Genomic DNA, 57,671 nt, shown 5'->3' on the forward strand with positions numbered 1-57,671 from the left:
AGGGGAGACAGGGGGAGGGGCGATACGGGGACGCGGCGACACGGGGGGACGGGAGACATGGGGAGGGGAGACACGGGGACGTGGAGACATGGGGAGGGGAGACAGGGGGAGGGGCGATACGGGGACGCGGCGACACGGGGGCATTGAGCTTTTAATACGCCCCGCGACCGCGTACCACCACGCCAATGGTTCGCCAAAGAATCTGAATATCGAGCAAAGGGGAATAGTTTTGAATATAGTAGAGGTCATCTTCGGTGTGCAGGTGCATCATGCGCTCGCTGCGCCCGTTGATTTGCCACCAACCAGTAATGCCTGGGGGTACTGAAAACCGACGGCGTTGCCAGGATTCGTAATGTTGAACCAGCAATGGCAGTTCAGGTCGGGGCCCGACCAGACTCATTTCCCCTCTCAGGACGTTGAAGAGCTGGGGTAACTCGTCGAGGCTGGTACGACGAATGAAGTGGCCCACCTGGGTGACACGCGGATCATCCGGGGATTTGTGGATCATGTCCCCGTTGCCGTTGGTTTTTGTGGTCTCGTCTGTCAGATGTTCCGCATTGGCGACCATGGAGCGGAATTTGTACATCTGGAACCTGCGTCCATTCTCGCCAACGCGTTCCTGAACGAAGAGGGCGGGGCCGCGGCTGTCCAGTCTGATGGCCGCGGCGACCACGAGCATGAGCGGCCAGAAAACCAGCAGGGTTAACGAGCCGACTGCCAGATCGAAGGCTCGCTTGACCACTCGATCAAAGCCGTCAATGGCTGGGTCGCGCAGGCCAACCAGGGGCAAACCGTTGAAATCCTCGACAGTTGCCTGGCTCATGGCCAGGTCGAAGAAATCGGGTACGACCCGGACTCGAACAGGATACTCTTGCAGGGCCATAACCAGACGCTCAATTGCACCGTGAGCCCGCAGTGGCAACGCGAAGATGATCTCGTCCACCTTCTGTCCATCGACGATTCCTGGCGTGTCCCTAACGGTGCCAAGCACGGGTGCACCCTGTATCCAAAGAGTTTGCTTGGTCGGATCATCATCGACATAACCAACCATGGTTAATCCAGCAACCGCTTGCGCCATCACCCCGCGACCCACCCGTTGGCCCAGTCGACCCGCACCCACTACCAGAACGCGGCGCGGTATCACATCCCGGCGGCCGGAAAAGCGCAAAGCGCCGCGCAGCCCCAACCTGAAGCCAATGAGCAGGATCAGGTCCCCGATTATGAAGTAAAGGAATAGTCGGCGCGGTACCTCGCGGAAGGTGAGATATAATACGCCAGCGAAGACGAGGCAAGCCACGGCGACGGCCCAAGTGATCGTCTGCGCTTCGTCCGCGGCGGTTGCGGTTCGCCGGGCATCATAAACCTGCGCGACGATAAAAGTGGTACCCCAGATAAGTACCACCAGAAGGTAAATGGGCCATGGCTGAACCACTTCCTCCCAGGTTAGCTTGACGCCAAAAGGCAGCCAGTATCGGCCCTGTTCGGCTGTGAACAGGGCTAACATCGTAATCAGGAGGTCAGATACGATTAAAAAAAGAATGGTATTTGTGTCAAGCTTTCGCATTGCAGAAATACCTCGCGCAGTTGATATAGTTACTCAAAACCGCGGGAAATTATACCACAGCCGATGCCAGAACAAAAAGTGCGTACAAAAGTACCATTCCCACTCAAGAAGAGGTCATGGGAGTTGCGCAAACGGACAGTCGCTTAACGCCGTTTTGGATCGGGGACGGCAATTCGAAAGTAGGCGTCAAGCGCAGGCAGGTTTGCCTCCCTGACAGCCAGGTTTAGTGTGCTGTTCAAGGGTAAATCCTGGCGGAGATGGAGACGCGTTTCCCAGCCCAACTCAGGAATCAATACCGAGCCTCTCAACCTCTCTTTTTTGACCAGAATGCCGTCACCCTGCCAGTTGGGATTTTGCAATAGATAGACCAGGGTCCAATGGCGGCGGGACAGGCGCTCAGCCTGCCGGGTGCTGCCGGAAGCGGCTTCGGCTATCCCCATCCGTTCCATAACTGACTGCACATCCAGCAACGTTGTGCCGTGAAGATAGGCCCGCAGTTGCTGGTGTACAACCAGGTCGAGGTAGCGCCGAAGTGGGCTGGTGGCTCGGCTATAGGCATCGAGCCCGAGACCAGCATGAAGTCCGGGGATGGTACTCTGGTGGCTACGCTTAAGGGTCCGCCGTTGGGCATACATGCCTGAGAGGGTGGTGTCTTCGGGAAGCTCGTCGTTCGGTGGATCTTGGATGGTGTAGGGAAGTGCAATGTCACGCTCCAACGAGAAGAGCGCAGCTGCTTCACCTGCCATAATCATTGCCTCTGTGACCAGCATTCGGCTCCACAATGGCAACAATGGTTCAATGGAGACTATGCCATCTCGAACCTGGATTTTCACTTCGGGCAGATCGATGACAACGGCGCCGTTGGCACGACGGCGAGCCTCGGAGGTCCTTGCCAGCGTCAACAACTGTTTGAATGGCTGTTCATTGAGACGCGTCTCTGCTTCCCGATAGCTGAGACGTTGTACACGAACCCAACTGGGGACGACCTCGCAGCCTGTGACCTGGCCATGGGCATCAACGTCCAGACCGAAAGACAGGGCTGGTGAGACGGGTTCCAGCCCCAGGGCCAGGCTTTCCGTGACCGCACGCGGCAACATGTGCACCGTGCCCTCCGGTAGATAGAGATTTGCTCCCCGGTTTCTCGCTTCCAGATCGGCTGGACTGTCCGGAGTAATCAGAGCCGCAACATCAGCGATATGAACCCAAAGTCGGTTTCCCTCCAGGCTGAGGGCATCGTCCGGGTCCTGAGTACCTTCATCGTCGATTGCGAAGGCAGGGAGGTGGGTCAGGTCGATACGATCTTCTTCAGGCAAAGCCGCAAGAGGGGCTTTGGGTTCGGATAGTGCCATGTCAAGGCGTTGAGGATGGGGATTGATGGAATAATCCCAGTCTCCCAGTTCCAGAAGCAGAGCGTGCGCGTTTTCCTGGGTCTGTGCCTTGCCCAGGGCATTGAGCACCCGACTCTTGTCTTGTTGACCCAGGGCTAACTCCCGTACATCCTGCAGAAACACACTATCTTCCGGCAGATAGGCTCCTTGTCGGGTTCGGTCCAGGAAGTCAGCCCAGGCTTGGGTCCGGGCGGCCTCGGCATCCCTGCGGCTTTTTTCATTTTCAATATCCTCGGCGGTGTTAGCGGTGATAAGGTCAGGCGTTCCCCGGAAGTACAGGCCATCAGCTACCCAGGTCCACGTCGCCCATGCCGTTGCAGGTGTGTACTCTCCAAAGGCAAGCTCGGTCAACTCGGCCAAATCAGTAGTTTCCCCTGCCAATAGTCCCCAGGCGGTAACTAGCTCACCGGCATCCGTGGTCTGTAGCTCCCCCAGGTCCTTCACAGGGCCCGGGTGAAGAAGAACCACATCCTTCGGCCGTATCCGCCGCACCGGGCCTTTGACTGTATCGAGTTCCAGGCGGTCGCCCAGCTGTCGAACAATGGCCTGACGGGATTTGTAGAGAACGAGGCTGCCTTGCGTAAGCTTCGCGTCTGGCATGAGGAACCTTTCTTCAATAAAGGGAGGAATAGCGCTCGGCCGGCACTAGTGTACCACACCCAGTCTCCCTTGATGCAAATCATCGATGGGTAGATACCGATCGGCGTATGCGCCGTTACGGAAGACCTGACACAATCTTGATACACTAAGGCGGTTCTGGCAAGCAAATTCGGTGGCAAGGAAAGAGCAGGAAGGTCAATAATGATAACACTGGATGTTTATGTTTCCACCGGTTGCGCAAACTGCGCGTATGCTCGTGAACTGGCAGTTCAGGTCGCCAGAGCATTTCCTGCAGTTGAGGTGAATGTGCTTGAATTGGGAGAGATCGAGAGTCCGCCTGAGACCGTGTTCGCCACACCGACCTACCTGCTTGATAGAAAACGCATTTCCCTGGGGAATCCTGATCACCAGGAACTTTATTCCCTTCTTGACGTTGCGCTGAATTCCTGATTCGCCCTCTTCGGGCAAGCTGTTGTCTGGTCTTCGGTACCTGAATGCTCGTTTTCTTGTCCACTGTGCAAGTAGAGTAGCCACGAACACGTGCTGAGCGCCGCCGAAGTATTGGTTCTCGCTTGTCCAGGTCAGGGTTCACCGTTGGATACCGATTGACACCTGAACCTCGCGGGGAAATCATTGGAACGTTCTGGGGTGAACAGGGCAAGCGTTTCTGCGTTTGTTGAGCAGGGGTTTATGACTACAATGGTCGTATCGATTTGGAGATGCAATATGACGAAACGTGAGCTGGATGCCCAATTGGCGCGAATCACAGACCCCGATCCCCTGATGCGGCTCGATGCTGCGCGCCGCTTGGGGCAGTTGGACGCACCTGGGCCTGATGGCACCGCCGCTCTTATCACGGCGCTGAACGATCGAGAGTGGAGCGTTCGCGCTGCTGCTGCGGAAGGCCTTGGGCGTTTGGAGAGCGATTCTGCCCTGTTCTCACTATGCGAGCAGCTGGAACATCCCCGGACAGAAGTTCGGCGTGCTGCGGTCAATGCTCTCGATGCTATCGGGGATAGACAGGCAACGGCGCCATTGATACTGAGGTTGGAAAGGGAACGGCACAATGAGACACGACGTCTCATTGTGCGCGCCCTTGGAAGACTAGGCGATGATCGGGCACTGGGGCCTCTGCAGCGGTTGCGCGGGGATAAACATTGGGCTGTACGGAGCGAAGCAGTGGCCGCTTCGGAACGGATAATGACTCGCCAGGAATAGACTCGGAGAGTTCCTTTCGCATGTTGATGTTAAAGAATCACTCCAATGACTGTGCTCAATCGTGGAAAACACCGCAAAAAGTTGACCCGGGACATTATTGGAAGCGTTTGGGAAGGGGGTTTTCCAGCATGTTGTGGACAGGCATGGTGTATGCACTATATGTAGTGTTGAGCGATTAGTCTCTGGTTAACGAAACCTTAAAGTTAGAGAAAAATACACGAGATTTCTATTGGTGTGACTCGACCGTAAATTGGATGTTATGCCGACCTGCGATGGTACTCTTGTGGTTCTTTCGTATAACCATCACAAGATACCGCGTAAAACAGGTGTTCGCCCGCTTTTACTTAACCGTAATTGGCGCCGAAAACAGGGTTACCCGATTTCTGCATAAGTTGACTGGAATGGCGGTTGCACATACAATTGGTATCGACCGCTTGACAGCATGTTGGGAACATTCTCCTCCCGATATGATGGCTGTCAACATCGTCCCTGAGTGGGGCAATTCCAGCCGGTGCGATATGAATCCTCATGCACCCCTACGGGATTGCTACACAATCAGCTAGACTGGCGTAACACTGAAGCCTACATCGAAGCAATTGCCAGACTGATTGTTCTTCAACGCTGAACGGGGCTTCCGCAATTGGATGCCTCCCCAGACGCGGTCTAGCAATGCGGCCTGAGAGGGCACAAACAATCTAACTTTTTTCTGTCTTAATCGACTGGTCTTTGACCAGAGCGGCGTGATGTTGCGCGGCAGATTCTCATCGATCGGAAGGTGATCGAGATGTCCTCCTCCAACTCAGATAATTACCGAAACGGTCCAACGGTCAGCCCGAAGAAAGCCTGGAAAGTTGCTTTAGGGGAGCTGCAGCTTCAGCTTACATCGGACATATTTGAGATGTACCTTCATCCGACGCGCTTCATGGCCTACGAGGATGGCACCTTTTTGGTTGCTGTTCCCAATGGTTTCGTGAAGGACTGGCTCGACCTGCGCCTAAATCAACGGGTGAAGCGGACCTTGCGTCACATCGTGAACCGCGAGGTGGAGATCAAGTACACGGTACAAACACAGCCCGTGCGCGAGGTAGAAGATCCCGCGCCAACTCCCCTCCTTGACTTTATCTCCTCTGAACCGCAGGTGTCTCGGAACTCAAAACCGGTAGCTGGACAACCACTTGTGGCGGACTATACATTCGCAACATTCATCGCGGGATCAAGCAATCTGATGGCGCATGCGGCCTCGGTTGCTGTTGCCGAAAAACCGGGCGGTCGCTACAATCCCCTCTTCATATACAGTGGGGTAGGTCTCGGTAAGACGCACTTGATGCATGCAATCGCGCATCGGAGTCGCCAGGTTGGTCTGAACCCGGTGTATATCTCGTCCGAAGTCTTCACTAACGAATTGATTACAGCCATTCGAACCAACGCCCAGGACCAGTTCCGGGCCAAATATCGCACCAGCGATGTCTTGCTGGTCGATGACGTCCAGTTTCTGGCTGGAAAGCCCAGCACGCAGGAGGAGTTCTTTCACACCTTCAATGCGTTGCATGAGAGCGGACGCCAGGTAGTACTGGCATGTGATCGTCCCCCAAAGGCGATGTCGGCACTGGAAAACAGGCTGCGTTCACGTTTCGAATGGGGTCTTATAGCGGATATCCAGGCACCTGATCTGGAGATGCGACTTGCCATATTGCAGGCAAAGTCGGTATTCCAGGGAGTGGATGTGCCCAATAGCGTGCTGGAACGGATCGCCCAACTGGTTCCCACCAATATTCGGGAGCTTGAAGGAGCGTTGACCAAGACGATCGCTCACGCCAGTTTTGGTGGTGAGGCTTTGACAGCAGGCATGGTGGACGAAATCCTCGAGGACATGGTCCCGCGCACAGCGGAAGTGGAACCTGAAGAAGTTTTAGTGCTTGCGGCCCGTCACTTCGGTGTGCCACTCGATGAGTTGACGGGTGCACTTCGCAAGCGCCATGTGGTTCGAGCGCGCCAGGTTGCCATGTATTTATTGCGGGAAGATCTGGACTTGTCCTTCGCGGCGATCGGGGGAATGCTTGGCGGACGGGACCACGCTACCGCTATGCATGGCGTTCGAAAAATCTCGAAGCTGCTTGAAACAGATGATGTGATTCAGGGCCAGGTGGACGATCTCAGGAGCCAAATGACCGTTCCAGTGCCGGTTCCCATACGTAGGGGGAGACTTCCAGGGTAGTATCTCCGAGACAGTTGTACAAATCGCATAAATTGTGGAAAACCCCACCTGTTTTGGTGGAAAACTGACGTTGGTTGTGGAAAACCGGCGTCTTTTTCGCGTTGCCGCTACGTTGGAGAACTACGTTTCGCGTTGCCCGACGTGGGACACCCAATATATGGGCACCCATCTCAAATCAATGCCTCGGGTTTTCCACACACCTGGGTCGGGCGGCTTGTTTTAAATGGAACATGCTACAAGCAACGATGTTTCGTTCCGGGTAGCTGCTGGCGAAGTTGCAAACCCGCAAACCTGGAATCCGGCCTTGAGGTAGAAGGCCACGGCGGGATTTCCGGCCTCGATTTCGGCGACGATGCTGGACGCGTCGGAGCGTCGTGCAAGGGCGATGCATTCCTCAACCAGCTGAGTACCAATCCCCCAACGGCGGTAGTTCGGTGTTACGAAAACATCATCGATCCGGGCTCGGGTTGCCCTCTCCATGATCAGGCCCGCGTATCCTACGATAGTGCCTCGGTCCAGAGCGAGAAGGAGGCGCGTGTCCTTCTCCGACTCAGGTGAACCCAACGCGTCGGTTGGTCGCTGATGCGTCTGGGCCAGGGCAATAGCTTCTGCATATTCCTCTGGGCGTGCAGGACGATAGTTGATGGCTCGCGCTCGTCGCCAATCCTTCAAGGCATTTCGGTGGGTCCAGAAGGCGATTTTCTGGTCTGGTGGCAATTCATCAGGGCTAAAGAAGGCAGCATCGCTTGCATCATCACCAGCTTGTAGCTGTCCTGAGATTAGATGGGCACTATAAACAATCAGCACGCCTCGGGGGTAATCGTCTCCTCCGAATGAGTAGACATCCAGTAACTGGTCAATTTCGATGTCGATACCAGCTTCCTCGGCCGTTTCACGAATGGCGGCTTCTTCAGCTGTCTCATCAGCCTCCACATAACCCGCCGGCAACCCCCAATAACCAGCTCGAGGGGCAACTCCCCGGCGGATAAGTACTACACGGCCATTCTCTTCCACCAGAGCTGCGGCCGCGACCACCGGATTGAGATAGTAGATGAAACCACATCCTGGACACATTGGCCGGGAGCGGTCGCCTTCCAAACGCTCGACCAGGCGCGTGCCGCACTGAGGACAGTATTTCGGATTTTGAGCCATGAGACCTCCAGGTATTCGCCCTTTCCCCTATTGTACCGCTTTGGAAACGCTGTCACAAATAGGATGAGCATGCTCGACCAGTGGTCACGTCCATGGGGAGTATTACAAACTGCAGGTCCTGATGTGGTATAATGCAACCAACCCCCACGGAGTGAAACGATGCAAATTCTCGCCGTCGATATTGGTACCGGAACGCAGGACATTCTTCTTTTCGATAGTAGCCGGGCGCCCGAAAACTGTCTCAAGCTCGTCATGCCTTCGCCGACCATGCTGGTGGCAAGCCGGATCCGCCAGGCGACGGCCAATCGAAAGGCGGTGCTGTTGACCGGTGTGATTATGGGAGGCGGGCCCAGCAGTTGGGCTACCGAGGATCATCACCGGGCAGCTTTACCCATTTTCGCTACACCTCATGCTGCGCAGAGTTTCAACGACGATCTGGAAGCGGTTTGCAGGGATCTGGGCATCGAAATACTAACCGACGGGCAGGTTTCAGATCTCATCGACCGGCCCGATGTTGCCCATGTAGAGATGCGAGACTTTTCCTACAGTGCCATCCGAGCTGCGTTTTCCGCCTTTGGTTTCGACCTTCGGCCGGACGCCGTGATGGTGGCGGTGTTTGATCATGGCAATGCACCGCTTGATGTCAGCGACCGGCAGTTTCGTCTTGATTATCTGGCTGATCGGCTGCACTCAGATGGCCGGTTGAGTACTTTCGCCTTCGCTGCCAGTGAAGTGCCTGCGATTATGACCCGGCTGCGCGCTGTTGTCGACTCAGCGCAAGATGTCGATGCACCGCTTTTTCTAATGGATACGGCGCCCGCCGCTGTCTTGGGAGCCCTATGCGATCCAGAAGTTGCCGCTTATCCGGATGCCCTGGTTGCCAATGTGGGAAACTTTCACTGTCTGGCGTTTCAGTTTCAGTCAGGGCAGACAGTGCGGCTATTTGAACACCATACTGGTTTGTTGAGTCAACAACAGTTGATCGATTGGCTCAACCGGCTGGCCGATGGATCGATCACTCACAAAGAGGTCTTTGCCGAGCATGGTCATGGTGCGCTGGTGCTGAATCGGGACCCCGTGCCAATGGCTCGGCTGGCAGTGACCGGGCCCCGGCGTGCAATGCTAACGAAAACCGATCTGCCTGTCTATTTTGCGGTGCCCTTTGGAGACCAGATGCTGACCGGGTGCTGGGGGATGATCCGGGCGCTCGCCGATCTGGTTCCGGAATGGGCAGATGAAATTCAGCCAGCATTGGCTGGTGATCCATCCCGCAGTCTTTGGTAAAAATGTGGCGATAATGCGACCCAACAGCCTTTGAACCTCTATGCCACCAAATTGGCCTGCGGTGGTTAGGTTTCTGTCTTCCCCGGCCATCGATGCAATGATGGCTGGTCGGTGAAGCGGACGACGAAAACGACAGTCAAGGATGACACAAGATGACAAGGACGACATCCCCGATCATGTTGGAGGCGCAAGCTCTCGAATCTCAGTTGGTCAACTGGCGGCGAGATCTGCATCGCCACCCCGAATTGGCTTTTGAAGAGCACCGTACGGCCGGTGTCATTGCGCGCTATCTTGCTGATCTGGGCCTGGAGGTACGAACGGGTGTTGGGCGGACCGGCGTTGTCGGATTATTGGCCGGGGAGTCCGGTGGGCCCTGTGTGATGCTAAGATTCGATATGGATGCGTTACCTGTTGAGGAAGCTACTGGCCTGCCTTTCGCCTCCACAATACCTGGCCGCATGCATGCCTGTGGACACGATGGGCATGTGGCCATTGGCCTGGGAGTGGCTACTCTGCTGGCACGTTTGAAGAACGATTTTTTCGGCAGCGTCAAATTGGTGTTTCAGCCAGCCGAGGAAATCGCTGGCGGTGCACGGGCAATGATCGCCGACGGGGCGCTGGAGGAGCCGGTGCCCGATGTGACCTTTGCCTTGCATCTTTGGAGCCAGAGCCCCTCCGGCATGGCCATGATCAAGGCGGGTCCCCTGTGGGCATCTGCTGATCGTTTCGACATCGATATAGTGGGGCGAGGATCTCACGGGGCGATGCCCCATACAGGTGTCGATGCTGTCGCTGTAACGGCTTACGCGATTACCCAACTGCAATCCATCGTTAGTCGTGACCGAGACCCCCTTCAGCCCGTTGTTCTCACCATTGGCACGGTGGCCGGTGGCGCCGCGTTCAACGTGTTGGCGGAACGAGTCCACCTTAGCGGCACGTTGAGATCGTTTGAGTCCGACGTGCGAAGCAAGGTCATTGAGCGCATGTATCGTGTCCTGGCAGGTGTCTGCGAGGCACACGGCGCCCAGTACGATCTTCGGTTCAGTGACTACACCCCTCCCGTGATCAACGATCCTGAAGCTACCCGTTATCTTCGGCAAGCGGCAAGAGCTGCAATTGGCGATGAAGCCGTAATCGAGGCCCCAATGATGATGGTCGCCGAGGACATGGCAGAGTTCATCAACCGGATACCGGGAAGCTATTTTGTAATAGGCGCACAGAAAGTGGGCTCTGCGTCTGAGCCTCATCACAGTTCCCTCTTTGATATCGATGAGGCGGCATTGCCCGTAGGAGTGGCGATCATGGTTCAAGCCACCCTGGATTTCCTGGCGCACCCTTTCGAAGAAGGATGACCTTTTTTTGAGGAGTCGAACATGCAGATTACCAATGTTGAAGTGGTACCCATCGAGCTTAACCTGACAGTACCCTATCGAGTTGCCTATGGCGATCAGGTCGACCACGCTGCCATGGTGTTTGTGCGTTTGGATATCAGCGATGGTAGAAGTGCCTGGGGATGTGCTGCTTTCGATACCGCCTTGACGGGTGAGACACTGCAGAGTGTCGTAGCCGCCTGCCAGCGTTGTGCGGACCTTGCCCTTGACTTGAATCCACTGAATATTGAGTATGCCCTCGCCCAGTTTGAGACGCTGACTGGCGATACGCCATCAGCCCAATGTGCCTTTGATATCGCATTTCATGATCTATTGGGCCTGGAAACGGGCTTGCCCCTCTATCGCCTGTTTGGCGGTTTTCGTCACCGCATCCAGACCTCGGTAACCGTTGGGATCGCTCCCGTTGCCGAAACGGTGGAGTTAGCCCACGAGCGAGCCAACCAGGGATTCCGCATTCTCAAGATCAAGGGTGGTCTCGACCCTGAGGTGGATGTGCGCAGGGTGCATGCAGTGGCCGATGCTCTACCCGAGCTGGCATTGCGACTTGACGCGGATCAGGGATACAGCGTCCGTCAGGCTCTGGATGTTGCGCGGGCGGTGGCGGGAAAGGTAGAAATGCTGGAGCAACCAACACATGCAGGCTCCCTGGAAGCTCTTTGTCAGGTGGCAGAACACAGCCCTGTACCGATTCTTGCCAGCCAGAGTGTGTCGGACCCCGCGGCAGCGCTGGAGATCGCCAACCGGCGCTGTGTCAGCGGCATCAGCATCAAGTTGGTCACCTGCGGTGGCATGACACGAGCTCGTCAGTTGGATGCCATCGCCCGGGCGGGTCGAATGTCAACCATGGTTGGCTGTCTCAATGAGCCTGCGCTCCTGATAGCGGCAGGATTGGCCTTCGCTTTGAGCAGTCCCAATGTGCAATATGGCGATCTGGACGGACATTTCGATCTGGTTGACGACCCCACTGTCCCTGGTTTTTGCTTCGAAGATGGCTGGCTTGTCGCCACCGATGTGCCCGGTCTGGGTTGTACTGTGGAACTATGATCGACGCGGCTGGAAGGGATTACAAGGGGGAGCTGCAATGGCCTGTCGACCCCAACCAAAACGCCGGCCCGGTTGTTGCACTGGCTGGTGGCGTAGGAGGAGCCAAGCTGGCTTACGGGCTCTATCATCTGCTGGGTGAGGCGCTTTCAATGGTGGTCAATACGGGGGATGACTTCGAGCACTGGGGGCTGTCGATCTCTCCCGACCTTGATACGGTCATGTACAATCTTGCCGGCATCAACCAGCCTCAACGGGGGTGGGGTCTCGCCGATGAGACGTTCCATGCGCTTGAAATGGTGTCTCGCTACGGCGAGGCGCACTGGTTCCGTCTGGGTGATGGGGATCTGGCTACCCACATTCTTCGTTCTCACAGGCTAAATAAAGGCGAAAAACTGACCGAGGTCATGTTTAAGCTGAAAACAGGCCTTGGAATCGGTGCGGGGTTGTTACCTATGAGCGATGATCGGGTGCGCACAATGGTTCATACCGATCAGGGTGTGTTGGGTTTTCAGGAATATTTCGTCCACCAGCGCTGCGAACCAAGGCTGTACTCGCTTCAATTCGATGGCATAGACAAGGCTCGACCTTCCCCCCAGGTACTCGCTGCTCTCGATGCGGCTCGAGTTGTGATCCTCTGTCCCAGCAACCCCTACCTCAGCCTTGACCCCATTCTGCTCCTGCCCGGGTTGAGTGATTGGCTGTGTTCTTTGCCGGTACCGGTAATTGCAGTTTCGCCGATCATCGGAGGCAAGGCGTTGAAAGGTCCTGCGGCGAAGATCATGGCGGAGTTGGGCGTGGAGTCGTCCGCTGTGGCCGTGGCGAAGCACCTGGCGGGGCGCATCCGCCTGGATGGCTTCGTTCTGGACTCGCTGGATGAAGCGCTGGCTGATCGGGTGGCAGACGCTGGTATTACACCCCTGGTGACTGATACGATCATGCGGGATGACTCCTCGAAGATCAAGCTGGCGTCGGAAGTTCTTGGCTTTGCTGCACAACTGGATAAACGAGCCAGACGGGTCCCGCGCTGACGATCATCATGTCACTTTTTATCATTGTGCCTGTGAAAAGCCTACAGGGGGCAAAAAGCCGTCTTTCCGAAGTTCTTGATGAGCAGCAGCGGCGCACCCTGGCGGTTGCCATGTTGGAGAACGTCCTCTCGGCGGTACAACTTGCCCAGGAAAGACTGCCCGGCCAGGGGATCGTAATCAGCGCTGATGTCGAGGTGCTGGCGTTGGCAAGGGCTTATGGGTTAATGCCATTGGCCGAAGAGCTCCATTCCGTCGGTTCTCAAGGGAACGGGGATGCTGAAGCACAGCTGAATTCGGCCTTGACACAGGCTTGCGATTGGGCACAAAAGCATGGTGGGGATGCGGTGTTGGTTCTGCCGGCCGACTTGCCGTTGCTTACCGTTGAGGAAATCGAGGGGCTGTGGTTGGCCAGTCAGCAACTTTACTCAGCACGGGCCATGGTTATCGCGCCTGATGGACGGGAACAAGGCACCAATGGTCTTTTGATGCGACCACCAGGTGCCCTTGCTTTCCAGTTTGGTTTCGACAGTTTCCGGCGACACTGCGACCAGGCACGGGATCGGGGCATGGCCTGGCACGTCCATCGTTCCCCAAGGCTGGGATTGGACATTGATGTGCCGGTGGATCTCGAGGCCTATCTGGCTGTGGAGACTGCCGACGCTGACGACCATGTTTCTATCGAAGGCGACAGGGTTTTATTCGATGATCAGGCAGAAGCATTTCTCGCGGAAGGCGGGCATCTGATGCGGCTGGGCACCATTGGACGGGATGGTTTTCCCCAGGTTACGCCAGTGTGGTATCTTTTTCAGAATGGGCTGTTTTACATCACAACGGCACACGACCGGATTAAAGCCCGCAACATGCTGGCAAACCCTCGAGTCGGGTTTGCTGTCGACAGTGAGGTCAAGCCCTACCGTGGATTGACCGTTTGGGGAAAGGCTCGACTTGTAACAGAGGGGGAAGACGCCCGATCGCTGACCAGGCAGATTGCGGCCCGCTATGTGCCCGCTGGGCGACTCGACCTGATGGTTGACACCTTGATGCAATCACCGCGCGTTATAATCGTTATCGAACCCCTGCGGGCTGCCAAAATGGGCAGTTGGTAGAATTCAACGAAACTGATCCGTTTCCTTGGGCCGAATCAGCTCCTGCAATGACCCCTGACCTGGTGTGTACTCAGCACCACGGATAAGAACAGCTGGATTTCCTTCCGATGCCTGGCCCATCAGCAGGGAGGCAGCGGCAGCCAACTCATCGGCAGTGCCCACCAGAGTGGCCTGAAGGGCGCGGCCTGTCAGATCGGCCTCTCCCCGCAGGTCTGTCAAGGGACGCATGCCGGCGACACCGATCGCGATGCCGACGGTGCCCAGTCGCCAGGCTCGCCCGTGGCTGTCGCTAACGATGACGGCCAGGTCTGCCCCTGTGGCGATCTTGATGGTGCTACGAATACGTTCAGCCGAGGCATCGGGATCCTCCGGCAGGAGCAATACCCACTGATCGTTTCCCCGAACGTTGGAGTGGTCCACCCCCGCGTTTGCGCTGATAAAACCTCTTCGATGCTCGGTGATGATCAGGCCGGGCCGGGCTCGGATGATCTCGTCGGATTCTTGAAGAATCACCTCGACCAATTGTGGATCCTTGCCTGTCTTCTGCGCAATGGCGATGGCTTCGGCCGACGGGACAACATCAGGCAGGTAGACGAAACGATCTTCTGCCTTGCTGACAATCTTCTGAGCCACGACCAGAACATCACCGTTTCGGAACTCAATGCCGGCAGCCGATGCGCAGGAAAGCAAAAGGCCCGGCAAATCGTCGCCGGGCTCAATCAAGGGAAGGGCAGGAATAGCGATCAGTTCAATGGGCATGTGTCTTTGGAAGAGAAAAGAGTGATTAGAACCAGACTCGTGGCGGGTGGTCGTCGGTGGGCTCGTTGCTCTCTTCGGGAATGCCATCTGTCTCAGTTCCATTCGAACTGCCGGAGCTGGCCGTTTGCTGTTCGCCTGGTTCAGGCAGGACTTCTCGCCCCCTGCTGCCACCCCGGTCGGGACCAACAACACCCCGTTCCTCAAGTAAGTCGATCAAGCGAGCTGCCCTGCTGTAGCCGATACGCAGTCGGCGTTGTAACAGAGAGACGGATGCTCTGCCAGCCGTCCGAACTACTTGAACAGCTTCCTCATAGAGATCATCCTGGGAATCCTCTTTCTTCTGTTGCTGGATCATTTCCTCCCAGATGGGCATCTGAACGACATCCTCTGGTCGAGGAGGAGGCATGGCCGTCATGCCTCCGGGCATCGGCACCACCTCATCCTGGAAATCCTCGCCTTCAGTGATACGAACGCCTTTCCAGTAACGAACCAGTTTTTCCAACTCGGCATCGGACACGAAGCAACCTTGAAGACGAGCCAGTTTGCTGCTATCGGGACGCATGAACAGCATATCGCCTTTGCCCAACAAGGCCTCGGCGCCAGGCGTGTCCAGGATAACCCGGCTGTCAATCTGGCTGGTCACGGCGAAGGCAACCCGGCTGGGAAAATTCGCCTTGATCAAGCCTGTGACGACATCCACGCTGGGGCGCTGGGTGGCGATAATAAGATGGATACCGGTGGCCCGGGACATCTGCGCCAGTCGACAGACATAGCGTTCGACATCATCGGGCGCGGCCATCATTAGATCGGCCAGCTCATCGATTATCAGGACCATGTAGGGCAGGGTTGGCTCGCCTTTTTTAACCATCTTGGCATTGTAAGCTTCCAGGTTGCGCGCACCCTCCTTGGCAAAGAGTTTGTAGCGGCGATCCATTTCGCTGGTAGCCCAACGCAGTAAAGGCACAACTCGCTCAAGTTCGACCACGACTGGTGAGAGAAGATGGGGAATACCGTTGTACGTGGTCAACTCCACCATCTTTGGGTCTATCATCAGCAGTCGCAGGGTGTCTGGCGTATGGGTGAGCAGAAGCGTCGAGATAATGGCGTTGACGCAGACTGATTTTCCGGAACCGGTCGCGCCGGCGATCAACAGATGTGGCATGCGACCAAGATCGGCAATGGCTGGCTGGCCTGCAGTATCCTGTCCCAGTGCGATCTTCAGTGGGCTTTTCATCTGACGGAAGGTGTCTGACTCCATTACCCCGCGCAGGGAGACCAGCGTCTTCTGCATGTTGGGTACCTCGAGGCCCACCATGGGACGCCCAGGCACTGGCGCCTCGATGCGAATAGGTGATGCCGCCAGAGCCAATGCCAGGTCATTGCTCAGGGATTGAATCTTCGAGACCTTGATCTTGACCCGTTCGTAGCGCTCCACATCGTTGTCGATCACCTCTTTGACGAGCTCATCGGTGATGGGCCGGCGAGAGCTGCCATATCCGCGCCGTTTCAATATCTCTTCCGCTTCCCGACGTATCTCATCGCGGCTGCGCCGGCGCTGGCGATAGCCTGGCTGCAGGCCATACTGGGTGACTGCCGGACCCTGGTTGGCCTCCACAACCCGTACAGGCACACCAAAATCGGAAAGGGTCTGTTCAATGATCTTGGCGCGTTCCCGGATCTCATCTTTACTGATCTCGACCTCGATTGCGTCATCCAGGATGTCGTCTACGTTGGGTAAACGCCAGGAACGGCCGCCGCCAATGATGCGCGGAATCAGGGAATCGGCGGTGGCGGGTGCTGAACCCCGGTTTTGACCAGCGGCGGTTTGGTTGGAGGTTGCTGTAGGCGCGTCACCACCGATCACGCGTGGGGCCCGTGTAGGGTCGGGGGTGGAATCGTTGTTCGCCCCGTTTCCCCCGATCACCAGAGCTGGTCCTTTTGGCTCTGCACCGCCAGGATCGAGAGTGCCACCCAGCACCATGGCTTTGAGTCTGTCCAAAAAGGAGAGAGGGGCTACTGGCAGGTCGGGTTGCCGGGAAGCGATACTGGGTGCAGTGTCCAGCCCATCTTCCTGGAGCGCCTGCCAATCGGCTGTTCTTCCCCCGAGCCAGAACTGGATCCTGTCGGCGGCAGATAACAATAGTGGCCCCATCAACAGAGCTGTTCCCAGTATTCCCAATAAGATGACCACCACCCAACTCAGGTTGTAGCCCAGGCCATTGATCAGAATCTCGCTGCCGGCGTAGCCGAGCAATCCTCCCCCACCTCCTTCCCTGCCAATCTGAAGCGCATCTGCGTCGGAGATGGATCTATCCATATGGAGTGCGATGACAACTGCCAGAAACAGCAGGAGGCCGCCCACAGGACGGTACCAGGGAAGTTCGTCCAGCTTTCCGATCCCCCGCAGGACTCCCCACAGGCCGAAGCCAACAAGAATGAAGGGCAGCACGACCACACCGCCGCCAACCAATGAGCGAAGCTGTCCGATCCACCAGCTGGTGACCGTGCCCTGGCGCGGCGAAATCAGAGTCAGAAGGGTCATGATCCCGATCAGGATCATGATTGAGCCCACTACCTGACTCTGCCCGAGGAACTCCAGGTCCAGCGAGAGACCATTGGATTTCGATTTGCTGCCCTTACGCTTTGCCATGATTGCTACGTTGCGGAAATCCCGAAAATCAGGCGGAAACGCTCATTTTTCCCGCGAAATAGAACAAACGTGCCGTTATTATAACACAGATTACCGGGAAAGAAAAGCGCGTTATGTCACTTTAGGCCTTGAGGGGCTTACACCTCCAGCACCAACGGCAGAATCAACGGTCGACGACCGGTTTCCCGATAAACGACCTGCGCCAACGCGTCCTTGATCTTTGAGGCAAGAGCAGCGGGCGGTCCTTTGTGAACAAGGGCATCCCTGATGCTATCTTTCGCCAATTCAATCAGTTCCTCTGATTCTCTCATGTAAACGAAACCCCGAGAGAGAATCTCGGGCTCAATGACGATCTCACCCGTGTCCTGATTCACGGCGGTAATGGCAACCAGGAACCCATCCTGGGAGAGATGGTGCCGATCGCGCAGAACGACGTGGCCGATATCTCCAACGCCCAGACCATCCACCAGCACGTGGCCTTCGGTAATCCGTTCGGCCTTTCTGGCCCAATCTGGTCCAAACTCCATAACCTGACCGCTCTCGATCACAAAGATGTGATCTTCGGGAATCCCCATGGATTCCGCCAGCCGCCCATGCAACACCAGGTGGCGATATTCGCCGTGGATTGGAATGAAATACTTGGGCCGCACCAGATTGATCATCATTTTATGATCTTCCCGGCTACCGTGACCGCTCACGTGCACGTGGGCCAGCTCGTGGTAGAATACATTGGCTTGCAGTCTGAACAGGTTATTGATAGTACGGTTGACCAGTTCCTCATTTCCTGGAATTGGCACCGCCGAAATGATCACGGTGTCACCCGCGCGAACATTGACGCGATGCTCTTCCATGCTCATTCGGACCAGCGCGGAGGTAGGCTCTCCCTGGCTTCCGGTGCAGATGATCACAACCTGATCAGGGGGAAGGCGTTCCATTTCCTCGTAGGAGAGCAGTTCGGTCGGATCGACATCAATATAGCCCAAGCGGATGGCCATGCGCGCGTTGTCCCGCATGGAGCGTCCGACCAGTCCTAGCCTTCTACCATGTTTTTGGGCCAGCTTCAAGACCTGGCTGACCCGCGAGATGTTCGACGCGAAGGTGGCAATGAAGATCCTTTCTTCTGCAGAGCGGAATATTCGATCGAATGTGTCGTCCAGTTCTTTTTCTGGAGGGGTGAAGCCCTCTACCTCGGCGTTGGTGGAATCCGAAAGCAATAAGAGCACGCCACGATCGCCCAGGGCCTGCAATTTGGCGAAATCAGTGAGGCGGCCGTCGACCGGATGTTGATCAAATTTGTAATCGGAGCCGTGGATCACCAATCCAGCTGGGGTGGTGACAGCCACGCCTACGGTATCCGGGATCGAGTGACATACATGGAAGAATTCTACTTTGAAGGGGCCAAGCTCCAGAATATCATCCGGTGTGATTACATTCAGATCGGCATCGTCGCGGTAACCTCGCTGGCGGAGTTTTACCTCCGCCAACCCCATCGTCAGTTGGGTGCCATACACGGGAGCATCGATCTGCTGAAGGACGTAGGGAAGGGCGCCGACATGGTCTTCGTGGCCATGGGTGATGATGATGGCTTCAATTTGATCGGCTCGTTGGACAAGATAGTCGATATCAGGGATGACAATATCAACGCCGAGCATGTCGCTTTCGGGAAACATCAGTCCTGCCTCGATAACCAACAGGTGGCCATCGTAGTCGAGCACCATCATATTCTTGCCGATCTCGCCCACGCCTCCAAGGGGGACCACGCGCAGGGGCAGGATCGGCTCGCTTGAGTTGTATTCGGCATTGGAATTCAAGGGCATTCTCCTTAGTACCAAAAGAGTCAGATTCTTGCACACCGGGCAAAAAGGTTAGCCACGAACTTAACGGCGAAGGAACGAAGGGCAAAAAGAACTTGAGAAATTAGCCGTTAGGTCTGTGGTAAATCCGCCCCCGACGCAGGTTTCTGCTATCAAAACAGGCTAAGTTGTTGGTAGTCGTCCTCGGGAGGCGGATTGTTATCGTCGGTTGCGGGTTCCTGCAATTCCTCAAGAAGTGGAGGCAGCTCGGCGAAATCTTCCTTGATTGCCTGCATCCAACGGGGATTGCGCAGTGCCGCTGCAGGATGGAACATGGGGACGTATGCCCGGTTGCCAACTCGTTTGATCTGTCCGTGGATCCGGGTAATCGACTGGCCTGGGAAATAACGGGACATGGAAAAACGGCCCAAAGTTACAATGATTTTGGGCTGAATCAACTCGATCTGACGATCCAGGTACTCCCGGCAGGCTGCGATTTCATTCTGTAGTGGGTCGCGGTTGCCGGGAGGACGGCATTTGATGACATTGGCGATGTAGACTTGCTCTCTGGAAAGGCCGATTCCCTGCAAAAGTTTCTCCAATAGATTGCCCGACGCACCGACAAAAGGACGGCCTTGCTGGTCCTCATGGAATCCGGGTGCTTCGCCAATAAACATGATCTGAGCGTCGTCGGGGCCTTCCCCTGGAACGGCATGGGTTCGACCTTCACCGAGACGGCACTTCTGGCACATCCGAACTTCTTGGGCCAGACTCTCCAGTTCGGACACAATTACCTCCTGATAGGGCTAATGGGTGGTGAAATGATGATTTTCATTCTACCGCAGGCTGGCTCATTTGTCTAGGAATCGGGTACAATAACAGATGGTGAAACCCTCTCACCGGGTTCAACGTATTGGGAGTGAGTGGGCCACAATTTTGGCAAAATCTGCAACCGGCAAGGAGCGAGGCATGGATAATAATAACCGCAACACAACACTGATCGTGATCGTTCTGGCGATTTTCTCATGCTGCTGCATTATCATGATGACCGGTGGGGCTTTGATCGGAACTGCCGGTTGGCGTCTGGCACAGGATTTCGATGATCTGGCCAAGTTTGACGCGACCAACACTTTTAGCCAAACCTTTTCGGTTGACACGCCGGCCGAACTGGAAGTCGATATCGCTGCCGGGTCGGTCACGGTGACTGTCGGGGAAGGCAACATGATTCAGGTTGATACGGAGATCCGTGCCTACGACGTTTCCAGTGAGCGGGCGCAGGAGGCGCTGGATAAGGTGCGTTACTCGGCCACCCAGTCGGGATCGAAGGTGAATGTAAGGGGAGAATGGTCGAACAAGACTCAGTGGCGAGCTCGTAGCCCTGAGATCAACGTGCGCGTCAGCGTGCCGCGCCGGACTGATATTGAAGTCAAGGTCGATGTGGGCAAGGTTCATCTTCAGGATGTAACGGGCGAAATTGACATCGAGACTGGTGTAGGTCGGGTTGATATCGAAAACGTGACCGTGCCCGATGATTTCCGGATCCGGACAGATGTAGCCGATATGAACTTCACCGGCAGCTTGAACGAGGGAAGTGACTACACGTTCCAGAGCGATGTTGGCGCCATCAAGCTAACATTGCCGGCCAATAGCCGATTTGAGCTTGATGCATCCAGTGATGTAGGCAGTGTACTGGTGGATTTCGATATCGAAGGGGAGATCAGCCGGGATTTTGTCGGAAAGAGCGTTAAAGGTGTGGTTGGCGGGGAATCGGATACGAAGGTATCTGTTCAGACCAATGTGGGTGCGATATTAATCAGGCAACAGTAGACTCAACCCTTTTTCCTTGTTAATACAGCAAGTATGATGTATACTATACACTATCAAGTAGCTGTGTAGCAGGAGGTGTGGCGTGCCCAAAAAGGAAAAAGTCACATTGACACTGCCTTCCGAGGTTATGGACGCAGTCCGCGAGCAGGCATCACCCCGGGGCTACAGCAAATTCATCGCCGAGGCTGTGGTCTATTTCATCCAGGAGCGACGACGATTGGCCCTCCGGGAGAGATTGATCGCGGGTTATCAGACCCACGCCGAGCGTGACCAGGCATTGGCTGAAGAATGGCGCCACGTGGAGGAAGAAGTGTGGCCGGAATCCGTTGCCCCGATGGAGCAAGGGGAATGACCGGGGAACGCTTCCGACGAGGAGACATCTGGACAGTGCATCTTGAGCCCGTTGTGGGCTCGGAGCAAGGTAAGACCCGGCCCGCCCTCGTTATTCAGAACGACATTGGCAATCAGTACAGCCCGGTGTTGATCGTGGCAGCGCTCACCTCTGGCGAAAACGCGCGTTACGACGTACAGGTCGAAGTGAAAGCGCCGGAAGGAGGACTGCAGCGCAACTCGCTGGTGCTCCTAAACCAGGTCCGCACGATAGACAAGCGACGGGTGGGGCGGTATTGGGGGCGCCTGTCCACGCAGACGATGCAGCGGGTTGACGAGGCCATCAAGATCAGCCTGGGCCTGGTGCCCATTTAGGCTATCGATCGCTGACCGGGGTCATTTCGCCTTCAGAGGCTCCCGCAACTCCTCGATTTGGGTTAGAACGGCAGATCGGGCTGTGCCGCCATAGACGTCCCGTCGCTCCACCGAGCGCTCGAAATCGAAGACATCTTCCAGGTTCTCGTCGAACAACGAACTGATCGCCAGATAGTCATCGCGGCTAAGCTGACTCAGTCCGAGCCCCAGTTCCTCGCTGCGTTTTACCGCTCTCCCAACTAACTCGTGCGCTTGTCGAAAGGGCAATCCGCGGCGAACCAAATACTCAGCCAGGTCGGTGGCGAGCAGATCGTCACTCAAGGCGTCTTGCATCCGTCGGGGGTCGATCGACAGGGTTGTGAGTACCCCGATGGCTACGGGAAGTGCCTGTCTCAGGCTGTCCACGCTGTCGAAAAGGGGCTGCTTATCCTCCTGGAGATCTTTGTTATAGGCTGCGGGTTGGGCCTTTAGCATAGTCAAGACGCCGACAAGGTTACCGACAAAGCGCCCACTCTTGCCGCGCAGAAGTTCAAGGGAGTCGGGGTTGCGTTTCTGGGGCATAATGCTGCTGCCGGTGCTGAATTCCTCAGCGACGGCGACGAAGCGGTATTCCCGGCTACTCCAAAGAATCAGGTCTTCCGCCCATTGGCTCAGGTGCACACCCAGCAAGGCAGCCCAGCTCAGAAATTCCACCACGTAATCGCGGTCTCGCACAGCATCCAGGGAATTGGCAATGGCTTGATCGAAGCCCAACTCAGCCGCCAGCAGATGACGATCGACCGGGAAGGGGTTGCCTGCCAGTGCGCCGGCGCCCAGGGGGCAGCGGTTGACGCGGCGACGCAGATCAGCAAGACGCTCCCGGTCCCGTTGCCATGCCCAGGCATGACTCAGCAGCCAGTGGGACCAGCGAATGGGTTGCGCTGGTTGAAGGTGTGTATAACCTGGCATCAAGACGTCAATATGTCTCTCTGCCTGTTGGGCGGCGCCGCCGATCAACGAAACCAACAGGCTATCAAGGATGTCGATCTGATGGCGAAGCCACCAGCGCAGGTCGGTAGCTACCTGGTCATTGCGGCTGCGACCGGTATGCAGCTTGCCTGCGACTGGACCGATCAACTCACTCAGCCGCCGTTCGACCGCTGTGTGGATATCTTCGTCGCCGGGCTGTATCTCAAATTGGTCTGTTTTCCACTCCTCGGCCACCTGTTCCAGCCCATCGATCAGGGCCTTGCGTTCCTGTTCGGTGATCAAACCAGCAGTCGCCAGGCCTTCCGCGTAGGCCATGCTGCCCAAGATATCCTCCAGCCAGAGCCGTTGGTCAAAGCCGATGGAGTCGTGAAACTCGCGCAGCAGGGGACTGGGTTCGGTCTCGAAGCGTCCACCCCAAAGTTGGGTCATCGGTCTCTCCTTGTCGTCATGCCAAATTTGGCTTAAAGTGGTTCCTGCCAGGCACTTGCTTCGGCGAGTTCCTCTACGTCTTTGGCGCTCAATGTGACCGTGGTCGCCTTGAGCGACTCCTGGAGCTGATCGACGCTGTTGGCGCCGAAGATCGGTGAAGTGATCAGCGGTTGGTGCAGAAGCCATGCCAGTGCGATCTGGGCATCGGTGGCACCGTGACGCTCGGCTACAGCATCCAACTTGTCCAGGATGGTGAAACCGTGGTCATTCAGGTAGCGCCGCATACCGCCAGCTCGCTGGCTTTCAGGCATCCTGTCTCTGCGATACTTGCCGGTCAGGAAACCTCCTGCCAGCGGGCTGTAGGGGATCACGCCAATATCCTGGTCTTCGCATAGAGGCGCCAACTCGCGCTCGAATTCGGATCGGCGAATCAGGTTGTAATGGGGTTGGATACTGTCGTAGCGGGCCAATCCCAGCTTGTCGCTGGTCCACAGAGCCCTGGTTAGACGCCACGCCGGGTAGTTGGAGCAGCCCACGTAACGCACTTTGCCCTGGCGAATCAGGTCATCCAGCGCACGCATTGTTTCGTCGATGGGCGTCTCCTCGTCGTACCAATGTGTTTGGTAGAGATCGATGGTATCGGTCTGCAAACGGCGCAGTGAGTCCTCACATGCCTTGATAAGATGAGAGCGGCTTAGCCCTTCGCCGTTGGGGCCATCCCACATACGGCCTCTCGCTTTGGTTGCCAGTACGATCTGGTGCCGGTTGTTGCGCTTTTTCATCCAGCGGCCGATGATTTCCTCGGAAACGCCGCCGGGGTTACCCTCGGCCCAGTGTGAGTAAATATCGGCGGTGTCGATAAAGGTGCCGCCAGCTTCGAAAAAGACATCCATCACCTGGACGGCCGTTTCCTCCGTGGCCGTCCAGCCCCATTGCATGGTTCCCAGACACAGCTCTGAGACCTTCAGACCAGTCCGGCCCAATCTTCTGTATTTCATGAGTTTCATCCTTTTAAATCCCTTTGCTACGCCCTCTTACGTCCGATAGTGCGCGTTCAGCGTAACGTAGTCGTGAGTCATGTCACTGGTCCAGACCGTTGCCTCAGCAGAACCCAGGCCCAGGTCAAGGTGGACGTGCAGATCGCTGCATTGGAAAATCGCGGCTGCCTCAGCTTCATCGTAGGGCAGTGGTGAGCCCTGGCAGACCACCTGCAGCGCTCTGTTTCCGTTGCCGGCGAACCACAATGAAACCTGCTCAGGCCTCAGGCTCACGCCGCCGTTGCCGGCTGCCATCAGCACCCGTCCCCAGTTTGCATCGCCACCATAGACTGCGGTTTTGAACAGGACCGATGTGGCGATGGTCCTGGCGACCTGGCGTGCCTCGGCTTCTGTTTCGACACCGGAAACGCGCACGGCCACGAATTTACTGGCGCCTTCGGCATCACGCACCATCTGCTGCGCTAAATCCTGACAGACCTCGGTCAATACTGCTTCGAAGGCCATCTTGTCGACCGGCCCGGCGAGTCCGTTGGCCAGGACGAGCAGGGTGTCGTTGGTGCTCTGATCGCCGTCCACTGTAATGGCGTTGAAACTTCGATCCACGGCGCGGTCAAGTATGGACTGAAGGGCTGTGGACTCTATAGCGGCATCGCTGACAACACAGGCAAGCATGGTCGCCATGTTGGGGTGAAGCATTGCCGCGCCTTTGGCGATTCCCACAAGAGTCGCCGTCGACAGGGATCGGCGCGCGGTTTTTGTTTTGGTATCGGTGGTCATGATGGCCTGGGCCGCCCTTCCCAGGGCCTCATCGCCGAAGCTCTCAGCGTTCTGTATGGCCCGGGCGGCCTCGCCAATCCCCGCCTTGACCTTCTGCATTGGCAGTGGTACACCGATCACGCCGGTTGACATGACCAGGATCGAGCCGGCCGGCAGATTCAGCGAGGCTTCGGTTAATTGAGCCATCTGCCGGGCGTCAGCCAGTCCCTGCTGTCCGGTGCAGGCATTGGCGTTCCCCGCGTTAACCACAATGGCCCGAATGTTGTCAGGGTTCGCTTGAAGAGCCAGTTGATCGTACAGCACTGGAGCTGCCGGAAACCGGTTCTGCGTAAAGACGCCAGCTGTCTGGCAAGGACTGGCGCTGGCAATAATGGCCAGATCGAGGGTCCTGTCCCCGTAGACCGCTGTCTCAGGTTTCAGGCCGCAGGATACGCCTGCGAAGCGAAAGCCGGACACGATTTCCAAATTGGCATTTCTTGTCATCGAAAACAACTCGCTCGAGAATCAGGTTAGATTCAACATCGTTGGTTGCTGTGCATTGGGCGGCCTGCAAAGGATTGCTGCTTGACTGGCGGGTCAAGCAATATCACCCGCCAGAAGTTCAGCCAGGTGACGGATCTGGCACGGGCTGTCGCGGCGGTTCAACTGACCGGCGATGTGCAGGAGACAGCCTGTTTCGCAGGTCACCACGAGGTCGGCGCCGCTGCTCTCGATGGCACGGACCTTGCGCTCCGCCATAGCGCTGGCAATTTGGGGCAACTGCACGCTGAACGGTCCACCGAAACCACAACAGGAGTCCGAATCGGGAAGATCGACGATTTCTGTATCCTGAACCTGGGCAAGCAGAGCTTTTGGTTGCCGATCGATGCCCAGTGTTCGCAGAAGTTGACAGGCGGGATGATAGGTTACCTTGCCCTCGAATCTGGAGTCGATAGTCTCGATGCCAAGGACATCCACCAGAAATTCGGAAAGTTCGAAGGTGCGCTTTGCCATTGCCTTGGCCCTTTGGCGCCAATGGGCATCAGAAGCCAGCAACCGGGGATACTCGTGGCGGACCATTGCCACGCAAGTTGCCGATGGCGAGACGATCGCCTCAAACGGCTCGAAAACTTCGATCCAGTGCCTGGCGTTGTCGGTCGCTTCTCTTGTCCACCCGGCATGGTGTGCCGGCGCGCCGCAACAGGTTTGGTCCAGGGGAAACTCAACCCGCAGGCCCTGTTGCTCCAGTAAGCGCACGGTGGCTTCACCAACCTGCGGCCGGAAGATGTCCACCAAACAGGTGATGAACAGCGCAACTGTGGTTGGTCGGTTTGATCGGAATGGAGTCAGGTCTGGCATGGGGTTTGAAATGGTCAATGGTTACTGGAAAATTGTCAGCTGTCAATTGGCAATGGTAGCTCTGATCCGGCGGCTGGTCAAGTCCACTCCCACGGCAAGGTGTTCTGATAGATCCAGGCCACCGTGTGCATGACACTGACCGCGGTCAACATCAAGCCGGCTTGAGCCAATTGGAATCGATCTGGCAATGCCTTGGGCAACAAGCGGGCCAGCAGGAGCGTGCCGGGTATTGCAGCCAGACTGAACAGATCCCAGTCGCGTTGTCCGCCGTAGTCCGGGTTCCACAGCCAGGTGAACAACCAATAGAGACCAGTGCATAGCGCCAGAAAGACAATATCAGCAGTCCATACCCGGGGGGAAGCCGGGTCCTTGCGCTGGCTGAAAAGGGCGATGATGACGATAAAAAAAGCGCCCAGCGTGACCGGGGCCGTCAATACCTGCTCGTTAAGAAAGTCTCTTACATGAAGCCAGGAGAACATGGTATAGTGCTCCCAGCGGGTCGAGACCTCGGTCAGTGGAACGAACCACCGGGCATCGCCTCCACCGGGCCGATCGGTGGTTACAAGTGTGTCTACCCCATGCCCGCTGAGGGTCATAATGACTATGACGCTGCCTGCTACAGCAATTAGGGGCACCGCTACCTGCAGGGCGGCCCTGAGCCACCGCTGTGGGTCCTTCTCGTTCTGCCCGATCCAAACCCATGCCACGAAGAGAAGTGCCGGGTCGAGGACGACCGTAGAGGGATGCAGCGCGTTAGTGATTGCCAGGGCCAGGACGGGCTGCCGCAGTGGTCGTTGACCCTGGAGGCATTGCAGGGCTAACCAGAGGAAGAGCAAGATGCCAACTGCCGCGAGGCTGTAGTTTTCGGCATACCCGAAAAAGAGTTGCATGACACCCAGCGATCCCACAAGTCCCACGATGACCAGTTTTTCGGTGCGGTTCTGCCCGATGCTGTCGGCCAGCCTGAGTAATACGTAGACATAAAGTACTCCGGCCAGCGGACTGAAAAACCGGTAAGGGGGCCAGGCATCCTGCCATCCCAGAATGGCATTGCCCAATTCCCAAAGGCGAACATGGAGGAAAACGTCCAGCGGTGCCTGCCAGGTACCGGTCAGGCGCAACGCCGGGTCGGAGTAGGCGATGCCATTGACCAGGATGTAGGCGTCACCCCAGCGGGTGTGGACGATGCGGAACAGGGTGAAGGGGATGATGGACAGCAGGGCGATCAACAGAAAGAGCAGATTGCGCGGGATGGGCGGAATCCCTTTCAGGAGTCTGTCGATAGCCTGTGAGAGAATCCCTGCGGCGAATGGCAGGCAGGCAAGAGCGGTTAAGCCGGCCAGCAACCAGCGCCAGATAGGTGGCAAGTAGGTAATCGGCCAGAGCCCCCATGCAGTTTCTTCGCTAAACAGGGGGGAAACCAGATGCAGGCCTATCAGTCCCAGACAGAAGAGTCGTAGAACTGTGAGCAGGTGGTCGCCGCGGGCATCAGAGGTGCTCATGAGAGGACCAGTGCTTGACCGGTCAGGCGGCCCGCAACTGCCGGATAGCCGTGGGAAGTTTGTGAAGCAGATCCCCGGCCACGACGCCGGTATCGCCCAGCTCCTGGCGGGCCAGTTCACCTGTCAGCCCGTGCAGGTAACCGGCAAGCAGAGCAGCTTCGAACGGTGCTATCCCCTGGCTCAGTGTGCCAGCGATCGCCCCTGCCAGGACGTCACCGCTACCGGCTGTGGCAAGGGCTGGGTTTGCAAAGGGCAGTACGGCAAGGCGACCATCGGGCGCTGCTACCACCGTGTACGCTCCTTTTAGTACCACGACCAGGTTCCAGGCAGCGGCCTTTTCGCGGGCGAGACCAATTCGATTGGCCTGTACTTCCGCCGTTGAGCAGCCACAAAGACGTCCCATTTCGCCTGGGTGGGGCGTGACTATCGTGTCGGGCGGCAGGTACGTGTGCCAATCCTCAACCTGAGCAAGCGCATTCAGAGCGTCGGCGTCAAGGACAAGAGGGCAATCCTGCAGAAAGTCAGCCGGAGAGGATTTCGACGTCCGGCGGCGCGCCAAAAACCCGATTGCAGGCCCATCGGACTCTTTCTCTTCGATCGCTGCTGCGTCGTCTGCTGCAGGCGCCATCTCTTCTACCGATACCTGCTGCCCGGCCAGGAAGCCGACGGTCGCTGCACGCTGGCCCTGGAATCCAATCCCGACCAGGCGTTGAACGAACTTGACGGCCTCTTCTTCCTGGCTGAGGCCGGGACCGACCAACAGGGCCGCGTAACCATCCATGTGCTCTGCCAGGACCTTGACTGCTGTCGGACTCAGGACACCCATCTCCTCTGGCAACAGGAGCCAGGTGCTCTCGGCCAGGTTCGACGCAAGAATCGGATGCAATGAAGCAATGATGCCGAGAGTCACCAATCCGGCGCCCACCCGATAAGCTGCCGATCCGGACAGGTGGGCGGCACCGGTGTAGTTCACCGACCCTGCTACGATCATGGTCTTGCCAAAGGTGCCTTTGTGGGCATCAAGGGGGCGGGCCGGCAGCAGACTTTTTGCCAATTCCGGTGTCACCATCTCGGTCTGAATATTGTCGCCCAGGCCTGGATCGGTGCCGATGTCCGCCACCTCAATCTGGCCGCAGGCTGCAGGACCATCGGCGATGAAATGGCCTGTCTTCGGATTGGCGAAGGTGATGGTCAGGTCCGCCGCAAGGCTTGCCGGGTCCAGCTCCCCTGTGTCGCAATTCAGTCCACTGGGGCAGTCTACCGCCACAATCTGGGGCAGTTGATAATCATCGTAGGGAGTCAGCAAAAGGAAGTCAAAGTTGCGGAGCGAGTCAAGCGCCATGGCGGCCTCCATGGAAGAGAGTTCCGCCGTTTCATCGATCTCCTCATCCTGGAGGGATTCCTCGCTCGTTCGTTCCGCCAATCCCTGGCGCACGGCTGCCAACAGGTCAACCATATCCCCCTCGATCGGCCGTGATACCCCGGTGCCCAAAAGCGCATCCACAATGACATCTGCATCGATGATCATGTCTTGAAGTTGGGAATAATCCTCATCATCCCTGGCATGCACGATGGGAATCTTGAGACGGCGCACTGCCTCGAAATTGCTGTTTTTTTCTGGTTTTCGTTTCCAACAGTAAACAGAGACTAACCTGCTTGGATCCCATTGGTGCAGATAGCGCGCAGCGACGAGGCCATCGCCGCCGTTGTTTCCTGGACCGACCAGTATCAGGATGCCACCGTCGCTGTCCCAGGGCGCCATATGGCGTTGAATGCTGGCAGCTACTGAGCGCCCCGCCAGCGCCATCATAGTGTCGTAGCAGTGTCCGGAGGCATCTGCTGCCTGCTCGATCTCTACCATCTCAGGGACCGTGACGATTTTCATGCTAAACGCTGCTCCTTACTTTCTTTGTTATCCGACCTCGTTCCGAGTAGCTGTTTGAAAAGGGGTCGAAGGTCTCCCCAGGCCGCTCGAAAGCTGTAATTCAGGCCTGGAAACCCGCCTGATGCCGCGAAGCACACTTTGAAGACCCAACAAGTCCATGGACAAGACTTCTCAAACAGTTTCTGAGTTTCCAGGAGGCTTCGCACAGAATGCCTTGCTCCGCGGGTCAAGTTATCGACCGTGCTTCACCCGGTCGTGCTTGGGCCAGCCACCATGCCAGCAAGAGCATCAACATGAAACAGACCACGAGGATGGCCACGTAAAAAAGCTGAATAGAGCTCGAAGTTGAGGCGCCAATAGGATTCAATGGGTGCCGAAGGACGCCAGTTCGGGCGCTGAGTAGCGCAACCGCCCCGCCCAAAAGCAGATTGGCCAGAGCACTCAGGCGATCATCGCCAAGCAAGTGGCGGACGACGATTACTAACAAGCCAACGCCAATGATCTGGAGGCTCATGGCTGTCCTCGGTTCGTCGAAGGCGATCCACACTCCCCAGGTTGCATAGGTGGGGATGATGCTCAGCAGGAAATGGACGATGAACGATGCCATGGCCGAGACTTGCACCGCGTTGGACCAGTGGAGTAACCGCGAAGAGGGCCTAAAAAAAAACAACAGACCAAGGAGACCGGAGAGCATTAGTCCCAGCATACCGATGCGAGCCAGGGCGCCATGGAGGTAAAGGACCTTTACCAGGTTGCCTAGCTGCCGTTCGGCGGGTGAGAGGAGCAGGAGCAGAGCCAGGAGTAATAATAGCGCAATAGCGGCAAGGATGAAGCGTTGACGGGTAAGAACGGGTGGATGTGGCTCCTGCAGGGGTGAGGCTGTTGACATGGAGCGATTGTACCACAGGCGTCGCGCGCTTGACAAGAGATAATCGGACGTCCCAAGGCTTGACCACTGACGACGTGTAGGCTATACTGCTGATCAATTCAGTCAATTCGACTCCCGTCGCGTCCCGGTAACATTCCCGATCACTATGCTGCGTACTGTCCCTGAGACCATCAACGAAGAAGTTGATCTCTATATTCGCACCTACTACTCCCTGCTTCGCAGTTCGGAGGCGATCAGGGTGCGTTCCCTGGAAGATACCCACGCGGCCATGCACGCCAGCTTGCACCCTTCGGCCGACGATCCGGAACCAGATATTTCGGCCTTTACCTACGCGGCGGCCCGGTTGCCAACCTGCATGCACCAGGTGACCATGGTGTATTTAGGGCAGTCGGACGAGGTGTTTTTGCGGCGCACCGGAACTGGCATCTCGACCTGGCAGCGGGTCTACGCGGCGGCTCGCCGGCGCAAGATGTTCTTTGATGGGGGGAGCACGCTGGCATGCTACATTGCCAGTGTAAGCGATATCGACGACCTGATTCCCATATTGACAGCCTACCAGATTGAATGGAATAAACTTCATTTAAGATTCCATGGGTCGGACACGGCGGCTCGGCTGGAGGATAAGCTGGAGGCAGGCGAACTATCTGATGACGATCAGGAAGCAATCAGACTGGAGCTTGGGCTTACCGAGGGAGAATTTCTGCGGCTATGCCAGGCCTGGCGAGGCGATCTGGCAGGTAGTTTCTGTAGTCTTGCCAAGCGCCCCGCCGACATAAGGTTGAACTTGCTGGCGGGGTCGGCATCGGACTATCGCCAGGCAGTCCAGACCTGGTGGAGCAGTGTTGTAGTTGAAGCCGGCCTCGGGCCCCTGGAAGATCGATCCATCTATTTCGTCTCCAGCAATCCCCACTCGATTCCCAATCTGCTGACTGGTTTTGCCCGCAGCAGCCGGGACCAGATTCTTGCCTTCCTTGAAAAACATGACCCGGAGGGCCTGCAGGCCGAATGGCAGCGCACCGTGGAACTGGGCGATCGGGATGGTCAGGAAAACCTGCTGTATTATCTGCAGCGGGCTTATCTGACAGAATATCCGGAGCAGGAAGAGGACTGGCTTGCCCGGGAATCCGAGATTGGCGTGCGGCGTGTCGATAATCCCCACTATCTCGATGTCGGCGCCCAGATCATTGAGTTGGGACGCCTCGACCCTCAAACGCTGGACCCTCGCCTGCAGATGCCGGGACTCGAGAGATTGAGCCAGAGCGAAGCGTTGATTGTCAACGTGGACTACCCCTTGGGCATGGCTGCTTACAACCTGTTTTCTCAGATATCGGCACGTGTCCCTGCTATTCTGGGCGTGTACATCATGGGCAAGGCTGCAACGCTCAGCGGCCGTGTGGGCGACGTGATGATTCCCAATGTCATCTATGACGAACACTCCCGGAACACCTACCTGTTCAAGAACTGTTTTGAGGCGGCCGATTTGGCCTCCTATCTGCTATTTGGCACCGTTTTCGACAACCAGAAGAGCGTCACGGTTCGGGGTACTTTCCTACAGAATCAGCAATATATGGCGGTGTTCTATCGGGAGGGCTATACCGATATTGAGATGGAAGCCGGTCCCTATTTAAGCGCCATCTACGAGGATATCTATCCCCAGCGGTATCCGGTCAACGAAATCGTCAATCTTTTCATCAACGCTCCCTACGATATTGGGCTTTTGCACTATGCGTCGGACACGCCCTACAGTCGTCGTCAGCACCTTCTAAGCAAGAGTATGAGTTTCTTTGGGGTAGACGGCACCTATGCTTCCAGCATTGCCATTGTGCGACGGATTTTTCAGGCAGAACTGGCAAGGCTTCAGTCGGAGGTGTGAGGGTTTCCTGTGAGCGTGATCCTTCTGCTTGTCGGTGTCTGGTTCCTTGTATTCCTTCTGGCCTATTGGCTGCATCGCCAGGGAAGGCCTGACTGGTATAAGGATGTATTGGCAGCTGGGCTGTTGGGTCTGGCTGCCATCGGTTATTTCTGGCGAATATTGATTGGCGATGCCTACATGCCGGCCGACGGCGGTGACCTGATCTCCTTCCTCTGGCCGACCTACCGATTCGCCGCCGACAGCTTGCGGTCGGGTACGTGGCCTCTCTGGAACCCCTATCTCTACGGTGGCGCCCCCCACGTTGCGGATATTCAGGCCGGCTTCCTATACCCGGTCAATCTGGCACTTTTCCTCCTGGTTCCAGGCTTTGGGGTCAGGGCCATGGAAGGGCTCGGTATTCTCCACCTGTGGTGGGCCGGGTTGGGCATGTATGTCTTCCTGCGAAGTCTGCCGTGGGAGGAGAAAACATCATGGCGGGTGGGCCGTACTGCCGCGCTTGCTGGCGGCCTGGCCTTTGCTTTCTGCGACGCGCTTTGGATTCATTTCGGCAACCTCAACTACATCGCGGTTGTCAGTTGGCTACCATGGGTAATGACCTGTTTTGGGCGTGCCCTGGAACATGGTTCTGGCGAAAACGATGGCAGATGGCGCGACCTCGGTTGGGCGGCCTTGGGCGGTCTGTTTCTGGGTATCGCTACTCTGGCGGGCCATATCCAGGCCACAATCTTCATTGCCGTGGCTGTGGTCTTGTACGGGCTTTTCTGGCTATACTGGGAATTTACGGACCAGAAGAGGGATTGCACAGGATTTTGGGATACCTTGAGGCCTGCCCTGGGACGGTTGATTGCCACTGTCGCTATCCTGGCTGTGGTTGCTTTTCTCATCGCAGCACCGATTCTTCTGCCTGCGCTTCAGTTGGCCCCGTATTCCGGGAGGGCCGACTGGACCTATCAAGAGGCGGTAGGTTATTCCCTCGCTCCGCCCCAGTGGATCGGCTTGTTGATACCAGGTTTCTTTGGCCGGGGCCCTCAGCTGCACTGGGGTCCGTGGCCGCGCGTGGAGGCTGGTTATCTGGGCGTTCTTCCGCTGATTCTGGCGGTTCTGGCGCTATTGGCTCGCCAGGGGCGTCGTACCTGGATACTGGCAGGAATCAGTGGCGTGGCCTTTCTCCTTGCCCTGGGGATCTACAGTGTTCCGCATGGATGGTTAAGCGCCTTGCCCGGCTTCAACCTGTTACGGGCGCCGGGACGCTTCATGATATTGGTGGACTTTGGACTTGCTGCGCTGGCAGGCGTGGGGTTTCAGGCACTAATTCGGGCTTCTGCTGCCAGCAATGACTGGCGGGCACTGATTCAGCTTGAGGGTGGATTGCGTTGGGGTGCCAGGGTGCTCATTGCCATCATCGTGCCGCTCACGCTGGCGGTGCTGCTGCTGACTCAGGATAGAGACCCGGAGATATACATCCGGATGGCAGTGACGGCCATCGCCCTCCTGCTGTTCGTGGGATTCTTTCTAGCCAGCACTGCCTTGATCGCGGCGCGTCGGGCCGGCTGGGCTCGACCAGGTACTATTGCGGTTCTGGCTCTGATTTTGATTTTTCTCGACCTGGCCAGCACGGGCGCTTACTTCGATATTGGCACCAAAAACCCGGCTACCGGCTTCGATCATCCAGAGATTGCTGCGTTTCTATCGCAAGAAGAGGATCCCTTCCGCATCGATGCCCGGACCGGAATCGATCAGCTGTGGCAGCCCAACACAGCTTTTTTTGCCGAGGTGGATGACGTGTGGGGATTGGTAAATCCCTCGGTGCTGGCTTACTACGAACGGTATTGGGAGGAAATGGGCAGTCGTTCCAGCCAGCTTTATGACTTTTTGAATGCTCGCTATGTGATTGCCCGCAAGGATGTCGAGCTGGATTGGGACAAATTCGAACTGGCTTTTGATGGTGATCCCGATCTAAACCTCTATTTCAACCAGAGGGCCCTGCCGCGGGCACAGCTTGTGTATCAGGCACAGGTGATCGATTCCTCTCAGGATGCCGAGTTGGTCTGGTCTGCCGTGCACGCGCCCGCCTTCGATCCCTCACAGGAAGTTGTCCTCGAACGCGGCGAAACGAAACTGTTGCCGGAACTCGGCGAGGCTGCCGGTGAGGGCAGTGTGACCTGGCTTCGGCGTGAACCCAACGATCTCTTGATGGAGGTTACCACGGGTGGCCCAGGCTATCTGACTTTGAGCGACGTGTGGTATCCCGGGTGGCAGGCTGAGATTATTGCCGATGGTGTGGCGCAGCGGCAGCCCGTGTTACGAGCCAACACTGCTTTTCGGGCCATTCCCCTCTGGCAGGAGGGCACCTATCAGGTTCGGCTGCGCTTCCAACCGCCCGGTTGGAAGGTAGGGTGGCTGCTGTTCGCTTTGGCACTGATTCTTTTGGTCTTCATCGCTCTATTGGTCTGGTGGGAACGCCGGCAGACACCTTGAAGATACCGGTTGGAATCATTAGCCCCCGGAACCATGCGGTCCGGGGGCTTCGTGATTTTTGAAAGCAATTGGCGAAGCGACTCACGACTCGGTCGAGTTGCGATTGCTGGCGAAACGAAGCAGAAGGACGAGCAGCACGCCAATCAGAATCAATCCAAGTATGACTAACAACCCCGAGGTGGTGTCGCCCTGTTGGGGCGCGCTTTCCGTTGGCACCGACGACTGGCTGATGGCGACGATATAGGCTGAGATGTCATCGATATCCTGGTCAGTAAGGGGACCACCCTTTTCCTGGCTCCAGCCTGGCATGGCGGTTCCAAGTATCCCGGTCGCCACTGTGGCGCGTAGGAACTGCTGGGGGTTGATGCTGGAGAAGGTCTTGGACAAACTGGATCCAACCCGGCCCTGTCCCTGTTCACCGTGACACATGGTGCAGTTCTGCATGAATAGAGCCTGCCCGTGCCCGGAATCTCCGCTCGCGCCGGGCACGGTAGGCACTGGGGTCACAGGAAAGGGGGTTGCAGTAGGGGCGAGTTCGCTTCGCCCACCACTGAGGCTGTTCACAAATGCCGCTACATCGTCGATTTCCCCGTCGGTGAGGGGACCTCCCTTTTCCTGGCTCCAGGCGGGCATTGTGGTGCCCGTTACGCCATTGGCGACAACCTCGTGAACAAATGCTTCGGGAAACAGAGCAGGGAAAGGATCGGAGAGATCGGAGCCTGCGCGGCCCTGGCCATCCGGGCCATGGCAGACAGCGCAGTCGGCATCGAATATTTGCGAACCCCTGGTGATGTCGCCTTCCTGGGCACTAACGGTGGCCGCAGCGATCAGGAGAAGCATCAGCACCACCAGCAGAACACCTGTTATGCGGAAATAGTGGGTGTGCGACTTGTTGCGATGCATGAAGTGCGCTCCTTGCTGTCCCAGCAACCTCAAGGGTACCGGGGACAGGTCATGGACGGGAATGCTGTGAGTGAGCTATTCCAGCGTGAGCAGGTACTGGACCAGTCCTTCGAATTCCGCTTCGTTCAGCGTGTCGCCGTACGTTTTGGGCATCAAGTTCGCTGGGAAACCTTCCACGACGTAGTCGTTAGGCAATAGAATGGACTCCCGGATGTATTCCTCGGCTGACATAGGCGGTTTTTGCTCCGATCCTCTTGCAGCAATGCCACCTAGGTTGGGTCCGACCATGTCTGGACCATAAGGTTCGCCGTGGCAACCGCCACAACCGTTCGCTGTATAGACCGCCTCCCCAATCTCAACAGGCGTCGCGTCTTCGGAAATGGGTTCACCGGGGGCCTCAGGTTGGGCGATGCCCGCGCCTGTGGCTGTGGATTCCCAGTTCATGATATAGCTGGTGACATCGCGAACCTGGTCAGGTCGCAAGGGACCACCATATTCCTGTCCCCAGGTGGGCATCACCGCCGAGTAAGCACCACTACCTACAGGCCGGCCTGCAGCAACGGTGGACTCGATGTAACTCTGGAGGGAACCCGACCAACCTACTTCATCAACCCGAGTATCAAAGAAGGCTGTCGAGTTGAGGGTAGGGGCAACACCGGGAATACCTTCGCCCTGGATTCCATGGCAACCGGAACAGGCATCGGCGAAAACGGTGGCACCATTCTCGACACCGCGGCCGCCAAAGTTCGCCTCTTTTTCCGGCATACGGGTTTTCTCGCCAGCGCCCACGATGATGACCAGCACCCCGAGAAGCAGAAGGGCGAGAATTCCAACGGTGATTTTATTGATCATAGTCGTTGTTCCTCACTACTCGTTGGCGTAGCCGGAGTCTTGATGAATGTAGAAGGGCTTTTCGAAGGTTTGCTCGTCCTGTCCTTCCGGTGTCCAGAACACACGCATCGTAACCTTCTTCAACCCATCCTGCCAGTTTTCGACGATCATCTTGCCATAGCCGTCTCTCAGGCCCGCGTTGCCCTTCTCAAGGGCCGCGGCGTTTTCCTCATGGATAAAGTCGGCATAGAGTTCCATGACCTCTTCCACTTCGGGACTGGCACCTTCGTTCTGAGATCGGGTATCCCATAACCCGGCCTCGGGGGAAATGGTCAGGCTTTCCCATGGGATCTCGCGTACGGGACCGACACCTTCCTCCGGTAGCATAAGCTGCACCACCTCTTCAGCCGGTGGTGACTCAACGGCATACCAGGGTGTGCCCATCCAGGACAGGATGATAAAGACAGCTGACGCAATCAGGAACAGCGAGAGGGCGACCCGACGGTCCTTGGCTTTTCGACTGGGGTTGAAGTCGATGTAGGGCAGGATAAACAGGAAACCAAAGACGATAGTCGGCACAATGACACCCATCAGGGTGGGATCACCCAGCTTTAACAGGCCCTGGATCCACAGGAAATACCAGGGTGCTTCGGTGTGAAGAGGTGTCTTGAGTGGATTGGCGTGGTGCTCCAGCGGTGCACCGGGATAGACGCCAAAAACGATGAGCGCCAGGAGAATGAAGGTGATGATTCCAAGAAACATCATCTCATCGGTGAAGACATCGGGCAGATAGTACTTTCGCCTGTCAGCGGGGACACGTTTTGCTGTATCCTGACCGACCTCCTCTTCAGAGGATGGCAGCGAAATACCAACGCGAACCACCTTATAGTAATGGACGAAAAAGAAGAAGATGATTACCAGGGGTACAAGCAGCACATGGAGAAGATAAAAGCGTAACAGGCCACTCGGACCGATATCGGGAGCACCGAGCAGGAGCAGCTTGGTGGCATTGCCCAGGGCAGGTGGCGGTGCCTTGTCGGCCATACTGGTTCCAATGGTGACTGCCCAAAACGCCAGCTGATCCCAAGGCAATAGATAGCCACTGAAGCTCATGAGCAGTGTTGCCAACAGCAGAACAACACCGGTCAACCAGGTAAACTGCCTGGGTTTTTTATACGAACCTGTCAAAAAGGTGCGCACCATGTGAAGCACCACGATGATAACCATGGCCTCAGCCGCCAAACGATGGATATCCCGCATAAACTGGCCAAAGGGCACGTTGCTTATGATGTTGAGCATGTCACCATAGGCCCGTTCCGGTGTCGGGGCATAATAGATCATGAGGAAAATGCCTGTAATGACCTCGACGACAAACAAGTAGGTGCTCAATAACCCCAATCTGAAGGTGTAGGTTAGCTTGGTGACAGATTCATGATAAAAGCTGGGTTTGATGTGAAACCAGAAGGACTCAGAGTGCACTTTCAGGCGGGGATTGGGCCGCCGCGGCTCATCTCCCCGGGCAAGGCCTCGAAGGTCGTTCCAGTTCATGCCAGTAGTAAGCCTGGTGATAAATACATCCAGCTGGCGTAAGGCCCATGGGGAGAGACCCTCAGTTCGTATCTCGTTGGTGACGTTTTGGAGTATGCTCATTTCAGATTACTCCCTGGCCGGCTTCTGTGACTCCGGCCGAATGAATATCGGTTCAGGGCACCCAGTTATGATTAGTTGGAGGAACCGAGGAGTTTTTCGCCTGTGTTCGCCCAGACCTCAGCGTCGGGGTCAGTGAGCGGAAGTGCTTCTCCGCCTTCGGTGACCTCTGCCAGCACCTGACCGTTCTTTTCCAGGCGCATGACAAACTGGTCAAGCGATCGGGGCGCCGGTCCCTCGATGTATTTCCCATCATGTTGGAATTTAGATCCATGGCAGGGACATTCGAAGCGCTGGGTTTGATCCTTCCACTCGTAAAGGCATCCCAGGTGCGTGCAAACCCGATAAAGGGATCGAACCCCGTCCGCGTCGTTGACCAGCCAGAAGGCGCCATCCAGATTCTGGACAGGAGAGGCACCGACCTGAGGCATGGAGCTTGCAGATCCGAGATTGAAAACACCACCGAACTCACCTTCCTTGAATCGGGGCAAGGCAAAAGCAAAGGAGGCGATCCCGGCTTCGACCAGAACCAGGCCCAAAGCCGCTCCCCAGGCGTAGGTAAGGAATTCGCGACGATTAACTGGTTCTGGCGACACACGCCCGGCCTTTTTGGCGGCCTTATCTTCTTCCTTGACCTGACGACCAGATTTGCGATATGAACCCTGGTCGCTGCGGTATTCGGTACCAGCTGCCGAATCCCTGGCTTGCTGTTGCCGCTTTTCTTCCAGAAATTTCTGTTGTTCCGGACTCAGTTCACCATCTGAGCCAGTAGATTTGGGGTTGGCCATATGGCTGCCTCCTGATGGCGCCTGAGGTAGGAAAAACTGTGGTGCAATCAGACCTGTGCTCAGTCATGACCCTGCAATTTCGTTGCAACTACGAGGCGCTGCATTTGCTATCAGAGGGAAAGTGGTCCCAGCTCGTTTATGCCGGGAGAGACGCCGAATTATAACATGCGGGTATACCTCTGTCAAAACAGTTGCTCTTGACGGGAAAAAAAGGGACGGGCATCGACAATGCTTTCCGCAAAATACACCCGGACACGCACAGGGGCCGTTACTCCTCCGACGTGATCGGACCACGCCGCTTCTTTTTTTCACTTCGCCGCCGCTTGGCTTCGAGGCGCCGCCTTCTGGCCGCTGCGCTGGGTTTCGTGGACCGTCGTTTCTTGGGCCGCTTGAGCGCTGTGGATAGTAAATCGCGGAAACGACCGATAACATCTTCCCTGTTTTCATGCTGGCTGCGGCCGGCCTGTGATGTGAGGTGAAGGATGCCATCGTTGTCCAGGCGCCCTTTAAGCCTGGACATGGCTCTCTTTCGCTGTTGCTCGCCAAGGCTTGGCGTGGTGGCGAGATCAAAGAGGAGTTCGACCTTCGTCTCCGTTCGTTGGGCGTGCTGACCACCAGGGCCACTGCTGCGCGCGTATCGAAAACGCAGTTCGTTGAATGGGATAGTGATGTTCCGGTTGATGATGATATCTTTGTCTGTCAATGAAGGGACCTGTTGTATGCTTCGGGCTAGGGCGTGCCACCGGTCAGTGGAATCGTTGTCGTGAGTGGCTGGCCGGTTGTCAGCGGCACGGTTACAGTCAAGGGTTGATCAGGCAGTAGCGGCGCTGTCGGTAAAGGAAAGAGACGCTCGACGCGAATCGAACGCGTATTCTCATAGTAATCGGGACAGGTGGACTGGTCGAATTCTGTTACCCGATTTCGAAAAACAGAGACCTGATAGACGGCGGCACCCTGCCGCATTTGCCCATCCTCACCCGGGTAAAGAGTAAGTTCTTTGTCCTGCCACTGGAATAGAAGAGGCATCACCTGTCGATCAATGCGGCAGCCGTCCATGTCGATTGTGGAGATCACAGGGCAATCGCTATCTGCTTCGGCGGTCGACATCAGGAGAGAATCATCCAGTAGGTCGACGTCAGTGGCTCCGAGGAAGAGCAGCCCGTGGTCGTCATACACCTGCAGCTCGTAGCCATGGCTTTGGGGTAAATACCGGCGGATGGTCACAGTGCTGGTTATCGTTGCCGTAGGCGACAGCTGCGCGGTGGTCATGGTTCGGGTCAGTGGTTCGATGAGATCGGTCCATGCAATCATCCGGTAGGACTGGTTAACCGCCAGGGGCGGGGGGTCTCCCAGATAGTCCAGTGTCAGGGTAATGCCTTCGGCAACCTCGCCCAGAGTAAAGGAACGATGGGGCAAGTTGACCGGATCTTCGTCGGTAGCCAGGAGACTTGCCTGAAATTCGATGATCTGGCCGTTCGCGTAAGCGGTCAATAGGTCGGGTGAGAGAGGATCGTCGGGAAGCAGGATCCAGGATTGGATTGCGCCATCTCCCGTGCAATGTTCAGGCTGGACGATGGGTGTTGGCGTGATGTTGATCGGGCGCGGGGCAGGAAGTTCTTCGGGCAGAACGCACGCCACGAGCAGCATCGCCAACAGGCACAAGGCTGAGGCCAGGAAAAGAGTGGTTCTGTAACTCCTGGTTCTCAGCCTTGATTGCGTCACAACATCACCGGATGACACGGTGTGCTAACCCTCCAGTGCCTGCAAGCGCTTCTCGATTTGCGCTTTCTTGCTTTCCCATTCAGCCAGGTGGCCTCGCGCGGCCTCCACCACTTCGGGTGGCGCGTTGTTGACGAAACCGGGATTGGCCAGGCGGCCTGCGTTGCTGGCTACCTGTCGTTCGACGTTGGCCAGTTCCTTGTGCAAGCGGGCGACCTCTGCATCCAGATCGACCAAACCAGCCAGAGGAAGGGCGACCGTAATGCCTCCGGCTACCAGGCCCACAGATTTTGGTGGAATCTCCAGAGTCTCAGCGATTTCCACCTGATCCATGTTCAGGCGGGCCAATGTTGCTATGACGGCGATCTGTTCGCTTACCAGTGCCGTGTGTTTCCCGGCACTGAACAGAGCATCGATCTTTCGGCCCGGGGCCACATCATACTCGGCGCGGGCGTTGCGGATCGCACGGACGATCTCCTCGATTCGGCCGAAGTCTTCCTCGGCTGCCAGATCTCTCGACCCCGCCTCCGGCCATGGCGCGATGATCAGCGCTTCAGGCCAGCCACCATCGGGCGCGAGCTCATCATCGGTGGCTATTGCTGCCCGCTTCAAGATCTGCCAGATCTCTTCGGTCACGAATGGAATGAAGGGATGGAGAAGCCTGAGAGTCTGGTCAAGAGCATTGATCAGAATATGGGCCGTGCGCCAGGCATCCGCACCACCTTTTGCCAGCTGAGTCTTGGCGATTTCGATGTACCAGTCGGCCAATTCGCTCCAGATGAAGTCATAGGCTTGACGGGCCGCTTCGCCAAACTGGTAACTCTCGATGAGACGGGTTACCTCGGCAATGGTCCGGTTGAGTCGACCCTCGATCCACAGGTCAGCCAGGCTGCCTGAGTTTGCAGGGGAACCCGGCGCTGTGCCCTGGGGCTGTTCCGGCATCTGGGCGGCCAATTTTCCCAGGTTGCTCACCGTGAAGCGGGCGGCATTCCAAATCTTGTTGGCAAAGTTGCGGTTGGCGCGGACACGGTCCATGTTCAGATTCATGTCGTTCCCTGGTGTGGAGCCAGTCAGCAATGTCAAACGCAGGGCATCGGCGCCGTAATTGTCCATGACCTCGATGGGATTGATCACATTGTTGTAGGTCTTCGACATCTTCCGCCCCTGAGCATCTCTGACGAGCCCATGCAGGTAGACGGTATGGAAGGGAATGTCATTGGTGTACATCAATCCTTGCATGATCATCCGGGCGACCCAGAAGAAGAGGATGTCGTAGCCTGTGCCCAACACGTCAGTAGGATAGTAACGGCGCAGATCTTCGGTATCCTCAGGCCAGCCCAGCGTACTGAAGGGCCAAAGGCCGGAGCTGAACCAGGTGTCCAACACATCCGGATCTTGTTCCAGAGCCACCGGTTCCTTGTAATGCTCGATAGCCTGGTCCTGTGCTTCTTGCTCGCTGCGAGCTACGAAGACCTGCCCATCGGGTCCGTACCAGGCAGGGATGCGATGGCCCCACCAAAGCTGACGGCTGATGCACCAGGGGCGCAGGTTTTCCAGCCAATGGTAATACACCTTGGTGAATCGCTCCGGGATGATCTTGATACGGTCGCTGCGCACCGCGGCCAGCCCCATTTCGGCCATGGGCGCCGTGTTCACGAACCATTGCTTGCTGACCAGTGGTTCGATGATCTCGCCGCCGCGTTGGGCTCGTGGCACTTGCATGGCATAGGGCTCTTCGCTGATGACGAGACCAGCCTCGGCCATATCCTGCCACAACCTGGTGCGAGCTTTGAAGCGCTCCATACCGGCGTAAGGGCCCGCCTCGTGGTTCAGGGTGGCGTCCTTATTCATGATATTGACGGTTTGCAGCCCATGTCGCTGGCCAATGTCGAAGTCATTGGGATCATGTCCAGGTGTGATCTTCAATGCGCCGGTGCCGAATTCCATGTCCACGTAGGTATCGTGGATGATCGGAATCGGCCGGTTGAGTATGGGTACCAGGCAGGTCTTGCCGATCAGATCCCGGTAGCGTTCGTCGTCGGGATGGACTGCCACCGCCGTGTCGCCCAGGATGGTCTCAGGGCGGGTGGTCGCTACCGGAATGTAGCCTTTGCCCGGCCCCTCCTTCAGATCGACTCCTGCCACCGGGTACTTGAAATAGTAGAGCGTCCCTTGCTCCTCTGTGTACTCCACTTCCACATCGCTGACGGCAGTTTGGAGGCCTGGCGACCAGTTCACAATGTATTCGCTCTGGTAGATCAACCCCATTCGATAGAGTCGCACGAACGCTTCCCGGACGGCCCTGCTAAGACCGTCGTCCAGGGTAAAGCGCTCCCGGTCCCAGTCGCAACTGGCGCCGATACGCCGTAGCTGCCCCACAATCCTTCCGTGGAACTGGCGTTGCCAGGCCCAGGTCTCCTCGATGAATGCCTCGCGGCCGATTTCCTCGCGGCTCGTGCTCTCATCGCGCAACTTGCGTTCGACCTGCAGTTGAGTGGCAATGCCGGCATGGTCGGTACCGGGTATCCACAGGGAAGCCCGCCCTTGCATCCGGTGGTAGCGGATCATCAGATCTTCCACGGTCACGAATAACGCGTGGCCCTGATGCAGAACACCGGTGACATTGGGTGGTGGAATGGCGATGACAAAGGGTTTGGCATCGGGACCGGCGACTTCTGGCTTGAACCAATTCTGCGCCTCCCACCAGGAATATAGCCTGCCCTCAGCGGCTGCAAAATCGTATCTTGTTGGCATATCAAAAGGTGAGTCAGTCATGATCATTCCTTCCTGCCATCCGAATTCTCCAGGGATGGTTGATCTTTGCGCGATACAACGACAAGGCGGCGGGATAAAGCTTGAAATGGGAGAAGATCAGGAGGTGCCGCAAGCGCTCCATAATAGGCAACTGGCTCAAGTTCTGCTTGCGACAGCATTCGTGTCAATTCGGTTGCCGTATAAACATGCACTCTGAAGGACAACATGTGCCGCTCACCACGTTCATCGGCCCACAGCCAGTATTCCTGATTCATGCCGCTGATCGGATCGAATTCGCGGCTGGTGCAGACCAATAGATCATCGATCTCGAACCAATCGGTGGGGCGAAAAGAGCTCATGATGTAATCGCGATGGGTCAGATCGACGATGAAGACCCCGCCAGGTTTGAGCACGCGCTGAACCTCGGAGAGTACTCGTTGGTTCTCTGCAGGATCCTCAAAGTAACCGAAAGCCGAAAAGATGTTGATCACCGCATCGAATCGACCGGTCCATTGCTCGGGTAGCTCGCGCATGTCACCCTGCTGCCAGGAAACATCCTGGTCCGATTGCGCTGTCGTTTCCCGGGCACTGTCCAGCAGAACAGTGGAAAGATCAAGGCCGGTCATAGAATAGCCGATCTGAGCCAGGGGCACACTGATGCGACCGTAGCCGCAGGCCAGATCAAGAATCTCAGCCCCTTCCTGCACACCGTTCAGGCCCAGCAGCGCGGTTATTCCCTCGATTTCCTGGGCTGTCCGAAGTGGATCGCGCGCCTCGCGAAAAAGCTTGAGGTATTTTTCGTCGAACAGATCTTGCCACCACTCAGTCATGGGTTCTTTTCCTGCCGGTTTTCTGCCGGATCAAACGATCGATTGGGCCCTTGCATTGGTGCAGGTATATTGCTGTCGTGCCATTCGATGGCCGAAAAAAAACACCCCTTTCGTCACAAGGACGAAAGGGGTTCTCTCGCGGTACCACCTTGTTTGACAACAGTGACAGGCACTGTCATCCACTCAGGCGCTGTAACGGGCTCACCCGGGATGACCTACTGCAGGCTAACCTGTATTCTCAGCCATCCAACTTCCCGGCGACCTTCAACGGGGCTCGCATCGAGGTGGGCTCTCAGCCGTTGGCTCACCCTTTCTGGCGACGGCTTTCCGTTTACTCCTCCGGTTCGCAGTTGTTGCTTTGCACGGTTTCGTGCTATTTGCTTTGAAGTGGCGCGATTATAGCCCAATCCCTGGCCGCTGTCAAACAGAATCTTTTCCGATTAGCCTCAGCGCGTCTCGATGGTGATGCTTTTGATCAGGTCACCGGGCTTGGAAGCAGCCTGGGGATCGCGCAGGCTGATCGAGTCGACCACCTCCATGCCCTCGATTACCTTGCCGAATACGGTGTGTTTGCCGTCGAGCCAGGGGGTCTCGGCCAGGGTGATAAAGAACTGAGTACCGTTGGTGTTGGGCCCGGCGTTTGCCATGCTGAGCAGGCCCGCCGAGTCGTGGGTCAATTCGGGAACAAACTCATCGGAGAACCGATATCCTGCCCCACCGCTTCCTGTACCAGTTGGGTCGCCGGCCTGAGCCATGAATTCCTCGATGACGCGATGGAAGGTGGTGTTATCATAAAATCCCAAATCTGCCAGTACGACGAAGTTGTTCACCGTATTGGGTACTTGTTCCTCGTGAAGATCGACAAGTATGTCTCCCTTTTCTGTAGTGATTCGGGCCAGGTAGTCGACACCCGGCTCCAGTTGCATCGCCGGTGGGGCATTGAATATGCCTTGCCGTTGCTCCGGGGGAATCTCTGCCAGAGGGCGGCCACCGTCCGGATCGAGGACAGGGGATAGCGGTTCTGGGGTCGCTGTGGGCGGTGGCGGTGTGGGTGCCTTTCGCTCGTCGGCCTGATCGATAGAAACCTGGATGATCTTATCACCCTCAACGATTTGATCGACGACCTCGAGCCCCTCGATGACCTGACCAAACACCGAATAGCCACCATCCAGAAAGGGCGTCTCCTGGTTGGTAATGTAGAAGGTGCTGCCATTGCTGTCCATCCCGGGATTGCTCTGGTCTGGAAGGCGGGCCCATCCCATGGCGCCTGCCCGATGCGGTACCAGTATCTCCGCCGGGATCGTGTATCCCGGTCCGCTTTCGCCATTGTCCAGCGGATCACCGCTGAGAACGGCAAAGTGTTGGTCGGGCTGGGGTACCTGGTGCCAGTTCATGCCGTCAAAAAAGCCGAGATTGGCCAGTACGACGAAGTTGTTGACGCTTTGAGGCGCTTCCTGCGAATACATCTCGACCACGATATCGCCCTTGGCGGTTTCGATGGTCGCGACATAAACTCCCTCTGGATCGATGATCATATCGGGGGCAGAGTCGAACATCTCGGCGCGCTCTTCAAGGGAAAGGCTGCCAAGCGGACGTTCGTCGCCCGCGGCGGGTATCGGTTTCTTTCCGCCAACATCGCTTGCCTCCTGCTGATCAGGGGACTCAACAACTTCCTCGACAGCATCGCCTGGTTGATCGCTTGTGGCGGTTGTCTCCTCCTGCGATGTCTTCACCGGAGTGTTGGTCTCTGAAGCGATGCTCGCTGGCGATTCCGGAGCGCTGCAAGCACCCGCAACCATGATCACGAAGATCGAAAGAGCTAAAAATATAAATCTCACTTGCTTAAGGTTTGAAAACAACAGTGTTACCTCCATGGTTGAATACGTACTAAATCAACTTTCTATGTTGGTTTGCTGTAAAGCCAGATTGGCAATGTGCCACAGCAAAAACGACTGGTCTCACTACCGCTTGACATCCCGGCAGCAACACCACCTACTCTCAACTCTCCAGGATCGTTTCGGCTCCACGGTCTGGAAGAGGGACGCCCACCTTGATGACCCGTTTTCCAGCTCCGGGAATGTCACCAGTTGCATTAACGGCGTCGATCAGAATTCGAGAACGAGCGACCACCTCAGCGTAGTCAACGGACGAGTGGTTGGTGAGGATCGCCACGGCATCGGCCCGATCGAGAGCCGGGTGCAGGGCCTCCGACTCCAGCAGGACACCTGGTCGGTGCAATGCGTTTCCTCCCACATTCAGTTTGAGCACATGTGGATCGTGGAAAGATACCCGGGCGCCCGCTTTCAACAGAAGTTCGATGACTCGCCGGGCCGGCGAGTTCCGGGCATCGTCAATATCTGCCTTGAATGCTACGCCTAAAATCAGCACCCTCGCGTCTCGCATCGAAATGCCGTACAGATTCAGCCCATCAGAGATTCTTCGCACAACATGGTCAGGCATATCGGCGTTGACTTCAGCGGCCAGTTCGATGAACTTGGTGTAAAAATCGAATTCGCGGGCTTTCCAGGAGAGATAATAGGGATCCACCGGGATACAATGCCCGCCAACACCGGGACCTGGTGTGAAGGGCATGAAGCCAAAAGGTTTGGTTTTTGCGGCATCGATCACTTCCCAGATATCGATCTGCATCCGTTCCATGAGCATTGCCAGCTCGTTCACCAGGGCAATGTTGACGCTGCGAAAGATGTTCTCCAACAGCTTGGTCATCTCTGCTGCCCGGGGAGTCGAGACGGGATGGATATCTGGCGTAAGATGGGCAAACAGCATGCAGGCCATCTCTGTGCAGCCTGGCGTCAAGCCACCTACGACCTTGGGAATATTGTGGGCGCTGTAATCCTTGTTTCCGGGATCAATGCGCTCGGGCGAAAAAACCAGGTGGAAGTTCCGACCTGCCTGAAGTCCACCCTGTTCCAGGATCGGTTGCACAATCTCCTCGGTGGTTCCCGGGAAAGTAGTACTTTGCAGGATCACCATGCTTTCGTTGTGCAGATGTGGCAGAATGCCTTCAGCTGCCGCGATGATGTAACTCAGGTCTGGCGTCTTCATGTTGTCAAACGGTGTGGGCACACAGATCAGGATGATGTCAGCGTTCACCAGACGCCTGTAGTCGGTCGTTGCCTCCAGGGCGCCGTGTCTCACCAGGGAGGCGATCTGCGTCGACAGCACGTCAGGAATATCGCTGATTCCCTGGTTGATTCTGTTCACCCGATCCGAATCGATGTCGATGCCAATCACAGAGAAGCCGGTTTCCCCGAATGCCGACGCGTGGGGAAGACCGACGTATCCCAGGCCGATGATGGCAATAGTCGCTTGTTTGTGCGCGATCTTCTCTTGAAGGGACATGATGTTTCGTTTAGTGACTCAGGGAATCTCTTCGTGCCGGCACAGGAACTCAGTCGTAACCGACCTTCTCTTCAAACCACCAAATGGCGATGATACCCAGTACCGCCATGCCAAGGCCAACGGCGTAACCCAGGGGAATACTGGCGGTGGTAATGAAAATCGCCACCATACCACACGCACCTGCAATCAGATAACAGATCAGCACCGCTTCCCGTCTTGAACCGCTTAGACGGGCCAGGCGATGGGAGATGTGGTCCTTTCCCGGTGTTGTCAGCGGGTTCTTGCCGCGGCGCAGGCGGGAGATAATGACCATGGTCATATCAAAAATAGGAAGGGCCAGCACCAGGACCGGTACCATCCATGTGACGAAGTGGGTGTTGTCGGGAAATCGCAGTTTAATCGCCAGGGCGGCCAGTATAAAACCGATAAAGAGGGAACCACTGTCACCCATAAAGATGCTTGCCGGATTGAAGTTGTAGATGAGGAAACCGATGCATGCCCCCAGCAGCGCGGCGGACATGGCACCGACCAGATACTGATCACTAAGGGAGGCCAGGATCAGGAAAAAGGCAGCTGCTATCGTGGCAATCCCTGCCGACAGACCATCCATGTTATCCAGGAAATTCAGAGCGTTGGTGATCCCAAGGACCCATAGCATCGTCACCGTGATGTTCAACCATTCCTGCTGAAAGATGCCGATTCGCACGCCGCTAAAGATCAGGATGCCGGCAGCGAGTGCCTGAACAGCCAGCTTCTGAAAGGGCTTCACCGGATTTCGGTCATCGATTCCGCCAATAATCGAGACCAGGGTAGCGCCAATCAAAATGCCGATGGCCTCGTTGATACGAAAGCGAGTCTGCAGTACAAGGAGAGCTATGATGAATCCCAGGTAGATCGCCACACCACCCAATCGCGGGATGGGCGCGCTGTGGACCTTACGAAAACTGGGTTGGTCGACAAAGCCGAAGCGCCAGGCTACCCACCGGACGACGGGCGTTGCGGCGACGGCGAGCACCAGTGCGGTGGCTGCGATTAATACGTAGATCGTGGCAGGTTGCATCAGTTACCCGGTTTCTTCTCCAATTGCTGGATCAGCGCCAGCAACGAGGCGCGGTCATTTTCATCCTGGGTGAGCTGCAAGGCTGCTTTCGCGAAATCCAGAGCCCTTTCCAGGTCGCCGGTCTGTTGATAGAGAATTGCCAGGTTGCGGGCGCTTGCCAGGTCGTTCGGGCGCGCCTGCAATACCATCTCGTTGCGTTCAATAGCGTTTGCCAGGTTGCCCCGTTGGGCGTAGAGGAATCCCAGATTGCTGTTGATATGGACGTTGTCAGGATCGATCTCCAGGCCTTGTTCGTAGTACTGGATGGCCTGATCTTCCTCGTTTTTCAGCCGGAAGAAATCCCCCAGGCGCTGGAAGGTATCCGGATATTCCTGATCGAGTTCCAGCGAAACCAGATATTGTTCCAATGCCTTGTCGTCATCACCTGCTACTTGATAGGCGGAACCATACTCATTGTGCAGATGCGCGGCGTTGGGACTAAGATCGGTAGCAACCTGGTAGTAATTCAGCGAACGTTCGATCAACTCCTGCCGCCTGTCAGCTGAACTCATCTGGGCCCATGCAAGGAAAAGGCGTCCCAGGTTGGCTGTATGATCGGTATTCAGGGGATTCAGGTTCTGAGCCTTGAGCAACGATTGGTACGCGTCACCAATAAAGTTCTCTCGTTCTGCCTCGCTTGCCTGCCGTGCCCGCTCCAACTGCGCTCGACCGAGGAAGAGATAGTAGTAGTCCTCCGTCGGCTGCTGTTGGATGGCTTTGTCGTATAGGAAAATGGCTTCTTCGTATAGCCCGGCGGAATCGTAAGCCTGGCCCTGTTTGTAGATAATATCTGCACGGACAAGGTTGATGTTGACGGAAACAATCAGAAACAGGGCCAGCGCAGACAGACCAACGCCCGCGATCGGGCCAAACCAGGAACCCTGCCCCAACCATTGGCCGGAACCGGGCCGCCTGCGCCAGATGACCACACCCAGCAGGAGAATGAGTACGAAGATGAGCAGGTAGAAGGTGAAAATATGGCTGGACACTCTGTTGACCAATTCATTCAGCGTAATGCCGCTGCCAGGCTGTTGTCTGAGAACGTCACTGGCCAGCCTGCTGGCATGGATGAGTCCCATGACCAGAAATATCCCGATACTGATTGCCGAGAAGATCAGTGCAGCCTTGCCGAGCCAACGGGCGGTTAATCGCTCTGTTGCGTCTCGTGCGATACTGAACAGGGCCAGCGCCATTCCGACGAACCAGGTAAAGATCACCATCCAGAGAGCGGCCGCGCTTGTCACCCGCTGTTCACCGACCACGCGGCTGGTGAAGGAATGCCAGAACAGGGCGAATGGACTGGTCTCGCGCAGGTGGGCGACATTGGGGCTTATCGTAAAATCGTAGGCCAGCGTAAAGAGGATGATTCCCGCCAGGACGGCGTAGATGATCACTTCGCCCCAGGCACCAGTTGTCTGAGATCCGGAACTCCTGGCCGGCGTTAGCGCCGTCTGCGGGGTGGATCGGCGACGACGCCTGCTGCGGCTTCGACCAGGTTTGCCCGATGGCGCCGGGGTTGAGAGGGCCGGTTTCGTGCTGGTCGCCGTCGCGGGAATACCCAGGGGAAGCCAGTTCATGCCTACTACCACCAAAGTCGCACTCCAGACCCAAAAGTAAGTACGGGTCGAGGCAATGGCGATTCCAAAGTGGATTTCGGTGAAGTGGGCGATGATGGTGGTAAAAGCTGTGAGAATCAGGAACTCGCGAAGCCCCAGCTTCATTGGCTGATCTCTGATCTCATTCCAGACAGCGGCCAGCGGGATATAGAAGAGCACAATGCCGGCGATCAAGCCGATGGGCAGGGTCAGCCCCGACAGGATCCAGTCCCCCTGTGTCAAGTAGGGTACCAGGGCACCGATCCCCGCACCTGCGATCGAGATGGCGATAAACAGCCAGAATTGGGATCTGTTGCGTATCAAGCCCAGCCATTTCAACGAATAATAGAAGACGCTCATGAAAAGGGTCATGTAGGCCAGGAATCCCACCAGCCCAGTCGTGACCAGGGCATCGAATGTCTCATTGTGTGATCGATCAGGCGAGGCATTGCGCGCTTCATAGTGGGCCAAATCGGGTGGATAGAAGCGGTTGAAGGCCATCCACATGGACTCTGGTCCGTAACCCACCAGTGAGCGAAGGCCATTCACCCGATCAGGTGTCATGGTTGTCACATCGATCTGGCCTCCGGTGGCTGGATACTCAATGGGTTCGTGGGGCTGGATCAACTCGGTGGCGCCTTGCCAGATCAAGGTGCGTACTTTGGCGGTGCGCGCCTCAAAGTCCAGAGCAGTCCCCAACCGGCCGATATAGGGGTTTGCCCGCAGCCCTTCCAATGGCGTATTGGGTAGATTGAAAATGACCAGAAAAGCGATTCCCGCGACGGCGATTCCAATCCATGGTACCCACAACCACTGAGCCACAGTACGGAGGCTATTCCCCAGCCGCGGGTTCCTGGCGGCCCATGCCCGAAGGCCCAGCAGGCCAACCGTGCCAAAGACAAACAGCCCCGCACCAAGTGCCAGGAAGGGGCCGCGGCTCTGGGAGTAAAAGATGGCCAATAGTTGAATGGCAACAATGAAGAGATAGCTACCTGCAAGGATTGCGTCGGCAAACCCTTTTTTTGATCCCTCGTCGCTCATAAGTCGGGCAAAGTGGATCAGGAATCGCTGGAGCGTCAAAAAAAAGGCCATCAATAGATAGGCCGCAACAAAAATCGCATTGCCCATATTGGCGGCGATTCGCCGCTGGACATTTCCACCCCAGGGAAGTGGATCCAAGCCTGCCCTTTGCAGGATCCCATAAATGGCAATTGGAAGGCTGGTCAATATGATGGCGAAAATGATACGATGCCACTGTTCCCGCTGGCGTAGATGTCCCAGCATCAGGAAGAAGATGACGATGTAGGACAGGGTCGTATAGGTGCCCTGTAGTCTTTGGTATGAGCCTCCCCAGCTGATCCTCGGTTCAAGGGAAAGGATGGTGCTGAGCAGATAAACCGCGACCAGAATCAGGGTAGGAAGGACCAGAGGAGTCTGGCGAATACGCTGCCAAAGAGATGGTTCGGGCTCATTGTCCGCATTGCCCTCCTCCCCGGGACTTTTTCGCAATCCGCCATCGACCAGCTTGACGATCCAGGCGATTGCCATGATGAGGGCAATGGATCGCAAGAGGCTGATTTTGTCGGGCTCAAAGACCCGGCTGGAATGGACATTAAAAAAGAGTGGCACGATGATAAGTGCCGCCAGCCAGCCGGCTTCGATGATCGCTTCAGAAAGGCGAGAAAGTTTGGAATCCATGACGGTAGTTCGTGCGCAACGATGGGTGGCATTATAACATAGGTTCAGAGAGAATGTTCAACCTCTGGGTCTATAGCGTACTCCCGCTAGCCCCCACTCTTGAGGAACACCTCTTTTCCGGTACCAGCCGATTGGTAGATTGCGAGGACAAGTTCCAGCGACTTGCGTGCTTCTTCTCCAGGTGTGCCGGGAGAACGTCCTGCAATCAACGCATGGGCAAACTCCCTGATTACCTCCCTGTGACTGTAACCATATACGCTTGGCGGGTCGACCCGCTGGCTGGTCAGTATCTCCGCCTCCTGCTCCAGCTGGCCAGCGACTTTCCAGAGCGTGATGCGGTTAAGGGCAGTTCCTCCGATCTTGACTGAGCCTTTCCCGCCAAAGATGGCCACAGACCCTTCCAGGTTTTTGGGCCATGTCAGGGTAGAGCCCTCGACGGTTCCAAGGGCGCCGCTGGCGAACTTCAACACCGCTACCCCTACATCTTCCGCTTCCATCTCGTGTGCCAAAGTGGCCGTGTAGGCCTGCACCGATTGCACGGGACCCATGAACCACTGGAGCGCGTCGATATGATGGATGCTCTGATTCATCAACGCGCCCCCGTCCATGGCCCAGGTGCCGTGCCAGTCATCCTCGTAGTATGATTGAGGCCGGTACCAGCGGACACAGGCGTTTCCCAGATAGAGCTCTCCCAGCGCGTCCTGGTCGATCAGCTGGCGAATCTGCTGCATTGGGGAGTTGTAGCGGTTCTGCAAGACCACTCCCAACATCCGGTTGTGAGCGCGCGCTGTTGCGATCATGCGGTCGGCATCCGCCAGATTGAGGGCGATCGGTTTCTCCACCAAAACGTGTTTACCTGCTTCGAGAGCATCCAGTGCCACCCGGGCATGCAGGCCGCTGGGTACACAGATGCTGACTGCGTCGATGTCCGACCGATCCAGCAGGCGAGCGTAGTCAACGAAGGATTCGGTGTTGTATTCGGCAGCAAACCGCTCGGCTCGGTCCTGTCGAATATCGGCAACTGCCCTCATTTCCGTTTCAGGTAATTGGCTGAGCGACTGAGCATGTCTGGGAGCAACTCGCCCACACCCAATCAGGCCAAATCGTATCGTCAAGGGGTTTTCTCCTGGTTCATGATGGTTGCTTCAATCACATCCATGCGATCGAGGACATGGCGCCAACTGAAATGCTGGGAAACAAACTGGCGCGCGGCCTGGCCCATCGTTTGCCGGGCCACAGGATCGTTGAGAAGGCCGACGATATGTCCCACGGTAGTTTCGATATCGTCGGCCACCAATAGATCCCGCCCGGCTTCGGCTTCCAGGCCACCGTTCACCATGCTGCTGGTCACGACCGGACGGCCCGCGGCCATGGCCTCCAGAACCTTGTTCTGCACCCCGGCAGCAAAGCGCAATGGTGCGACAAAGACTGCAGACCGGTTCAGGTAGCCGTTGAGATCGTCGACAAAACCGGTTACGGTCACCGATGGGTTCGCTGCCAACGCCTGTACCTGAGGCGCGGGATCGGCACCCACGATAGTAAGCTTGGCTGCTGGAATCTGTTCCTGGATGCCGGGCAGGATTTCGTTTGCGAGATAAGTAGCCGCATCCACGTTGTGCAAGACGCCCATGTGCCCGACGAAAACCAGACTGCTGGGTTCCCGGGGAATATCAATGGGATGCAGCCGGTTCAAATCGACCCCGTTGGGGATGACCTGGATATTGGCTGTTGGACAACCTGCTGCCAGTAACTGGCGGTCGTGGTTGGATATCAACCAGGTCTCTTCAAAGGAATCGGCAACGAAACGTTCATAGCGTTGGATGCGGGGGCGCTCTACCCTGTACACGAAACGAGATATCGCGCTTCGGTAGGGCAACGACCGCAGGATTTCACTGGAGATCGCATCGGTAAGATCGACAATGCGGTAGAGATTGGGTGTGTCGGCCAGATAGGGTGCCATCCTGAAGAGATGGATGTAAGCCGCGTCGAAAGGGTTGCTGGCGAGCGTATCGTTCACGAGTCCCTTCATGGCTGCTGATCTATAATAGAGGGCCTGCAAGGGTTCGGAACGCCAGAGGTTCGCAGCTACCCCGAGGGTTGATAGCTTTGCGCTCAGTGGAATGACCTGGATTTCTTTACAGTAGGCCTCCAGAGCAGATTGGTGGTCGCGTTCCTCTTCGTCGGCGATGAATGAAAGCAGTACAATTTCATGCTGCCCGGACAACTGTTTGATGAAGTTGAAGGCCCGCAGACGGTCGCCCCGATCGGGCGGATAAGGTAACCTTGAAGTCAAAAAGAGGAGTCGCATCGTTCCTGGCTAGCTGCGTTTTCCACGATTGAGGGTCAAAATGCCCATTTTGTACAGCATACGCTGTGTTGTGTCGGACACCAGATACTTTCCGGCCAGCGCCGACAATCTGGCTCGTTCACTGGCCGTCAATGGGTCCAGTGGCGCGACCGGGTAACCAAAGGCTTCCAGCGTTTCCCCGGCGACTTGCTCCGCCATCTTCTGGTCGAAGGGCGCCATCTCGTTTCGCCATCTCTGGACACTGGCAGAGGAAATGGGTTGCAGGACCTCAACATGAGTTGTCTTGCCTGTTGATTTCCTCGATTCCCGGGTGTGATCCAGCATGGCCGGATGGAATGTTTCTCCGAGGAACTGGCAGAGCTTTTGGGCGACGGGTCCCGGCGATTCAACCAGGGATTCGTAATGGACCTCCAAATAGCGGTCAGGACCCAGTAGCTGGCCTGCAGCCCGTCCTGTCTCAACGTTTCTGACCCAATTCCTGAGCAGGTAGTAGCTGTCCATATAGGCACGCGTTGCGCCCCACTTATTTTTTGCGGACAGGGTAACATCCCGTCCGTCACGGACCACATGGATGAACTGGGCCGTTGGGAAAATCCTGTTGAGCGCGGGAATGAACCGGACATAACCGGGTGTCTTGTCACCCCATCTGGCAGCGCCATGGGGCTCAGCCTTTAGCCGGTAGAGGGCATCGAGCAGGAATGTCAGTCGCGGTTCTGCTAATCCGGCATAAAACGCTGAAGTGTCCACGACCAGATCTCGCCAGGCGCGGTTTAGATCTCCGATCCTGTGCAAAACGCCCTGCGCTTCGGCTTCCGTGAGGATTTCATCAGCATCTTTTCCCAGGAAGGGAATGAAGCCCGTTTCGTCGGGGATGACTATCCGCGGGTGGCTGCTGAGGATGAACCTGAGCAAGGTTGTGCCCGAACGGGGGCTTCCGACCACGAAAATGGGCTGTTCGATCAACTGAGCCATGCGATTGATCAGGTCCTATATTGGTGGCATTACGCCTAGCGTCTGTAGACCGCGTCGGCCAGTTTGCAGGGTTGTATACTTCATCTTCAGGGCAGCGAAGCGGGCTTGCTCTTTTGCTGACATAGTGCCAGGGTCGGTCATCGCGTAGCCCAACCGTTCAAGCTCGCTGCCCGCAATGCGGTGGAAAAGACGGAGATCTTCTGGTGCCATTTCCGCCCGCCAGCGCTCGATGCGCTGCGTCCCAGGCGCCTGGCGCACAGGATCGTGGAAACTCCCGGCAATGATCTGTTTTTGGCCCAACAACTGGGGCCGCGACATGTCAGGATAAAACTGTTCGCCAAGGAAACCGCAGATTTTTCGTAGTTCCTGGTCAGGATCTGCCACCAATTGCTCGTAGCGAAGTTCGTGGAAGTGCTCATTGCCAATCCGGTGGCCAGCTTCCTGGGCTTCACCGATACGCCGGACCCAATTACGGGCTGCGAAGTAGATGTCTATGTGATATTCCTTGTTTCCCCACTTGTCCAGCATCGATAGCGCAGCATCCCGCCCATCCCGGATGAGGTGAATGAACTGCGCGGCGGGAAATAACTGGTTCAGAAGAGGCACATAGCTGCTGTAGATGGGCGTCTTGTCTCCCCAACGTTGCGCGCTGTACTGCTGCGCATAAAGGCTGTACAGGCTGTCCAGAAACGCCGCTGGTTTCTTGGGCGACATGGATCTCCAGATCTCCTGGGGATCGGGAGGCGCGCCCTGCCACTCCTTGGCAAAGCGATAGCGCCCGAAGATGATATCCAACATTTCCGCTACCTGCTTTTCGCTCAGATTTCCCGTCGGATTACCCAGAAAAAAACGTGGAATGAAATCAGATTCAGGCGGAATGTAGATGCGCGGATGGCTGCTGAGCATGAATCGCAGCAGGGTTGTTCCTGAGCGATGTACACCTATGATAAAAATCGGACGATTGCTTGGCATTGTGCGCTGGGTTTGACGCTTCAGATTCAGTCTGGTAGTATCCGGCTATGATCCACTCACCGGTGCTCATCCTTGGCTGTCCGCGGTCTGGCACGACTCTTCTCTACAGCATGTTGTCGGAGATATCGTCCCTCTGGTCGCTCGGCTATGAGAGCAAGGCAATCATCGAACAGCATCATCATCCCGACCAGAAGGATTGGCAATCAGGCGTTCTGGTTGCCAGCGATTTGACCGATGTGTCCCGGATACAGATGCTGGACGCTTTTGAGCGATATGCTGCACCGGGTTCTTTCTGGAGCCAGATCAACCGTGTACGCAGCGGCCTGCGGGGCAACCCGGCATGGCGGTGGGTGAAAGGGCGGGGCCGGACGAAAAAAGCCGGCTCTGGCGTCAGCAGCGCGGTGCCTCAACAGGGCCTCAACGCCGTTCGGACTGCGGCGCGGTTGCGCACTACGATCACGGGGCGTCAGAGTACCGCCATTCGTCTCCTGGAAAAGACACCGGAGAATTGCCTGCGTTTACCCTTTTTGTTGGCGCTGTTCCCTGATGCCAGCGTCATCTATCTCACGCGCGACGGCCGAAGCAATATCAATTCACTGATCGAGGGCTGGCAACAGCCCCATCTTTTTCCGGGCTACCAGGTCCCGGTTGAACTGTCGATTCCTGGCTACAGCCGGCCTCGCTGGGCATTTACCTTGATTCCTGGCTGGCAGGAACTGACCAGCAGTCCTCTGGAAGAGATCTGCGCCTGGCAGTGGGTTCGCTGCAACGAGGCCGTGTTGGAGCATCGGAGCCAGACCGGCGCCGCCGTACCCTATCTGACCATTCGTTACGAGGATCTGATCGGCAATCCCGGGCCGGTTTTGCGACAGATTGCGCAGTTTCTCCACATCGATTACGAACGGGACCTGGCTCGTTTCTCCAGCGATTTACCGCAGATCAATGTGGTTTCCTCGCCCGCTCAGGACAAATGGCGCCGGCAGAACCGGGATGCGATTGAACGGGTCCGACCGCTGATCGCGCCTATGATGCACCAGCTTGGCTACGATAGCAAGTTCTGATAAAAGGCCAGTAGCCTGCTTTCCATCTTTTCCCAGTTGTAGTGTGTTTGAACAAGACTCTGCCCCTGGCGCCCCATGACCAGCCCTGCCTGGGGGTCCCGCAGGATGCGCAGAATCGCCTGGGCATGCGCGGTGGGGTCATCAGCGGTCACCAGATAACCGTTTTTTCCGTCGTGGACGAATTGTCTCGTTGAGGGCAAGTCGCTGCTGACCACCGGCACGCCATATGCCATGTACTCGAACAACTTGGTTGGGATGTTCTTTTCGTT

General features: G+C 56.7%; 45 protein-coding genes (1 of these 45 running past the window's edge). 14 read left to right on the plus strand and 31 right to left on the minus strand.

The window, feature by feature from the left end; genetic code table 11:
• Positions 1–151 precede the first annotated feature (151 nt).
• Entirely contained in the window at positions 152–1,564 is a 1,413-nt protein-coding gene (locus U9R25_16105; GenBank protein MEA3337423.1) for a sugar transferase, read from the minus strand.
• Positions 1,565–1,707: 143 nt separating this feature from the next.
• On the minus strand, positions 1,708–3,552 hold the full coding sequence (locus U9R25_16110; GenBank protein MEA3337424.1) for an RNB domain-containing ribonuclease: 1,845 nt from the start codon (positions 3,550–3,552) through the stop codon (positions 1,708–1,710).
• A gap of 201 nt (positions 3,553–3,753) precedes the next feature.
• On the opposite strand from U9R25_16110, the gene U9R25_16115 reads away from it, so the two are divergent.
• The 3 genes from U9R25_16115 (at position 3,754) to dnaA (ending at position 6,985) form a co-directional block, all read left to right on the plus strand.
• Positions 3,754–4,002, plus strand: coding sequence for a hypothetical protein (locus U9R25_16115; GenBank protein ID MEA3337425.1), 249 nt, complete (start codon positions 3,754–3,756; stop codon positions 4,000–4,002).
• 276 nt (positions 4,003–4,278) lie between these two features.
• Positions 4,279–4,770 carry a HEAT repeat domain-containing protein gene (locus U9R25_16120; GenBank protein MEA3337426.1) on the plus strand — a complete coding sequence of 164 codons (492 nt, stop codon included), beginning with the start codon at positions 4,279–4,281 and terminating at the stop codon, positions 4,768–4,770.
• 784 nt (positions 4,771–5,554) lie between these two features.
• Complete coding sequence (gene dnaA, locus U9R25_16125; protein ID MEA3337427.1) at positions 5,555–6,985, plus strand: chromosomal replication initiator protein DnaA; 1,431 nt, start codon at positions 5,555–5,557, stop codon at positions 6,983–6,985.
• Between the two features lie 219 nt (positions 6,986–7,204).
• Here the strand turns inward: dnaA and U9R25_16130 are convergent, their stop codons facing one another.
• Positions 7,205–8,137, minus strand: coding sequence for a GNAT family N-acetyltransferase (locus tag U9R25_16130; GenBank protein ID MEA3337428.1), 933 nt, complete (start codon positions 8,135–8,137; stop codon positions 7,205–7,207).
• 159 nt (positions 8,138–8,296) lie between these two features.
• Here U9R25_16130 and U9R25_16135 point away from each other — a divergent pair, with 159 nt between their 5' ends.
• The 5 genes from U9R25_16135 to cofC all read left to right on the plus strand — a co-directional run bounded on the left by U9R25_16135 (position 8,297) and on the right by cofC (position 13,990).
• Entirely contained in the window at positions 8,297–9,421 is a 1,125-nt protein-coding gene (locus tag U9R25_16135; protein ID MEA3337429.1) for a DUF1786 family protein, read from the plus strand.
• A gap of 152 nt (positions 9,422–9,573) precedes the next feature.
• Complete coding sequence (locus U9R25_16140; protein ID MEA3337430.1) at positions 9,574–10,773, plus strand: amidohydrolase; 1,200 nt, start codon at positions 9,574–9,576, stop codon at positions 10,771–10,773.
• A gap of 21 nt (positions 10,774–10,794) precedes the next feature.
• The gene (locus U9R25_16145; GenBank protein ID MEA3337431.1) at positions 10,795–11,856 is read left to right on the plus strand and encodes a dipeptide epimerase; all 1,062 of its coding nucleotides are present in this window, start codon (positions 10,795–10,797) and stop codon (positions 11,854–11,856) included.
• Positions 11,853–12,884: a 2-phospho-L-lactate transferase gene (gene cofD / locus U9R25_16150; protein MEA3337432.1), complete on the plus strand. Its 1,032-nt coding sequence runs from the start codon at positions 11,853–11,855 to the stop codon at positions 12,882–12,884. Before U9R25_16145 ends, cofD begins: the two co-directional genes overlap by 4 nt.
• Before the next feature lie 8 nt (positions 12,885–12,892).
• Entirely contained in the window at positions 12,893–13,990 is a 1,098-nt protein-coding gene (gene cofC, locus U9R25_16155) for a 2-phospho-L-lactate guanylyltransferase (protein ID MEA3337433.1), read from the plus strand.
• Positions 13,991–13,993: 3 nt separating this feature from the next.
• On the opposite strand, the gene cofE is transcribed toward cofC, so the two are convergent.
• From cofE to U9R25_16175, 4 genes are all read right to left on the minus strand, one after another.
• Positions 13,994–14,749: a coenzyme F420-0:L-glutamate ligase gene (cofE, locus tag U9R25_16160; GenBank protein MEA3337434.1), complete on the minus strand. Its 756-nt coding sequence runs from the start codon at positions 14,747–14,749 to the stop codon at positions 13,994–13,996.
• Positions 14,750–14,774: 25 nt separating this feature from the next.
• Positions 14,775–17,399 carry a DNA translocase FtsK gene (locus tag U9R25_16165; GenBank protein MEA3337435.1) on the minus strand — a complete coding sequence of 875 codons (2,625 nt, stop codon included), beginning with the start codon at positions 17,397–17,399 and terminating at the stop codon, positions 14,775–14,777.
• 137 nt (positions 17,400–17,536) lie between these two features.
• Positions 17,537–19,210: a ribonuclease J gene (locus U9R25_16170; protein ID MEA3337436.1), complete on the minus strand. Its 1,674-nt coding sequence runs from the start codon at positions 19,208–19,210 to the stop codon at positions 17,537–17,539.
• 155 nt (positions 19,211–19,365) lie between these two features.
• Positions 19,366–19,944 (minus strand): uracil-DNA glycosylase, encoded by a 579-nt coding sequence (locus U9R25_16175; GenBank protein MEA3337437.1) that lies wholly within the window; start codon positions 19,942–19,944, stop codon positions 19,366–19,368.
• A 217-nt stretch (positions 19,945–20,161) separates the two neighbouring features.
• Here U9R25_16175 and U9R25_16180 point away from each other — a divergent pair, with 217 nt between their 5' ends.
• The 3 genes from U9R25_16180 to U9R25_16190 all read left to right on the plus strand — a co-directional run bounded on the left by U9R25_16180 (position 20,162) and on the right by U9R25_16190 (position 21,724).
• Positions 20,162–21,019: a DUF4097 family beta strand repeat-containing protein gene (locus tag U9R25_16180; GenBank protein MEA3337438.1), complete on the plus strand. Its 858-nt coding sequence runs from the start codon at positions 20,162–20,164 to the stop codon at positions 21,017–21,019.
• Between the two features lie 82 nt (positions 21,020–21,101).
• Positions 21,102–21,371: a hypothetical protein gene (locus U9R25_16185; protein MEA3337439.1), complete on the plus strand. Its 270-nt coding sequence runs from the start codon at positions 21,102–21,104 to the stop codon at positions 21,369–21,371.
• Positions 21,368–21,724 (plus strand): type II toxin-antitoxin system PemK/MazF family toxin, encoded by a 357-nt coding sequence (locus tag U9R25_16190; protein MEA3337440.1) that lies wholly within the window; start codon positions 21,368–21,370, stop codon positions 21,722–21,724. Before U9R25_16185 ends, U9R25_16190 begins: the two co-directional genes overlap by 4 nt.
• Before the next feature lie 21 nt (positions 21,725–21,745).
• On the opposite strand, the gene argH is transcribed toward U9R25_16190, so the two are convergent.
• The 7 genes from argH to U9R25_16225 form a co-directional block, all read right to left on the minus strand.
• The gene (gene argH, locus U9R25_16195; GenBank protein MEA3337441.1) at positions 21,746–23,122 is read right to left on the minus strand and encodes an argininosuccinate lyase; all 1,377 of its coding nucleotides are present in this window, start codon (positions 23,120–23,122) and stop codon (positions 21,746–21,748) included.
• 32 nt (positions 23,123–23,154) lie between these two features.
• A complete protein-coding gene (locus tag U9R25_16200) occupies positions 23,155–24,120 on the minus strand; it encodes an aldo/keto reductase (protein MEA3337442.1) in 966 nt (321 codons plus the stop codon).
• 36 nt (positions 24,121–24,156) lie between these two features.
• Complete coding sequence (gene argJ / locus U9R25_16205) at positions 24,157–25,380, minus strand: bifunctional glutamate N-acetyltransferase/amino-acid acetyltransferase ArgJ (GenBank protein ID MEA3337443.1); 1,224 nt, start codon at positions 25,378–25,380, stop codon at positions 24,157–24,159.
• A gap of 93 nt (positions 25,381–25,473) precedes the next feature.
• Positions 25,474–26,253 carry a (Fe-S)-binding protein gene (locus tag U9R25_16210; GenBank protein MEA3337444.1) on the minus strand — a complete coding sequence of 260 codons (780 nt, stop codon included), beginning with the start codon at positions 26,251–26,253 and terminating at the stop codon, positions 25,474–25,476.
• 59 nt (positions 26,254–26,312) lie between these two features.
• Complete coding sequence (locus tag U9R25_16215) at positions 26,313–27,737, minus strand: hypothetical protein (GenBank protein ID MEA3337445.1); 1,425 nt, start codon at positions 27,735–27,737, stop codon at positions 26,313–26,315.
• A 22-nt stretch (positions 27,738–27,759) separates the two neighbouring features.
• Entirely contained in the window at positions 27,760–29,622 is a 1,863-nt protein-coding gene (locus tag U9R25_16220) for an NAD(P)H-hydrate dehydratase (protein MEA3337446.1), read from the minus strand.
• A gap of 226 nt (positions 29,623–29,848) precedes the next feature.
• Positions 29,849–30,511, minus strand: a complete 663-nt coding sequence (locus U9R25_16225) for a hypothetical protein (GenBank protein ID MEA3337447.1) — start codon at positions 30,509–30,511, stop codon at positions 29,849–29,851.
• A gap of 145 nt (positions 30,512–30,656) precedes the next feature.
• On the opposite strand from U9R25_16225, the gene U9R25_16230 reads away from it, so the two are divergent.
• Positions 30,657–32,384 (plus strand): hypothetical protein, encoded by a 1,728-nt coding sequence (locus tag U9R25_16230; GenBank protein ID MEA3337448.1) that lies wholly within the window; start codon positions 30,657–30,659, stop codon positions 32,382–32,384.
• A 9-nt stretch (positions 32,385–32,393) separates the two neighbouring features.
• The gene (locus U9R25_16235; protein MEA3337449.1) at positions 32,394–34,862 is read left to right on the plus strand and encodes a hypothetical protein; all 2,469 of its coding nucleotides are present in this window, start codon (positions 32,394–32,396) and stop codon (positions 34,860–34,862) included.
• Positions 34,863–34,943: 81 nt separating this feature from the next.
• On the opposite strand, the gene U9R25_16240 is transcribed toward U9R25_16235, so the two are convergent.
• The 16 genes from U9R25_16240 to U9R25_16315 form a co-directional block, all read right to left on the minus strand.
• On the minus strand, positions 34,944–35,765 hold the full coding sequence (locus tag U9R25_16240) for a c-type cytochrome (protein ID MEA3337450.1): 822 nt from the start codon (positions 35,763–35,765) through the stop codon (positions 34,944–34,946).
• Between the two features lie 75 nt (positions 35,766–35,840).
• Complete coding sequence (locus U9R25_16245) at positions 35,841–36,617, minus strand: c-type cytochrome (protein MEA3337451.1); 777 nt, start codon at positions 36,615–36,617, stop codon at positions 35,841–35,843.
• Between the two features lie 15 nt (positions 36,618–36,632).
• The gene (locus U9R25_16250; protein MEA3337452.1) at positions 36,633–38,246 is read right to left on the minus strand and encodes a cytochrome bc complex cytochrome b subunit; all 1,614 of its coding nucleotides are present in this window, start codon (positions 38,244–38,246) and stop codon (positions 36,633–36,635) included.
• 71 nt (positions 38,247–38,317) lie between these two features.
• On the minus strand, positions 38,318–39,031 hold the full coding sequence (locus tag U9R25_16255; protein MEA3337453.1) for a Rieske 2Fe-2S domain-containing protein: 714 nt from the start codon (positions 39,029–39,031) through the stop codon (positions 38,318–38,320).
• 268 nt (positions 39,032–39,299) lie between these two features.
• Positions 39,300–39,734 (minus strand): alternative ribosome rescue aminoacyl-tRNA hydrolase ArfB, encoded by a 435-nt coding sequence (gene arfB / locus U9R25_16260; GenBank protein MEA3337454.1) that lies wholly within the window; start codon positions 39,732–39,734, stop codon positions 39,300–39,302.
• Between the two features lie 26 nt (positions 39,735–39,760).
• The gene (locus tag U9R25_16265; GenBank protein ID MEA3337455.1) at positions 39,761–40,771 is read right to left on the minus strand and encodes a hypothetical protein; all 1,011 of its coding nucleotides are present in this window, start codon (positions 40,769–40,771) and stop codon (positions 39,761–39,763) included.
• A 6-nt stretch (positions 40,772–40,777) separates the two neighbouring features.
• Positions 40,778–43,525 (minus strand): valine--tRNA ligase, encoded by a 2,748-nt coding sequence (locus U9R25_16270; GenBank protein MEA3337456.1) that lies wholly within the window; start codon positions 43,523–43,525, stop codon positions 40,778–40,780.
• A gap of 2 nt (positions 43,526–43,527) precedes the next feature.
• Positions 43,528–44,334: a class I SAM-dependent methyltransferase gene (locus U9R25_16275; GenBank protein ID MEA3337457.1), complete on the minus strand. Its 807-nt coding sequence runs from the start codon at positions 44,332–44,334 to the stop codon at positions 43,528–43,530.
• 446 nt (positions 44,335–44,780) lie between these two features.
• On the minus strand, positions 44,781–46,067 hold the full coding sequence (locus U9R25_16280; protein ID MEA3337458.1) for a peptidylprolyl isomerase: 1,287 nt from the start codon (positions 46,065–46,067) through the stop codon (positions 44,781–44,783).
• A gap of 265 nt (positions 46,068–46,332) precedes the next feature.
• Positions 46,333–47,697 (minus strand): nucleotide sugar dehydrogenase, encoded by a 1,365-nt coding sequence (locus U9R25_16285; GenBank protein ID MEA3337459.1) that lies wholly within the window; start codon positions 47,695–47,697, stop codon positions 46,333–46,335.
• A gap of 49 nt (positions 47,698–47,746) precedes the next feature.
• Complete coding sequence (locus U9R25_16290; GenBank protein MEA3337460.1) at positions 47,747–48,757, minus strand: MraY family glycosyltransferase; 1,011 nt, start codon at positions 48,755–48,757, stop codon at positions 47,747–47,749.
• The gene (locus tag U9R25_16295; GenBank protein ID MEA3337461.1) at positions 48,757–52,089 is read right to left on the minus strand and encodes a tetratricopeptide repeat protein; all 3,333 of its coding nucleotides are present in this window, start codon (positions 52,087–52,089) and stop codon (positions 48,757–48,759) included. Before U9R25_16295 ends, U9R25_16290 begins: the two co-directional genes overlap by 1 nt.
• 86 nt (positions 52,090–52,175) lie before the next feature.
• Positions 52,176–53,204 carry a Gfo/Idh/MocA family oxidoreductase gene (locus U9R25_16300; GenBank protein ID MEA3337462.1) on the minus strand — a complete coding sequence of 343 codons (1,029 nt, stop codon included), beginning with the start codon at positions 53,202–53,204 and terminating at the stop codon, positions 52,176–52,178.
• On the minus strand, positions 53,201–54,382 hold the full coding sequence (locus U9R25_16305; protein MEA3337463.1) for a TIGR03087 family PEP-CTERM/XrtA system glycosyltransferase: 1,182 nt from the start codon (positions 54,380–54,382) through the stop codon (positions 53,201–53,203). The genes U9R25_16300 and U9R25_16305 overlap by 4 nt, the downstream gene beginning before the upstream one ends.
• Positions 54,383–54,406: 24 nt before the next feature.
• Positions 54,407–55,369, minus strand: a complete 963-nt coding sequence (locus tag U9R25_16310; protein MEA3337464.1) for a sulfotransferase — start codon at positions 55,367–55,369, stop codon at positions 54,407–54,409.
• A gap of 15 nt (positions 55,370–55,384) precedes the next feature.
• Positions 55,385–56,341, minus strand: a complete 957-nt coding sequence (locus U9R25_16315) for a sulfotransferase (GenBank protein ID MEA3337465.1) — start codon at positions 56,339–56,341, stop codon at positions 55,385–55,387.
• 47 nt (positions 56,342–56,388) lie between these two features.
• Between U9R25_16315 and U9R25_16320 the strand changes: the two genes are divergently transcribed.
• Positions 56,389–57,402: a sulfotransferase gene (locus U9R25_16320; GenBank protein ID MEA3337466.1), complete on the plus strand. Its 1,014-nt coding sequence runs from the start codon at positions 56,389–56,391 to the stop codon at positions 57,400–57,402.
• On the opposite strand, the gene U9R25_16325 is transcribed toward U9R25_16320, so the two are convergent.
• Positions 57,384–57,671, minus strand: the end of a protein-coding gene (locus tag U9R25_16325; GenBank protein MEA3337467.1) for a glycosyltransferase family 4 protein. Its footprint extends 846 nt past the window's final position; the window shows 288 of its 1,134 coding nt (coding positions 847–1,134); its start codon lies off the right edge, out of view; the stop codon is at positions 57,384–57,386. The two genes, U9R25_16320 and U9R25_16325, sit on opposite strands and share 19 nt — an antisense overlap.

The organism is Chloroflexota bacterium (assembly GCA_034717495.1).
GTDB lineage: Bacteria > Chloroflexota > Anaerolineae > JAAEKA01 > JAAEKA01 > JAYELL01.

Coding starts and splice junctions, on each gene's coding strand:
- U9R25_16105 (MEA3337423.1), bottom strand. CDS start 1,564: ATGCGAAAGCTTGACACAAATACCATTCTTTTTTTAATCGTATCTGAC.
- U9R25_16110 (MEA3337424.1), bottom strand. CDS start 3,552: ATGCCAGACGCGAAGCTTACGCAAGGCAGCCTCGTTCTCTACAAATCC.
- U9R25_16115 (MEA3337425.1), top strand. CDS start 3,754: ATGATAACACTGGATGTTTATGTTTCCACCGGTTGCGCAAACTGCGCG.
- U9R25_16120 (MEA3337426.1), top strand. CDS start 4,279: ATGACGAAACGTGAGCTGGATGCCCAATTGGCGCGAATCACAGACCCC.
- dnaA (MEA3337427.1), top strand. CDS start 5,555: ATGTCCTCCTCCAACTCAGATAATTACCGAAACGGTCCAACGGTCAGC.
- U9R25_16130 (MEA3337428.1), bottom strand. CDS start 8,137: ATGGCTCAAAATCCGAAATACTGTCCTCAGTGCGGCACGCGCCTGGTC.
- U9R25_16135 (MEA3337429.1), top strand. CDS start 8,297: ATGCAAATTCTCGCCGTCGATATTGGTACCGGAACGCAGGACATTCTT.
- U9R25_16140 (MEA3337430.1), top strand. CDS start 9,574: ATGACAAGGACGACATCCCCGATCATGTTGGAGGCGCAAGCTCTCGAA.
- U9R25_16145 (MEA3337431.1), top strand. CDS start 10,795: ATGCAGATTACCAATGTTGAAGTGGTACCCATCGAGCTTAACCTGACA.
- cofD (MEA3337432.1), top strand. CDS start 11,853: ATGATCGACGCGGCTGGAAGGGATTACAAGGGGGAGCTGCAATGGCCT.
- cofC (MEA3337433.1), top strand. CDS start 12,893: ATGTCACTTTTTATCATTGTGCCTGTGAAAAGCCTACAGGGGGCAAAA.
- cofE (MEA3337434.1), bottom strand. CDS start 14,749: ATGCCCATTGAACTGATCGCTATTCCTGCCCTTCCCTTGATTGAGCCC.
- U9R25_16165 (MEA3337435.1), bottom strand. CDS start 17,399: ATGGCAAAGCGTAAGGGCAGCAAATCGAAATCCAATGGTCTCTCGCTG.
- U9R25_16175 (MEA3337437.1), bottom strand. CDS start 19,944: ATGTGCCAGAAGTGCCGTCTCGGTGAAGGTCGAACCCATGCCGTTCCA.
- U9R25_16180 (MEA3337438.1), top strand. CDS start 20,162: ATGGATAATAATAACCGCAACACAACACTGATCGTGATCGTTCTGGCG.
- U9R25_16190 (MEA3337440.1), top strand. CDS start 21,368: ATGACCGGGGAACGCTTCCGACGAGGAGACATCTGGACAGTGCATCTT.
- argH (MEA3337441.1), bottom strand. CDS start 23,122: ATGACCCAACTTTGGGGTGGACGCTTCGAGACCGAACCCAGTCCCCTG.
- U9R25_16200 (MEA3337442.1), bottom strand. CDS start 24,120: ATGAAATACAGAAGATTGGGCCGGACTGGTCTGAAGGTCTCAGAGCTG.
- argJ (MEA3337443.1), bottom strand. CDS start 25,380: ATGACAAGAAATGCCAATTTGGAAATCGTGTCCGGCTTTCGCTTCGCA.
- U9R25_16215 (MEA3337445.1), bottom strand. CDS start 27,737: ATGAGCACCTCTGATGCCCGCGGCGACCACCTGCTCACAGTTCTACGA.
- U9R25_16220 (MEA3337446.1), bottom strand. CDS start 29,622: ATGAAAATCGTCACGGTCCCTGAGATGGTAGAGATCGAGCAGGCAGCA.
- U9R25_16225 (MEA3337447.1), bottom strand. CDS start 30,511: ATGTCAACAGCCTCACCCCTGCAGGAGCCACATCCACCCGTTCTTACC.
- U9R25_16230 (MEA3337448.1), top strand. CDS start 30,657: ATGCTGCGTACTGTCCCTGAGACCATCAACGAAGAAGTTGATCTCTAT.
- U9R25_16240 (MEA3337450.1), bottom strand. CDS start 35,765: ATGCATCGCAACAAGTCGCACACCCACTATTTCCGCATAACAGGTGTT.
- U9R25_16245 (MEA3337451.1), bottom strand. CDS start 36,617: ATGATCAATAAAATCACCGTTGGAATTCTCGCCCTTCTGCTTCTCGGG.
- U9R25_16250 (MEA3337452.1), bottom strand. CDS start 38,246: ATGAGCATACTCCAAAACGTCACCAACGAGATACGAACTGAGGGTCTC.
- U9R25_16255 (MEA3337453.1), bottom strand. CDS start 39,031: ATGGCCAACCCCAAATCTACTGGCTCAGATGGTGAACTGAGTCCGGAA.
- U9R25_16270 (MEA3337456.1), bottom strand. CDS start 43,525: ATGACTGACTCACCTTTTGATATGCCAACAAGATACGATTTTGCAGCC.
- U9R25_16275 (MEA3337457.1), bottom strand. CDS start 44,334: ATGACTGAGTGGTGGCAAGATCTGTTCGACGAAAAATACCTCAAGCTT.
- U9R25_16285 (MEA3337459.1), bottom strand. CDS start 47,697: ATGTCCCTTCAAGAGAAGATCGCGCACAAACAAGCGACTATTGCCATC.
- U9R25_16290 (MEA3337460.1), bottom strand. CDS start 48,757: ATGCAACCTGCCACGATCTACGTATTAATCGCAGCCACCGCACTGGTG.
- U9R25_16295 (MEA3337461.1), bottom strand. CDS start 52,089: ATGGATTCCAAACTTTCTCGCCTTTCTGAAGCGATCATCGAAGCCGGC.
- U9R25_16310 (MEA3337464.1), bottom strand. CDS start 55,369: ATGGCTCAGTTGATCGAACAGCCCATTTTCGTGGTCGGAAGCCCCCGT.
- U9R25_16315 (MEA3337465.1), bottom strand. CDS start 56,341: ATGCCAAGCAATCGTCCGATTTTTATCATAGGTGTACATCGCTCAGGA.
- U9R25_16320 (MEA3337466.1), top strand. CDS start 56,389: ATGATCCACTCACCGGTGCTCATCCTTGGCTGTCCGCGGTCTGGCACG.